At 25.6% G+C, this 57,671-nt stretch carries 54 protein-coding genes (1 of these 54 running past the window's edge); 48 read left to right on the forward strand and 6 right to left on the reverse strand.

The genetic code is table 11. The annotated features are described in order from the left end of the window. The first annotated feature begins 399 nt into the window (after window positions 1–399). Window positions 400–552: a hypothetical protein gene (locus DEFDS_RS13010; protein ID WP_153801538.1), complete on the forward strand. Its 153-nt coding sequence runs from the start codon at window positions 400–402 to the stop codon at window positions 550–552. Here the strand turns inward: DEFDS_RS13010 and tnpA (DEFDS_RS11055) are convergent. After that, window positions 549–974: an IS200/IS605 family transposase gene (gene tnpA, locus DEFDS_RS11055; protein ID WP_013008875.1), complete on the reverse strand. Its 426-nt coding sequence runs from the start codon at window positions 972–974 to the stop codon at window positions 549–551. The genes DEFDS_RS13010 and tnpA (DEFDS_RS11055) overlap by 4 nt on opposite strands. Window positions 975–996: 22 nt before the next feature. Between tnpA (DEFDS_RS11055) and DEFDS_RS11060 the strand changes: the two genes are divergently transcribed. The 22 genes from DEFDS_RS11060 to DEFDS_RS11165 all read left to right on the forward strand — a co-directional run bounded on the left by DEFDS_RS11060 (window position 997) and on the right by DEFDS_RS11165 (window position 25,378). Continuing rightward, entirely contained in the window at window positions 997–2,328 is a 1,332-nt protein-coding gene (locus DEFDS_RS11060; protein ID WP_013008876.1) for an RNA-guided endonuclease InsQ/TnpB family protein, read from the forward strand. Between the two features lie 124 nt (window positions 2,329–2,452). After that, window positions 2,453–2,806 carry a hypothetical protein gene (locus DEFDS_RS11065; protein ID WP_041224012.1) on the forward strand — a complete coding sequence of 118 codons (354 nt, stop codon included), beginning with the start codon at window positions 2,453–2,455 and terminating at the stop codon, window positions 2,804–2,806. 62 nt (window positions 2,807–2,868) lie between these two features. Continuing rightward, window positions 2,869–3,534 (forward strand): hypothetical protein, encoded by a 666-nt coding sequence (locus DEFDS_RS11070; RefSeq protein ID WP_013008877.1) that lies wholly within the window; start codon window positions 2,869–2,871, stop codon window positions 3,532–3,534. A gap of 112 nt (window positions 3,535–3,646) precedes the next feature. Continuing rightward, window positions 3,647–4,219, forward strand: a complete 573-nt coding sequence (locus DEFDS_RS11075) for a hypothetical protein (RefSeq protein ID WP_013008878.1) — start codon at window positions 3,647–3,649, stop codon at window positions 4,217–4,219. 23 nt (window positions 4,220–4,242) lie between these two features. Next, window positions 4,243–4,461 (forward strand): hypothetical protein, encoded by a 219-nt coding sequence (locus tag DEFDS_RS11080; RefSeq protein ID WP_013008879.1) that lies wholly within the window; start codon window positions 4,243–4,245, stop codon window positions 4,459–4,461. Window positions 4,462–4,520: 59 nt separating this feature from the next. Continuing rightward, window positions 4,521–4,808, forward strand: a complete 288-nt coding sequence (locus tag DEFDS_RS11085; protein WP_013008880.1) for a late competence development ComFB family protein — start codon at window positions 4,521–4,523, stop codon at window positions 4,806–4,808. A 53-nt stretch (window positions 4,809–4,861) separates the two neighbouring features. Then, window positions 4,862–6,979, forward strand: a complete 2,118-nt coding sequence (locus DEFDS_RS11090) for a type IA DNA topoisomerase (RefSeq protein WP_013008881.1) — start codon at window positions 4,862–4,864, stop codon at window positions 6,977–6,979. Between the two features lie 112 nt (window positions 6,980–7,091). Beyond that, complete coding sequence (locus DEFDS_RS11095; protein ID WP_013008882.1) at window positions 7,092–10,115, forward strand: hypothetical protein; 3,024 nt, start codon at window positions 7,092–7,094, stop codon at window positions 10,113–10,115. 26 nt (window positions 10,116–10,141) lie between these two features. Next, the gene (locus tag DEFDS_RS11100; protein ID WP_013008883.1) at window positions 10,142–11,395 is read left to right on the forward strand and encodes a hypothetical protein; all 1,254 of its coding nucleotides are present in this window, start codon (window positions 10,142–10,144) and stop codon (window positions 11,393–11,395) included. A gap of 114 nt (window positions 11,396–11,509) precedes the next feature. Then, the gene (locus tag DEFDS_RS11105; protein ID WP_013008884.1) at window positions 11,510–11,881 is read left to right on the forward strand and encodes a hypothetical protein; all 372 of its coding nucleotides are present in this window, start codon (window positions 11,510–11,512) and stop codon (window positions 11,879–11,881) included. A gap of 25 nt (window positions 11,882–11,906) precedes the next feature. Continuing rightward, the gene (locus tag DEFDS_RS11110; protein WP_013008885.1) at window positions 11,907–13,721 is read left to right on the forward strand and encodes a replication initiation protein; all 1,815 of its coding nucleotides are present in this window, start codon (window positions 11,907–11,909) and stop codon (window positions 13,719–13,721) included. After that, window positions 13,718–14,437 (forward strand): hypothetical protein, encoded by a 720-nt coding sequence (locus tag DEFDS_RS11115; RefSeq protein WP_013008886.1) that lies wholly within the window; start codon window positions 13,718–13,720, stop codon window positions 14,435–14,437. The genes DEFDS_RS11110 and DEFDS_RS11115 overlap by 4 nt, the downstream gene beginning before the upstream one ends. Before the next feature lie 23 nt (window positions 14,438–14,460). Next, window positions 14,461–16,104 (forward strand): toprim domain-containing protein, encoded by a 1,644-nt coding sequence (locus tag DEFDS_RS11120; protein WP_013008887.1) that lies wholly within the window; start codon window positions 14,461–14,463, stop codon window positions 16,102–16,104. Then, window positions 16,076–16,606 carry a TlpA family protein disulfide reductase gene (locus tag DEFDS_RS11125; RefSeq protein ID WP_013008888.1) on the forward strand — a complete coding sequence of 177 codons (531 nt, stop codon included), beginning with the start codon at window positions 16,076–16,078 and terminating at the stop codon, window positions 16,604–16,606. The genes DEFDS_RS11120 and DEFDS_RS11125 overlap by 29 nt, the downstream gene beginning before the upstream one ends. An 83-nt stretch (window positions 16,607–16,689) precedes the next feature. Then, a complete protein-coding gene (locus tag DEFDS_RS11130; RefSeq protein WP_013008889.1) occupies window positions 16,690–17,178 on the forward strand; it encodes a prepilin-type N-terminal cleavage/methylation domain-containing protein in 489 nt (162 codons plus the stop codon). A gap of 47 nt (window positions 17,179–17,225) precedes the next feature. Next, window positions 17,226–18,821: a type II secretion system protein GspD gene (locus tag DEFDS_RS11135; protein ID WP_013008890.1), complete on the forward strand. Its 1,596-nt coding sequence runs from the start codon at window positions 17,226–17,228 to the stop codon at window positions 18,819–18,821. A 59-nt stretch (window positions 18,822–18,880) separates the two neighbouring features. Next, window positions 18,881–20,134 carry a hypothetical protein gene (locus DEFDS_RS11140; protein WP_013008891.1) on the forward strand — a complete coding sequence of 418 codons (1,254 nt, stop codon included), beginning with the start codon at window positions 18,881–18,883 and terminating at the stop codon, window positions 20,132–20,134. A 23-nt stretch (window positions 20,135–20,157) separates the two neighbouring features. Beyond that, window positions 20,158–20,784: a hypothetical protein gene (locus tag DEFDS_RS11145; RefSeq protein ID WP_013008892.1), complete on the forward strand. Its 627-nt coding sequence runs from the start codon at window positions 20,158–20,160 to the stop codon at window positions 20,782–20,784. Between the two features lie 17 nt (window positions 20,785–20,801). After that, window positions 20,802–21,962, forward strand: coding sequence for a hypothetical protein (locus DEFDS_RS11150; RefSeq protein WP_013008893.1), 1,161 nt, complete (start codon window positions 20,802–20,804; stop codon window positions 21,960–21,962). 46 nt (window positions 21,963–22,008) lie between these two features. Next, the gene (locus DEFDS_RS11155) at window positions 22,009–23,793 is read left to right on the forward strand and encodes a GspE/PulE family protein (protein WP_013008894.1); all 1,785 of its coding nucleotides are present in this window, start codon (window positions 22,009–22,011) and stop codon (window positions 23,791–23,793) included. A gap of 23 nt (window positions 23,794–23,816) precedes the next feature. Beyond that, window positions 23,817–24,944 (forward strand): type II secretion system F family protein, encoded by a 1,128-nt coding sequence (locus tag DEFDS_RS11160; protein ID WP_013008895.1) that lies wholly within the window; start codon window positions 23,817–23,819, stop codon window positions 24,942–24,944. A 38-nt stretch (window positions 24,945–24,982) separates the two neighbouring features. Then, window positions 24,983–25,378 carry a hypothetical protein gene (locus tag DEFDS_RS11165; protein ID WP_013008896.1) on the forward strand — a complete coding sequence of 132 codons (396 nt, stop codon included), beginning with the start codon at window positions 24,983–24,985 and terminating at the stop codon, window positions 25,376–25,378. Between the two features lie 85 nt (window positions 25,379–25,463). Here DEFDS_RS11165 and DEFDS_RS11170 read toward each other — a convergent pair whose 3' ends face one another. Beyond that, window positions 25,464–26,315 carry a hypothetical protein gene (locus DEFDS_RS11170; protein ID WP_013008897.1) on the reverse strand — a complete coding sequence of 284 codons (852 nt, stop codon included), beginning with the start codon at window positions 26,313–26,315 and terminating at the stop codon, window positions 25,464–25,466. A gap of 199 nt (window positions 26,316–26,514) precedes the next feature. Between DEFDS_RS11170 and DEFDS_RS11175 the strand changes: the two genes are divergently transcribed. The 9 genes from DEFDS_RS11175 to DEFDS_RS11215 all read left to right on the forward strand — a co-directional run bounded on the left by DEFDS_RS11175 (window position 26,515) and on the right by DEFDS_RS11215 (window position 36,338). Then, window positions 26,515–27,015, forward strand: a complete 501-nt coding sequence (locus DEFDS_RS11175; RefSeq protein WP_013008898.1) for a hypothetical protein — start codon at window positions 26,515–26,517, stop codon at window positions 27,013–27,015. 29 nt (window positions 27,016–27,044) lie between these two features. Then, the gene (locus DEFDS_RS11180; protein WP_013008899.1) at window positions 27,045–27,758 is read left to right on the forward strand and encodes a hypothetical protein; all 714 of its coding nucleotides are present in this window, start codon (window positions 27,045–27,047) and stop codon (window positions 27,756–27,758) included. Window positions 27,759–27,763: 5 nt separating this feature from the next. Continuing rightward, complete coding sequence (locus DEFDS_RS11185; protein WP_013008900.1) at window positions 27,764–28,696, forward strand: hypothetical protein; 933 nt, start codon at window positions 27,764–27,766, stop codon at window positions 28,694–28,696. A gap of 108 nt (window positions 28,697–28,804) precedes the next feature. Beyond that, window positions 28,805–29,176, forward strand: a complete 372-nt coding sequence (locus DEFDS_RS11190; RefSeq protein WP_013008901.1) for a hypothetical protein — start codon at window positions 28,805–28,807, stop codon at window positions 29,174–29,176. Window positions 29,177–29,249: 73 nt separating this feature from the next. Beyond that, a complete protein-coding gene (locus tag DEFDS_RS11195; RefSeq protein ID WP_013008902.1) occupies window positions 29,250–31,229 on the forward strand; it encodes a type IV secretory system conjugative DNA transfer family protein in 1,980 nt (659 codons plus the stop codon). Beyond that, entirely contained in the window at window positions 31,219–31,809 is a 591-nt protein-coding gene (locus DEFDS_RS11200) for a competence type IV pilus major pilin ComGC (RefSeq protein WP_013008903.1), read from the forward strand. The genes DEFDS_RS11195 and DEFDS_RS11200 overlap by 11 nt, the downstream gene beginning before the upstream one ends. A gap of 99 nt (window positions 31,810–31,908) precedes the next feature. After that, complete coding sequence (locus tag DEFDS_RS11205) at window positions 31,909–32,316, forward strand: PilZ domain-containing protein (protein ID WP_013008904.1); 408 nt, start codon at window positions 31,909–31,911, stop codon at window positions 32,314–32,316. Between the two features lie 34 nt (window positions 32,317–32,350). After that, complete coding sequence (locus DEFDS_RS11210) at window positions 32,351–35,575, forward strand: hypothetical protein (RefSeq protein WP_013008905.1); 3,225 nt, start codon at window positions 32,351–32,353, stop codon at window positions 35,573–35,575. Window positions 35,576–35,690: 115 nt separating this feature from the next. Continuing rightward, window positions 35,691–36,338 carry an EcsC family protein gene (locus DEFDS_RS11215; protein WP_013008906.1) on the forward strand — a complete coding sequence of 216 codons (648 nt, stop codon included), beginning with the start codon at window positions 35,691–35,693 and terminating at the stop codon, window positions 36,336–36,338. 258 nt (window positions 36,339–36,596) lie between these two features. Here DEFDS_RS11215 and DEFDS_RS11220 read toward each other — a convergent pair whose 3' ends face one another. Then, the gene (locus tag DEFDS_RS11220; protein ID WP_231841050.1) at window positions 36,597–36,851 is read right to left on the reverse strand and encodes a transposase; all 255 of its coding nucleotides are present in this window, start codon (window positions 36,849–36,851) and stop codon (window positions 36,597–36,599) included. On the opposite strand from DEFDS_RS11220, the gene DEFDS_RS13070 reads away from it, so the two are divergent. The 3 genes from DEFDS_RS13070 to DEFDS_RS11230 all read left to right on the forward strand — a co-directional run bounded on the left by DEFDS_RS13070 (window position 36,839) and on the right by DEFDS_RS11230 (window position 39,609). Beyond that, window positions 36,839–37,138: a hypothetical protein gene (locus DEFDS_RS13070; RefSeq protein WP_162527618.1), complete on the forward strand. Its 300-nt coding sequence runs from the start codon at window positions 36,839–36,841 to the stop codon at window positions 37,136–37,138. The genes DEFDS_RS11220 and DEFDS_RS13070 overlap by 13 nt on opposite strands. A 71-nt stretch (window positions 37,139–37,209) precedes the next feature. After that, on the forward strand, window positions 37,210–39,102 hold the full coding sequence (locus DEFDS_RS11225; RefSeq protein WP_013008907.1) for a DEAD/DEAH box helicase: 1,893 nt from the start codon (window positions 37,210–37,212) through the stop codon (window positions 39,100–39,102). A 24-nt stretch (window positions 39,103–39,126) separates the two neighbouring features. Further along, a complete protein-coding gene (locus DEFDS_RS11230) occupies window positions 39,127–39,609 on the forward strand; it encodes a hypothetical protein (RefSeq protein ID WP_041224013.1) in 483 nt (160 codons plus the stop codon). Here the strand turns inward: DEFDS_RS11230 and tnpA (DEFDS_RS11235) are convergent. Beyond that, on the reverse strand, window positions 39,602–40,027 hold the full coding sequence (tnpA, locus tag DEFDS_RS11235) for an IS200/IS605 family transposase (protein WP_013008875.1): 426 nt from the start codon (window positions 40,025–40,027) through the stop codon (window positions 39,602–39,604). The genes DEFDS_RS11230 and tnpA (DEFDS_RS11235) overlap by 8 nt on opposite strands. 22 nt (window positions 40,028–40,049) lie before the next feature. Between tnpA (DEFDS_RS11235) and DEFDS_RS11240 the strand changes: the two genes are divergently transcribed. The 3 genes from DEFDS_RS11240 to DEFDS_RS11250 all read left to right on the forward strand — a co-directional run bounded on the left by DEFDS_RS11240 (window position 40,050) and on the right by DEFDS_RS11250 (window position 44,847). Continuing rightward, the gene (locus DEFDS_RS11240; protein WP_013008876.1) at window positions 40,050–41,381 is read left to right on the forward strand and encodes an RNA-guided endonuclease InsQ/TnpB family protein; all 1,332 of its coding nucleotides are present in this window, start codon (window positions 40,050–40,052) and stop codon (window positions 41,379–41,381) included. A 110-nt stretch (window positions 41,382–41,491) separates the two neighbouring features. Further along, window positions 41,492–42,643: a hypothetical protein gene (locus DEFDS_RS11245; RefSeq protein ID WP_041224014.1), complete on the forward strand. Its 1,152-nt coding sequence runs from the start codon at window positions 41,492–41,494 to the stop codon at window positions 42,641–42,643. 83 nt (window positions 42,644–42,726) lie between these two features. After that, on the forward strand, window positions 42,727–44,847 hold the full coding sequence (locus tag DEFDS_RS11250; protein ID WP_041224015.1) for a hypothetical protein: 2,121 nt from the start codon (window positions 42,727–42,729) through the stop codon (window positions 44,845–44,847). Here DEFDS_RS11250 and tnpA (DEFDS_RS11255) read toward each other — a convergent pair. Next, entirely contained in the window at window positions 44,844–45,269 is a 426-nt protein-coding gene (tnpA, locus tag DEFDS_RS11255; RefSeq protein WP_013008875.1) for an IS200/IS605 family transposase, read from the reverse strand. The genes DEFDS_RS11250 and tnpA (DEFDS_RS11255) overlap by 4 nt on opposite strands. Before the next feature lie 22 nt (window positions 45,270–45,291). Here tnpA (DEFDS_RS11255) and DEFDS_RS11260 point away from each other — a divergent pair, with 22 nt between their 5' ends. The 4 genes from DEFDS_RS11260 to DEFDS_RS11275 all read left to right on the forward strand — a co-directional run bounded on the left by DEFDS_RS11260 (window position 45,292) and on the right by DEFDS_RS11275 (window position 51,018). Beyond that, window positions 45,292–46,623: an RNA-guided endonuclease InsQ/TnpB family protein gene (locus DEFDS_RS11260; RefSeq protein WP_013008876.1), complete on the forward strand. Its 1,332-nt coding sequence runs from the start codon at window positions 45,292–45,294 to the stop codon at window positions 46,621–46,623. A gap of 184 nt (window positions 46,624–46,807) precedes the next feature. Next, entirely contained in the window at window positions 46,808–47,035 is a 228-nt protein-coding gene (locus DEFDS_RS11265; RefSeq protein ID WP_041224016.1) for a hypothetical protein, read from the forward strand. Window positions 47,036–47,121: 86 nt separating this feature from the next. Beyond that, complete coding sequence (locus DEFDS_RS11270) at window positions 47,122–50,715, forward strand: metallophosphoesterase (RefSeq protein ID WP_013008908.1); 3,594 nt, start codon at window positions 47,122–47,124, stop codon at window positions 50,713–50,715. A gap of 108 nt (window positions 50,716–50,823) precedes the next feature. Further along, window positions 50,824–51,018, forward strand: coding sequence for a hypothetical protein (locus DEFDS_RS11275; protein WP_041224017.1), 195 nt, complete (start codon window positions 50,824–50,826; stop codon window positions 51,016–51,018). On the opposite strand, the gene tnpA (DEFDS_RS11280) is transcribed toward DEFDS_RS11275, so the two are convergent. Continuing rightward, entirely contained in the window at window positions 51,015–51,440 is a 426-nt protein-coding gene (gene tnpA / locus DEFDS_RS11280) for an IS200/IS605 family transposase (protein ID WP_013008875.1), read from the reverse strand. The genes DEFDS_RS11275 and tnpA (DEFDS_RS11280) overlap by 4 nt on opposite strands. Window positions 51,441–51,462: 22 nt before the next feature. On the opposite strand from tnpA (DEFDS_RS11280), the gene DEFDS_RS11285 reads away from it, so the two are divergent. From DEFDS_RS11285 to DEFDS_RS11310, 6 genes are all read left to right on the forward strand, one after another. Then, window positions 51,463–52,794 carry an RNA-guided endonuclease InsQ/TnpB family protein gene (locus DEFDS_RS11285; RefSeq protein ID WP_013008876.1) on the forward strand — a complete coding sequence of 444 codons (1,332 nt, stop codon included), beginning with the start codon at window positions 51,463–51,465 and terminating at the stop codon, window positions 52,792–52,794. Between the two features lie 230 nt (window positions 52,795–53,024). Next, window positions 53,025–53,786 (forward strand): hypothetical protein, encoded by a 762-nt coding sequence (locus DEFDS_RS11290; RefSeq protein ID WP_041224018.1) that lies wholly within the window; start codon window positions 53,025–53,027, stop codon window positions 53,784–53,786. A 79-nt stretch (window positions 53,787–53,865) separates the two neighbouring features. Next, window positions 53,866–54,570 carry a hypothetical protein gene (locus DEFDS_RS11295; RefSeq protein WP_013008909.1) on the forward strand — a complete coding sequence of 235 codons (705 nt, stop codon included), beginning with the start codon at window positions 53,866–53,868 and terminating at the stop codon, window positions 54,568–54,570. 29 nt (window positions 54,571–54,599) lie between these two features. Continuing rightward, window positions 54,600–54,812 carry a hypothetical protein gene (locus tag DEFDS_RS11300; RefSeq protein ID WP_013008910.1) on the forward strand — a complete coding sequence of 71 codons (213 nt, stop codon included), beginning with the start codon at window positions 54,600–54,602 and terminating at the stop codon, window positions 54,810–54,812. 26 nt (window positions 54,813–54,838) lie between these two features. Beyond that, a complete protein-coding gene (locus tag DEFDS_RS11305; protein WP_013008911.1) occupies window positions 54,839–56,026 on the forward strand; it encodes a hypothetical protein in 1,188 nt (395 codons plus the stop codon). A 71-nt stretch (window positions 56,027–56,097) separates the two neighbouring features. Next, window positions 56,098–57,671, forward strand: partial view of a hypothetical protein gene (locus DEFDS_RS11310; RefSeq protein WP_013008912.1) — the 5' portion only. The gene runs 784 nt beyond the window's last position; the window shows 1,574 of its 2,358 coding nt (coding positions 1–1,574); its start codon is at window positions 56,098–56,100; its stop codon lies off the right edge, out of view.

Raw genomic sequence — 57,671 nt, forward strand, 5'->3', positions numbered from 1 at the left:
TATAGTAATAGTCGTAATTGTATACAATAGAAAAGATGTATCTTTTTAGTTTTATAAGTCTTTAATTTTAAAAGAGTTTTATGCCGCACACCGGCTTTTTTGAAAAGAATATTTTATAACTTTCAAAAAACTGTTTAATTTATTATCAAGAATACTAAAATTTTAAACATAGACAATAACAGGAATATCTTATAATTTAAAAAGAATTCTTTACATTATAATTTTAGATAATTTAGTGGAATATTTTATAAGTTACAAGTATTACATTATGTATTAGATAGAATATTTTAAATAGTTAAATGAAACTAACGAAATATTCAATAATACCATAAAGTAATTAAAAAAATATTTGACATTTTATATAATTAATTATATAATATAAAATAAAAGGAGATTTTTATGATAGATAACTTAAATGGAATAATATGTTATTATATGTTTCAGACTTTTATGACTGAAAGGGCTTTTTTTGTTAAAACAAACGATATTAATGAAATTGTTTTGTTAAAAGAGTTTTTATCCCTCCACCACCCACAAGACACATTCTTTTAGGTAGGTGATGTAGTGGGTGTCTTCTGGGTTTCAATATATTGTTTGATAACCTCAAGCGGAGCTCCACCACAGGAACCTGCAAAATAGCTTGGAGACCATAAAGCGTTTTTCCAGTAATACTGCCTTAATTCAGGATGGATTTGTTTTAGCTTTCTGGAAGAAACACCTTTTAGCGAATTTACCAGTTTTGAGACTGCCACCTTTGGCGGATAGTTTACAAGCAAATGGACATGGTCGCTTTCTCCATTTAATTCTATCAGTTCTGCCTCAAAATCTTGACAGACTTTGGCGAAGATTTCCTTTAAGGTTTCTAAGTGTTTCTTTTGAAATACGCTCTTTCTGTATTTAGTTACAAAGACCAAATGCACATGCAGAAGAAAAACACAATGCCTACCAGTTCTAATTTTACTTGACTTTTCCATAGACCAATACTATAATATAACAATGATTACATGTCAAGCCTTTAAATTTAAACTCAAGACCAATGAAGAGTTAGAAAACAAGTTCGCCCAATTTGCCGGCTCTTGTAGGTTTGTATGGAATAAAGCTATTGCTTTAATAAAACAAAAGCTTGATATAAAAAAGGTAGATAAAATCATCAATATCCACTTGCCACAATATTACAAAAATACTGCTACTATACCTACCTATAACGAAATGGCGGGAATGCTTAAATTATGGAAACAATCCGAAGAATACGCTTTCTTAAAAGAAGCACATTCTCAAATTCTACAACAAACCTTAAAGGATTTATACAAAGCCATAGACAGTGCTTTTACCAAAGGCAATGGTATATCTTTTCCAGACTTCAGGAAGAAAGGTAAATCGCCAGACAGCTTTAGATATCCTCAAGGCTTTAAGATAAATAACAATAGAATATTTTTACCTAAAATAGGATGGGTTAGGTTTTATAAATCAAGAAACATAGTTGGCAAACCAAAGAATGTAACAGTTAAAAGATACGCCGATGGCTGGTATATAAGCGTAGTTACCGAAAAAGACACATCAATTAAAGAAAATCTATCCAACCCCGTGGGTATAGATGTAGGTGTAAAAAAGATAATCACACTATCCAACGGTTGTTACTTCGAGCCTCTTGATTTAAGTAAATATGAGAAAAAACTAATCAAACTCCAAAGGCAACTCTCGAGAAAACAACACCCTACCAAAAAAGGAGATAAGACACCGTTTTCTAATAATTACAAAAAACACCAAAGAAAAATAGCAAAGATGTGGCTTAAGATAGCAAATGTGAGAAACGATTACCTACATAAAATAACAACAGCCATAGCCAAAAAACACGGCTTTGTGGCTGTAGAGAATTTAAAGGTTAAGAACCTAACCAAATCTGCAAAAGGCACAAAAGACAGCCCCGGACGTAATGTAAAAGCTAAATCAGGCTTAAACAGAAGCATTCTTTCTCGAGCGTGGGGTAGGTTCTTTGAACTGCTTGAGTATAAACTCCAGAGAAATGGGGGGAAACTGGTTAGAGTTGACGCTAAAAACACCTCTATAACCTGTCCTCTATGTGATTACACTAATAAGGAAAACCGCAAAAACCAAGCGGTATTTGTATGCAAAAAGTGTGGTTTTACGTCTAATGCTGATTTGGTAGGTGCGATAAATGTTTTAATGAGAGCGATGAGGAAGGAAAACCTTATAACCCTACCGCAGGGCTTGCGGGAAGTCACGCCTGTGGAGTATGCCAGAGAGTATACGCTGAAGCAGGAACCAGCGGGAAACCGTGAGGGATTACCGCTTCCATCGATAGCGTAGATGGGAATCCTCTTCCTTTAGGGAGAGGAGGAAGTCAATATCTAAAGGATATCCTTACTATACTTATATTTACAGTATATTTTATTATAGTTTTAAAAACTTATATTATGTTAGAAATAATAATATGCTTTTACCTTATGAACTAAAAACAGAAAAAGCTGTTTCTATTTATAGTAAATATGTTGAAGATTATAAAGTTAAATACAAAGATATATACAAAAAAATAATTACAGAACAAGAAAATTACTATGATTTTTTACATAAATTAATACCTAAGTATCATAGTTATATTATGTCAAAATACCATCTTGATTTAAATACATATAATACTAAAGCTAGTGAAATTCGAAAATTCATAAATCAATATAAAACTGATAATAAATTTAATCAGAAAGATTTTATCTTGATAAGTCAATATTTGTATTATACATATTACGATAAATTAATAAGAAATAAATTGAAAAAATTAGAAAACTAAAAATAATAATATAGCGATTAAATGAAGTTATTAAAATAGTTTAAAAGAGAAGGAGATTGAGTATGAGTAAAAACTCAGCTGATATAAACAAAAACGAATTAAATTCAATGCTATCTACTATAAAAGAATTATTACATAGTTTAGATAGAGAATTGGATAAATACGATTCGTATGAAAAGTTTTTTAATAAGGATTTATATATGATATTATCAGCATCAGTTAATGTTGCACAAGAATTAAATGTTAGTCCTAATTTTATAAAAAAAGATTATTTCCAAAATATTTTTAAAAAGTATCAAAAAATTTGTTATAATTTAAAGGAAATGTTACCTCATATTAATAATATTATTGAGGAGATAGAAATTGAAGCTAAGCAAGATGTAATGCAGAGTTTATATAATTTATATCTTAGTATAGGAAAATTAATTTATGTAATGAATCTTATCAACGTTGAAATAATAAATCATATAAATAATTTTACATTTTATAAAAAATATATTTATAATATGCTTTATAATCGTATGAAAGTATTAAAAACCGATACAGTAACAAAAGAAGGATTATCTTTACATACGGATATTTTTAGATTGGATATGTGTATTCATAATTTTGAATTTTTACAAAAACTAATTGATTCATTAAAATCTTCACTTGAAACTTATTATTATTCTATGAAAGATATATTACAATTAAAAGGAATTGAATTAAAAGTAATACCTTATACATAAGAGTAGAAGTAATGGTTAAGAAAATAAAGTAATAAAAAGTTATAAAATAGTTTTAAGAAAAAAGTTTTAAAAAAAAAGTTGTAAAAAAAGTTGTAAGGAAGGAGTTAATAAAATGAAGAAAAGTTTAAAAATAAGTAATAAAAACCTTTCTGTTTTGTTATTTTTAATGTTATTTTTAATATTTGGATGTGCATCTAAATCTAAAGTAAATCTACAGGAACAAAATTCTAATTTAATCAAAACAACATCTAAACAAGATAAAATTGATTCAGCACTGCAAAAAGAATCCTCTGATTTAATAACCTCATTAAAATCACTAACGATAAAATACCCTCCAGAATTACTCTATACAGTAGTAATAAAATATAATGGATATGATTATCATTTTAATATAAAAAAGAACAAGTTATATAAGTTACAATTTTTAGATAGCGGAGAATTTGTATTTAAAATGAGTAATGATATAGAGTTTCAAAAAGCTTCTAATAAATATGTATTTTTTAAATTATCGAATGATGGTACCAGTTTAAATGTATATACTGGAGGAAATCGTTATTATATTATGGTTGGAGATGCTTATAATTTAAAAGTGTTATTATCAGAGGTAGAAACTGTAATATTCGAAATTGCATATAACGGTTTAACAAATAACTTATATTATCAAAAATCTATTTTAAATAATTAAATTTATATTATGAGAGGTGGATCATGGTAGAAGATAAAAATAAAAAAGATGTAGTAAATAATGATGAGGAAACCGTACTGAAAGTATCTATGTTAGACTATTTTTTATCTAAAAGAATAAAAGATATGGACGAATATGTTACGTTATTTAATAAGCAATTAAAAGAGGTTATGGATAAGCAGAAAGATCAAGAAAAAGTTGCAAGATACAAGAAAAATAAGAAATTTAAGAAAAATAGTTAATTAAAATTTGTTATATAAATTTTAGTAACTAATATTATTCACTTTTAAGAGGTGAGTATATGCTAAACACTAATATATCTCATAATTATTTTGTAAATTTAAATGAGCAACGAGTTGTAGCTTTAGTAAAAAGATATTTATCAGCAAATCCTCAATATTGTTCCTGTGCTGGATGTGTTACAGACGTAATTGTTATGACATTAAACCAAATTCCACCTCACTATATTGTAAAAGACAGTGCTGCTGAATATGCTTATCAAAAAATAAGCGATTCAGAAATTATAAGACATATAGTCAATAATATAGAAATTGTAAAAAAAGAACCTAAGAACTGTCTTAGGAAATAAATTAAATATATACATAGAATTAAAAACTAATATTTATTTAAGAAAGGGATTATATGTCATATTATTTGGTAATTATAGAGTCACCTAATAAAAAACAAGCTGTAACAAAATATTTAAAAAAAAGTTTTCCTGATAAGAATTTTATAGTTGAATCTACTATAGGACATTTTCGAGATTTACCAAAGAAAGAGTTAGGTGTTGATTTAAAAACATTTATTCCTAAATATGAACTGGATAAGTCAAAAAAACCAATAATAAATAAAATAATAGAAAAAGCTAAATCAGCTACTGAAATATATATAGCAACTGACCCGGATAGAGAAGGGGAAGCAATAGGATGGCATATTGATACTGTATTAAAGCAGAATAAAATTGATTCATCTAAAATTTATCGTATTAGATATAATGAAATTACACCAAAAGCTTTAAGTGATGCTATTAAAAACAAAACTTCTTTAGATTTAAATCTTATCAAAGCTCAAGAAACAAGACGTATTCTTGATCGGCTTGTTGGATGGTATCTATCTGCACTATTAATGCAAGAATTTGGTAAAGATTTAGGTTTAAATTTATCAGCTGGAAGGGTACAAACACCAGCTGTTTATTTGGTATATGAGCGTGATAAAAAGATAGAAAACTTTAAACCTGAACCTTATTTTAAGACTACATTAAATTTAATAAAAGATAATATAGAATTTAAAGCTACAAAAAAATACAAAATAAATGATTTTGATACGCCTGAAAAAGACTACCAAAAATATAATAAATTAAAAAAGATAAAGGTTATAGATGTAAAAAAGAAAAATAAAAAAGAACCAGCACCTTTGCCTTATATTACAAGAACTGTGCTATCAGATATAACGAAAAATTATAAAATTAACAGTAAAGTTGCTATGAATATCCTTCAAAAACTCTTTGAAAAAGGTTTAATTACATACCATAGGACAGACTCTGCACGTGTTAGTGACGATGGTATTAAATTAGCAAAATCTATTTGTAATAAACTAAATATCACACATCTATTTCAAGGAAATCCTGGGAAAAAAGGGGACCAAGATGGGCATGAATGTATTAGGCCAACAAAGATTTTGTTACCTAATGATTTAGAAAAAAATTCAGATTTAACAGATTTAGATAAAAAAGTTTATAAATTAATTTTTAATCGCTTTATTGAAAGTCAATTGATACCAGCTGAAGTTTTTGTAACTACTATTGTATTTGAAGATGATTTTAAAACTTCTGGAAAAGTTATAATTAAAGAGGGTTATTTAGAATTTAGAAAGAGATTTGCAGCAGCAAACACAAGTAATAATGTTAATAAAAGTAATAATAAAGATGAAAATAAAGATGATACAGAACAAGAAAATTTACCTGATATAAAAAAAGGAGATATTATTGATATAACAAAAATCAACAAAGAAAAATTAATGACTAAACCTCCTGCTCATTATACACAACCAACTTTATTAAAAAAGTTAGAACAAGAGAAAATAGGACGTCCATCTACTTATGCTTCTATTTTAAATAAAATTATAGATATTAGAAAATATATTATAGAAAAAAAGGAAAAGAATTCAGATTATCTGTTTATTACAGACAAAGGGATTAAAATGGTAGAATTTTTTATGACTAAAAAAGACTATAATTGGATTATAAATGTTAACTTTACTAAAGAAATGGAAGGTTTTTTAGATAAGATAGCTAAAGGAAATGTTAACGAATCAGAAAGAAAAAACTATTTAAGAAAATTTTTGGATATTCTAAAAAATATTAATTTAAATTTTCGAGAAGATGTAGAATCAACAAATAAAATGTTGAATCTTGCAAAAGATATAAGTCAAACATTAAATATAAACTTACCTGATAATATTAATAAATTTAATGTTTGTAATAACTTTATAAAGAAACATTATGATGAATATATCAAAGCAAAAAAACCAACAACTAAAATGATAGAAGTTGCTCAAAAATTTTTTGAAAAAGATACAGAAATCAGTGAAGAAGAGAAAGAAAAAATATTAAATAGTTATGTTTTATGTTCTAAATATATTGATAATAAAATAAAAGCTATTAATTCTAAAAACAAATCTAAAAATAAATATAATAAAAAATCTAAGAAGAATATGGCACATCTATCTAAAAAACAATCTAAAAAATATAACTATAAATAAAAAATTATTTTAAAAATAATTTTATAACGATTTAATAAATTTTTAAAACTTAATATTTTTTTGTTATATTAGAATTGATTATTAATAAAATCAACTAAGGAGTAATATAAGTATGAATATTATATTAAAAAGATTAGAAAAATTTATTAAACAGATAGGTATTGCTAAATTAATATTCATATTTGTAGCAACAATAGTTTCTATAAGTTTAATTATTGCTATAGTTACTTCTGAACAGAATAAATCAACTATAAAAGATAATGGAAGGTTAATTTTACAAGAGAAAGAAGACAGTGTATTAAAAGGTATTTTATTAGAAATACAAAAATTAAAAAAAGAAAATCAAGAACTCAGAAATCAAATACAAATGGGTTATACTACTAAAGAAGGGCAAAAATCACCATATAAAGTTTACATGTACAAAGACAAAAATATTTTAGCTAAAATAATTTCTGAAGGGGATGGTTTTGTTATTTTAGTAGATAAAAATAATAATTATTATATATCAGTTAATGGTAAATTATATTTAATGCCTAGAAGATTATATATTAAAAAAGTTATTTTAAAAACAGATAATTATTATGCCATTGATGATTTAGGTGTATATTATTTATTAGATACTACTGATTATAAAGTAAAATATGTAAGTGTTATTATAGATCCAAAAACCGGTAATTTAATAGTTTTAACTCAAGATACTAAAAATAATCCTGTTGCAGCAAAGATTGACAATGTTGTTTTTGAAGATGGAACTAGTTATAAAATAAAAGACGGTAAGATAATAAAAGTTAATCCAGATGGTACTGAAGAAGTAATAGGGGAAGGGTATATACAGGAACTACCTGATGGAACTATTAAGATTGTAGATAGTAATGGTAATACTGTCTTAGAAAAGAAAGGACATGTGGTTGCAAAAACTTATTCAGGAGATACTTTTACAAGCACAACCGATAATCCAGTTGGACAAATTACTGTTGATGGTAAAAAATACGACATTCTTAAAGATGATAAAGGTTATTATTATGTTGATGAAAATGGAAATAAACATTATGTAAAAGACAAACAATTATTAAATAATTTTCCAATTAATACACATGCAAAAGTAGCTTCAGCATTAATAGAGGGTAAAAAAAGAGATATCTATAAAGATGAAAATGGTTATTACTACTTAGATGAAAATGGAAATAAGAAATATATATCAGAAGAAGATCTGGTAAACAATCTAATACCAGAAAATAATAAAAAACCTGTTTTTACAGTTACTACTTCTGATGGAAAACAACATAAAATATATAAAGACGCTAATGGTTATTATTATATTGATGAGAATGGAAATAAAGTTCGTTTAAGTAACGATGATGTAAAAAATATTTTAAAGAAGGCTAACAACCCTAATTCTGGTGTTAAGGTAAAAGTAATAAAAGATGTAATAGATAAAAATTCTTATTTATTAGGTTTAATAAATGGTAAAGTAGTTAGAATATACAAAGATAATAAGGGATTTTATTATTTAGATGGTAATAGAAAAATAAGATTAACTTATAGCGAGGTTCAAAAAGCTATAAATGATTATTTAAAATATATGCAAAAAGCAAAAATAATGATTAAATTGATTGATGGTATGGTATATATAGATAAAAATCATAACAAATATTTTGTTAATAATAAAAACTATGTAATTAAAACTAACAAATTAGGTGATATTAAAAATCTAGGTAAAGGTGATTTATTTGTGATTAATAAAGCTTTATATATGAAAGAGTATAAAACTGGTAAATTCAAAAAATTAGCAGATGAAGGGCGAGTGGAGCTGCAAAAAACTAAAGTATATCAAACAGCAGATGGTAAATTAATATATAAAGACAAAGATGGTAATTTAATAGTTTATAATCCTAAAACAGGTAAAGCTAAAGTTTATGGTAAAAATGCAGAACTAGTAACGGATAATAAAGGAAATGCTTACATTAAAAAAGGTAATAAAGTAATTGAGTTAGGAAGAGTGAAATTTGTTTTTAATAAAGATAAATCATTAGATAATCTAGGTACTAACAAACCTAAAGTGGTTTTTGAAACGGAACAAGAAGAAACCAAAAATAATAAAGTAGTACAATCATTTCTAAATACTAATAATGCTAACAACAAGGCTAATAAGAAGAAAACATCTGATAGTTCAAACTTATTAACTAAACTTAAAAAACCAAAATCAAATAACAGTTCTAATGAAACTTTAGCTCCTAATAATTTATTAGCAAAATTAAAGAAACCTAGTTCAAACAAGAAAAACAGAAGTTGGAATATGTTAAATAATTTAGAATCAGGAGAAGTTAGTAATACAGCAACTGCTCCTGTTAGTATAAAAGCTACATTAGAAGTAACGAAAATATTAGGTGATGAACAGGTTGCTGAAATACAACAGGCAAGAGAACAGGAGAATATTTATCAATTAACTAAATATAGCTCAATAACATTTCCACCAGGTACTACATTTGAAGGGTATTTAATGAATGGAGTAATAGCTCCTACAGCACCTGGCAAATATTCTTACGTATTTATTAAAATAAGCAAAGATACATTTTTACAGAAAAATATACATATAGGTACTTATAATGGATATATTATTGCAAAAGCTACTGGTGATTTAACATCAGAAAGAGTTATGCTCCAACCTGAGAGAATAGTATTTTATGATCCGAAGAAACGTTTTGATGCTTATTATGAAGGAGACATAAAAATAGATTCTGCAGGTACTGTTGTTTCTATGTTTGATGGGTTACCAGGGTTGCAAGGTATTTCAATCACAAATTTTGATGAATTAACAAAATGGGCAATGGAATCTCAAATATTGAAAAATATAGGTGAATTTTTGAAAAACATGTCAAACCCAATGGGTGCTATTATGACAACAAGTTCAACTGGAGAAACTCAACAGTTAGGTACATTATCAGATGCAACAAAGCAGGGGGCAATTTCTGGTTTTGCTGATACTGTAGATATGATTGCTCAATTTAAGTTGGACCTTATGAAAAATCAGATGCCTGTTGTTGTAGCTAAAGGGGGTACTAATGATATTACGTCGAAAGTTGTAATTAGAATACCTGAATCAGTAACTGTACAACGTATGAATATTTTAGAATAATAAATTAATATTTATAAGAGGTTAAAATGTCCGATAGACATTACGATGCTAGACAAGCTTTAATAAAAACCAATTTATATTTTAAAGTATTTGGTTTATTTTTTGTATTTACACTTTTATATTTCGCATTGTTTTTTGTCTATCCTGGTTATTTTTATGATTTTATAGTTAATCCTCTATTGTCTATATATTTTAAAGAGATTAAATTATTATATAGTGTATTAAGTGATTTTGTTTATAAAATACCTTTTATTAATAAGTTTATTTATTATTATACTGAAAAACAATATCCTTTGTATGTTAATGAATATAATGAATTAGTAAAAGGAACATTTGCTAATTTAATCGATTTTATAAATAAGTATGGTAAATATCCTCCGAAATTTACTGAGTTTGATTTTTTAACTGTTTTCTTTGCTATGAATTTTTACATGAATTTAGGTAATACTTTATTATTTTCTCCTTTATTAGTTTTTATTGGTTTTAAAATAATAAAAAATAAACAAATTAAAGATGATGTTTATGAGAAATCGTATAAAGAAGAATTAAAAAAATTAAAAAAGTATAAAAAGGAAAGATTAAATTTAAAACTAGATGATATTAGTGAATATGAAATAGGTTTGATTAAAGGTACAAAAGAGGTTCCAGGAATACATAACTTAAGAGAATTAGATTTTTATCTAAAGACAATATATTTAGAGAATTATAATGTACAAGATTTAAAACTTTTACTTAATAAATTTAAAATTAATATTTCTAAAACATTAAAAGAATTTCAAATATTTGGTTCCTTTATAGAAGATGTACTCAACCAAAATAAAGATTTATGGACTAAAGTTGCTAATAAAGATGCTGATTTGTTGAAAAAAAACTTTTTAGCAAGAAAATTTTATCCTTATATATTATTAGACACTAAGCAATTTGTTACAAAATATAAAGATTCAACAGGCAAAACCTGTAAAGTGGAATATACAGAACATGAATTAAGTTTGTTTAAATTTATTCCTTATTGGATGCTTTTATTTAAATTAGCTAAACTTTCAAGAAACTTTCCTCAAGCGTTATTATCCGAAATACTATATAAAAATACTGGACATGATGGGTTATCAAAAGTTGTCAAATGGATGGAAAGTAATAATATTCCTATGGATTTAGGTATTTATTATTATTATTATGATTTAATATTTAATTTTAAGATATATGATTTATTAAAAGATATTTTAGGTGAAGATGTTTTTGATGAATATATAAAATATAAAAAAAAGTATAATAATTTTTGAAAATTATTATTTTTTATGTTATAATAATATTGGAATGAGTTATTATTAAAGTTTTTAAACTTATTAAATATAAAAAAATTTATATAATAATATAATAAAAACATGGGGTTTAATATGTTTAATAAAAAGATATTTAATAAAATTTTAAAACTTATATTAATAACTATATTAATTGTATCTATATTTGGATGTGCATCTAAAAAACAAGATATATTAAAACAGGTATCAACTCCTTATAAAGAAACAAAATTTACATTAAATCCAGATGATAGGTATAAAATATTAATTAATAAAGATATTAATGCTATTATTGCTTTAAAGGATAGTGATGGGTTGGTTTATAAGGATATTACATATTTTGATGTTTATACCAGACCTATGAGAATTAATTATGATGATGGTTATTTTATAGTAATTCCTGAAGGGTGGCAAAAGCTTTATGTTGATACCACAGGTATTTATTTAAATTATATACCAATAAAATAATAAAAATAATTAAAGAGGTTGTAATATGAATACTTATATTGAGTTATTACATGATGTACATTTTAAAAATGGTATTTATATATTACAAAATATTAATTTTATAAAATTTCCTTTATGGTTTCCTACAAGAAAAAAAAGTGATTTGAAGGAATATGTAAATAAATTTACGAAAGATATATATTATAGAGTTTATTGTGAGAAAGGGTTACCTAGACAAAAGGATTTTGAAATTTTAAATACTTTATTATGGTTCTATTTAAAATCTTTAAATGAAATTTATTATTCTACTGTTACTAATTTTCCAGGGGATAAATTTTCTGAAAATGAAGTTTTTGAATATAAGACAAAAGGGCAGCATAACAAATATGTAGAGAAAAAATTAAGATTTGATAGGTTTAAATTACTAAAAAATGGATTGGGTATAACATGTAATTTAATAGATTTATCAAATAATATAGGTTATAATAATGCAATATATAAACAGATAATAGAAGAATCTCTAGATAAATGGGCAAATATTGAAATTGAATATAGTAATTGTTATTACATAGATAAAGGAAAAGTAACATCTAAAACATTTAAAAACATAATTCAAAAATATGTAGTTAATAAGAATAAGGTTGTTATTATATTTAACCAAGATTTTATTAAAGAATTTTTACAGGATAAATCTTGGTGTGTTATTGATTATTCTGAATATATTAAGTTAAGTAATACATCAAGAAGATTATACGAATATTTAATATTAGCCAATAATGTAATATCCATGAATATAAAACTATTTTATCGTCAATTAGGTTTAACAGGAGATTATAGTATTTCAAAAATGGTTAGAATTCTTAATAAAGCTATCGAAGAGATTAATAATCATACTAAATTAAAAGTTATTAAAACTAATTTAAATGAGTTAAAAGGGAAAAATAATAAACTTTATATAAAAACAGAAAAAACTCATGTATTGTATGATAAAATTATAGATTATTATGATCAGATCATAGAAGAAATATTAAAATTTTATGGTATTTATTTTGATGACATCAAAGGTTTTGATAAGATCACTAAAGATAAAAAAGATGTAAGAAAGAACTTTATAGAAGATATTGAATTCAAGAGTTATTATGAAACTAAAATACAAGAATTTAAACAATTGAGTAAAGTTAAACCTACAAAAGAACATACAAATGAAAAACTTAAAAAGAAAAAGATTAAAGCAATAAATAAACTTCAAAAGTTTAGTCGTTCGCTTTTATATGTATTAAATAATCAAGATAAAATAAAAAATAAAACTTCCTATTTAAACGCTTGTTTAAGAGAAAAATCATTCGATAAAATGTTATCTAATTCTGGTTTTTCAGGTGTAATAATGAAGAGATTTTATACTGAATTATTACAAGATTTTATTTCTAATTCAGTATTAGAAAAATTTGGTGAAGTGAATTTTGCTGAGAGAATAGTATTGGATGTGTTGAATAAGTATGAAGATTATTACAAAGAGGATTATAACAAATATTTAGCTGAATTTTTAATGGTAGGAGATAATTTTTCAGCACCATTAGTAAAATTATTATGTACGATTAAATATTTGATTACTGAAGTTACGTCGATTAAAAATAATTTAGTTTCATTCTATTATTTTGAAAAATTAGTAGATTTATTATTACTTTTAAAATTTATTAATTCGACTAAACAAAAAAGTCTTTTTATATGTTTATTAAATGATTCTGTATGTAGAACTTTAAACTATGAAAGCTTTGTGTATCTTTATGATTTATTTGAGCAGGATGATGATGTTTATGAATTTTTAGAAAATAATACTATTAATACAGGAGAAGTAGCATGAATCAGGTAAGTAAATTAATTATTATAATTGCAGTTATGTTTGTTATAACAAGTAAATTAGGCATAACAGCTTCTATTAATAGTAATTCTCTTCCTATTGATATTATCACTGTAGACTCTTACGACGACGCTGAGTATATGAAAAAGGAAAAAGAAAAGCAAGTTATACCTAAGAATCAAGAAGTAGTTACACCAGCAGCAACCGCACATGAACGTGTAAAAGAATTTACAAAACAATATACTGGTGATGAGTTAGAAGAACAGAAACATATGGAAGAACAGTTTGAAAAATATGTAAGAGAAAAAAAGAAATCATCTATGTTTATTATGTTAGGTATAAATGAATTTATTAGTGGAGATTCTATAGATGATGCTTTTGCTTTAGGTGCTCGATTTGAACACAGAAATGATACTTTCTTAATAGCTTTACCTCATATTTATCCTCAAGCAATTATAGGTTCGAAAGGTATGACTATGAACTTATTTAGTTATGCTTTTATGGATACAGAATTTTTAAAACTTTATTTAGATCCAATAGTTCCTTTTATCCAGTGGGATGGAAGTATTAGTTTAGCTTCCGGTGGTAGTGTAGGTATTTATGGTAAAAGATTTGGTATAGAGTTTAATTACAAACATTTATGGACAAATCCATATAAAGACGATGATGATAAGGAATATAGTGATTTCTGGGGGTTATTCTTTGTTTATAGATATTAAAAATAAAAATAAAGGTAAATACAATGGGTAAAAATACTTTAATTATAGTAGAATCATCACCTAAAATAGATGCAATAGAAAAAATTTTAAGTGATTCTGAATTAGATAAAAGTTTACCTAATAGAGATTATATTGCTACTAATGGTCACTTATTTGACTTAACAAATGCTGATATAGGGGTATCTTTTTCAAATTCAGGGAACATTATTTTAGAAAATGTATTTATTAATGGTAAATACAAATTATTAGAAGGTTTAAAAAATAAAGCTGCTCAAGCAGGAGATATCTATATTTTTACTGATGCAGATATTGAAGGTGAACGTATCGCTTATGATGTGGTTAATTATTTAATAAAAACATGTAATGTTGAAAAGAATCAAATTCATAGAGTAGTTTCTAGTTCTATTACGAAAAAGGCTGTAATTAATGCTTTTTTAAATTGCGAGAAAATAGATAACACACATAAAAATAAATATGTAAGAGCACAAAGTATAAGAAGAGCTTTTGATAAATTAGTTGGCCATGTATTAAGTAGTTTATTATTAAGCCAAGGATATGATAAGGGACTGGGACGAAGTCAGTTAGCTATATTGTTTTCAGTTAATAATATAGAGTTAATATCTTATTATGATAGAAAAAAAGAAATAAATATTCCTTTAACTATAAAAGGATATTCTACAGATACAGGAATTACTGTACGTACAAATACGAATTATTCATTACCTACGATGTATAATATAGTATCATCAGCATCAGGGAATTTATTTACTACATACCAGATATTACAAGCATTATATAATAAAGGATGTATTACTTATTTAAGAACAAAAAATATTTTAATGAGCGAAGATTATTCTGATTATTTAAAAGCATATAATATTAAGGTACCTAAAAGTTTTATAATGCCTACTGACGAAGCTATCACAGCTCATGAAGGGTTGAGATTTACACTAGAATTTATCGAATTATTCAGAGAATATTACGAATCAGGTAAATTAATAGATTTTTTTGAAGATTATGATATTGTTATTAAAAATAAGACTTCATTATATGAATTAATACATATTATTTCTTTATATTCTTATTTAAATAAATTTAAGAATTTACCTTATATAGAAGTGTATAATAATTTATCTGATATTATAGAACATTTAACTATTTATTATTCGTTTGATGATTTTGATATAGATAATAATTTAAAATCAAATAAAGTAACAAGTTTAAGAGATTTATTTTTTGTTAGTGACTTTTTTAGTATATGTACTCCATCATCTTTTTTTAGTATAGTTGAAAAAACTATTTCAAAATATTTTAAAATAGATTTCTCAAGTAATGGATTAATATTGAATAATGAAGGAGAGGAGTTAGTAGAGTTAATAAAGAACAAAGTTGATATTTCTAGCTTTTATTTTCCTTACTTTAAATATGTGTTATATGAGAAAATATTAAATAAAGAAGAATCAGAAATTGAAGATACTGATTTGGATATTTTACAGGAAATTTTAAATTTTTATAATATTACTCTACAATTAGATTCTAATAAACATAAAATAAATAATATAAGTATTAAACAATCTACTTCTCATGAAATAGATTCTAAAATTAATAATATGTTATTAGAACATGGGGATATTATAGATGATACTATTTACAAAGCTGAAATTTAATAAATTTTTAATAATATTATCACTTATAATATTTATTGTAAGTATTAATATAAGAACAGGTTTTAGTAATAATGATGCTTCTATTTTTGGCATAGGGGATAATTTTTATGATGAAATTAATTTACAAGTGGGTTTAAGAGGTATTAAAATACCTGATATAACTCAAGAATTACGTGGTAAACCTACAGTTGCTGTAGGTGTAACCACAACATGTCCTTTTTGTAGAGAATATGTTAAAACATTGAGTCAATTATATCCTAATTATAAAGGTTTAATAAATGTTATGTTATGTGTAGTAGATTTTAGAAATGCTAAGAAATATATAGATCAATATCCGGAATTTGTGATATTTCCTGCGTCTTTAACAGGTTTTACAAGACTTACAAGTGTACCTTATACTGTAATACTAGATAGAGAAGGTAACGTACTGGCTCAATATAAAGGGGGACTTTCAGGAGCCTACTTAAAACAGATATTAGATTATTTAGTAAAAAATTATTAATTTTTTTAAACAATTTTTAAAATTTTTTGGTGTGTTTGTTATATTAATTATACAAGATAATAATATTTAGGGAGGTATACAATATGTGGTTTAGAAAAAAATATGGAAAACAACAAAAAAAGAAAAAATTTTTTAATAACAAAGGATTTACATTAATGGAATTAATTATAGTATTAGGTATATTATTAATTTTATATGCTGCATTTAAACCTAACAAGCAAGCTAAAGATAGTGCTATTGCTCAATCTATCGTTCAACAGATTGAAGCTTTAAATAGTGCGTTTGAAATTTGCGTACAGGCTCAAGGTTCCATGGATTATTCTGCATGTACTGATTCAGTACTACAAAATTATGTACCTAATAATGACTTAAACGCACTTAAAAATACTCAAATCAAAACAACTATTACTTATTCTTTTTCTTCAGATGGTACTTCTATAACATATACAATACCATTAAATACATTATCAGGAAATAGATTCACTAGTATGCAAACTATGATCGCTAATATGTTAAAAAACAAAGCTCGTAGTGTAACAACAACAAGTTCAGGTGTTCAAGCTACATTTTAATATAATAAATATAATAATTATTATTGGTATTAAAAAAGAGGTGTTAAATGAAAATAAGATTTTATAAATTTAGTTTAGGTATTTTAATAATATCATTATTATTTATGGGCGGATGTGCTAGAAAGAAAACATATATACCAAAAGATATTACAAAAAAATCTACGAAACCTATTGTAAAAAAAGAAAGAACCGTAGATGAAGAAATGAAAACTGCTCATAAGTTAATAAATAATTATTATGTATTAAATATTAATAAAAATAAAAAATCAAAAACTGTAGATAATTCAGTAGATAGAAAATTTGTAGAGTTAAAAAATAAAGATTCACGTTTTGCAATGCTTGTAACAGTTGTTCCATCTAATAAAACACCTATAGAAACATTAAGTAATTTATTATCGAATATAGGTTTGTTATTAGAAGTTAAAAATAGTGTTCAATTAGTTCATAATATACCATACACTTTCAAAGGCAGTTTATATGATTATTTAGTTACACTTTGTAATTTAAATGGTATTGGTTTTGATTATAAAACTCCTGGTAAAGTAGTTTTAAAAGCATTTGAAACTAAAACATATGATGTTAGTTATATCAATGTAATTCAAAAATATAATATTACTATGTCTTCAAGTACTTCTGGTGATAGTAGTACACAAGCTACAACAAGTCAAAATCTTGAATTAAAAACAGAAATGAAAGATTCTGACCTATGGCAGCAGATACAAAACGATTTAAGTGTTATAGCTAGTAATAAAGGGTATTTTACAATAAACAAGGCTTTAGGTACAGTAACTATTACTGATAGAATTCCATTTTTCGAAAAGTATGATAATTATTTTAAAAAATTAAAAGAAAGATTATCAAAAGAAGTATTTCTTGATGTTAAAGTATTAGAAGTGACATATGACAGTAATAAAGAACAAGGTATAGATTGGAATGCTTTAGCTTTAGGAAAATATAATGGTAACAAATTAGGTATTAGGACAAATTTTGTTTCTGGTTCACCAGATGTTTTTGATACACAACCACCTGGATTTAGTAGTTTATCATTACCTGTTTTAACAGTTTCTGATGCAGATGATGTAATTAAATTTATAGCTGGTTTTGTTAAAGGAAAAGGAAAATTGACAGTTAAATCACAACCACGTCAATTAGTACTCAATGGACAACCTGCAGTTATTCCAGTGGGACAGATTATTAAATATATTTCTAATATTTCATCAGATTCAGGTAGTGATTCTTCTTTAACTGGTGGGGATTTATCTTATTCTGTAGAAACTGGTACTTTACAAACAGGTGTAGTTTTACAATTTTTACCAAAAGTAACTGATGACAATAATATTGTGTTAAATTTAGGTGTAACAATTAACAGATTGGACAAAATGGATGAAAAAAGTTTGAATGGTATAATTTTGCAATTACCTCAAACATCTGTTAGAGCTGTAAGTTCTACAGTAAAGATGAAATCTGGGCAAACAATTGTTATTGGTGGTATCCTTTCGGATAATACTAATGAAATTGAAAATAAAGTACCTTTAGTTGGAGATATTCCTATTTTAGGGAATTTGTTTAAATATAAAAAGAAAGAAAAAACTAAGACAGAAATGATAGTTATTATTACAGCACATGTAGTAGAATTAACTTAATGTAGTAAAAAAATATGAAAAATAAAAATGTTTAAAAAAATATTTAAAGGTAGAGCTATATGAACGTTTACTTGGAAATACAAGGTAATTTTTATAGATTAATGGGTAATGTTATAGATTTGGTAGATCCAAATATAATTAATGAAAATGATTATGTTATATTTACCGGTAACTCTAATAAAATAGAAAATATTAATTTTAAAAATTATGATGATGTAAAACAGTTACAAGAATTAGGTAGTTTACCTGCATTGTTTGTACCTGATGTTATATCAACAAAAGAATTAGGTACTATTACCAGTTTAACATCTATAGAGCAAGATGATTTTGAATTGGTGAATAAATACCAGTTCAAAAATATTTATTCTTATGAATCTATTGTATGGAATTATTTTTATAATAATACAACATATAAAAGTAGTCAGGAAACAGTAATTTTTTTAGATTATATTAACAATTATTTATGTTTTACTTTATTAGATACGAATAATTTATTTAAGTTTAATGCTATACCTGTTACTAAAGAGGAATTAAGCAGTTCTATAAAAGAATTATTTGAGACTTTTATAGCAAGTACAATAGGAATTACTTTACTAAAAAATAATAATATAAAAGTGTATATAAATACATATTATTCAAATTCAGACTTAGTCTATCAAATTAAAAGTGAATTAAATTCTATTATTAATGAATCAAATGTTAAATTAATAAATTTTGATTTAGTACAAGTAATAAAAACAGATATTAATATAGGTAAATTTTATACATATGTTGAATATAATAAATTACTTACTAATTTAACATCAAAAAAATATAAAAAATATTTATTTGGAGCAATATTATTACTTATTATGAGTGTAATTTTAAATTTTTATATTAAAACATATAATAAAAATATAAATGATCAAGTTATTTACTATCAAAATCAAATAAATAATTATAATAATAAATTAAACACTTTAATTGCTACTAATAGTCATTATATTTTATTAAATGAATTGAAATCTCAAAATAATAAAATTTTTAAATTAATTGAAAGTATGTTAATTTTTAATATAAAGAATTATAAATTACATTCTTTCAAATATGATAGAAAAACGAATTTGCTGCATTTATATTATACTCAAATACAAGATATAATAAATCCTTTATTAATGGAAGATTTTGGAAAAATTATACAAAAATATTTAAAAAGTATTTTTAAACAACCTATAACCTTACGTATAAATACAGTTTTTGCTGATAAAAACAAACAATTAATTGAAGTAACAATTCCAGTATCAATGTTATTAATAGATAGCGAAAAAAGTTGACTAATAAAAGAGGGTTATGAAACATGCAAGGACAAATAAACAGAATAAAAATGGTAGTATTAATATTAATACTTGTTTCTATCTATTTTTTAAAAACAGCAAAGGAAACTTATGATTCTATTAATGTATCTATGTTACAACAGCTTGAACAACAATACACTCAATTAGTTAATATATATAATGAGCAATATAAAAAAATAGAATCCTGGAAGAAAAAATATAATAATAATAATAATATAATTTTTAAGAATATAATTTTATTAAACAATATATTTGATATTGATATGTTAAGGTTAACATTATTATCTCCTGTAAAAATTTTAAAAAAATATAATAAAGAAGATAAAAAACTTATTTCTCCTCAAACCAAAAAATCTCAAGTAATAGACAATTATATTGATTTCTACAAAATAAATAATAAACCTACTAATGTGAGAATACTATCTGAGTCATTTATGTTAAAAATAAAAAAAGAAGATAGTTCTATTTCTCAAGTAGAAACTCCAGAATCTAAGTTAACTGAAAATGGTATAATTATAATGGAATATTTAAAATCTCTTTTAAATAAGTATTTATTAACATATGATATTATAAAATATAACAGTTTAGATAATACATTTACTATTTCACTTACATTATATGGAAAATAATTATAGGGGGTTAATATATGCCTAAGTTTAATTTTAAATTACCAAAATTTAAAATTCCAAAACTTGCTTTTAAAGTTCCAAAGTTTAGTTTTAAAATTCCAAAAATGAATATAAAAGCACCTAAGATGAAAGTTTCTTCTTCTAAAGGTTTAGGAAATAAACGTGTATTTATTTTATTAGGTGTTTTTGTTATAGTTCTTGTTGGGGTAAAATTATATAAGAATAACCCTAATATGATAAATAATATTTCAAATTTTACTAATAATTATACAGCACCATCACAGGTTAAACCAACTCAAAAACCACAATTAGTAGTACAACAAAAAAAATTGGCACAGGATACAAAACAAAACTTACTAAACACTTCTTTAATTAAGAAAAAACAAACAAAATTACCTTTTACCAGAACTAATACAACTAATGAAAAATATGATTACTCTATAAGAAATAAATCAAATGATGAAATAGATGAAATTGTACGAAATATTTTATATGCTAAACAAAAAGAATTAAATACCAAAAAAGATTTAATTGAGCTAACTTCAACAAAATATCAAATTTTAAAAGCTATATTGAATGCTACACCTAAATATATAAAGCAGGATAAAACATTACAAAAAAGTTTAGTTTTAGCAATTATTGAAAAAGAATTAGGTTTAGAAGTTGATAAAGAGTTACTAAAGAGCGAATATTCAAATCAATCCAACAATACCACCTCTCAGTCTACTACTGTTGTTTCTGAGCCAGCACCTTCATTGCCAGAAGGTATGCAAAATACAACAACCCTAGCTACAACTTCTTCACCTATTGAAACAGTAAATAACGACAAGTTACTACATTCTAATAATTCTGATTCTGTAATAATTGACCCTGAAAAACAACCATCTATAGATGACATACCTTATATTGTTAGGGTTAAAAATGACCTTACAATAAATGATATTTATGCTATAGGTTCTACTTGGTATACAGAATTATCTTATAGAAATATACCTTTAAAAGCTACTGTAGGTACCTATATTGACCCGTCTAAGAGAATTTATATTAGTAAAATTACTAGCCGTGGAATAATATTAAAAGATAAAAAACATAAAAATAGACAATTATTTATTAGTTATAATACAGGTACAGAATCTGTTGGATTACAAACTGTAGATTTATACACTAAAGCAAAGTAATAAAGGTAAGAATGTTTTATAATATAGTTTAAGGAGTAGTTATAATATGATTGCTCAAGGAAGTGAGAAAACAAAAATAGATTTATTTTTAGAAAACCTGATTAATTTTGGTCAAGGTGAGGTTAGTGAAAACTTAATAGTTCAGAACAGACTAAATGAAAAATCATTTACTAATATTATTTCTATATTATTAGAATATAAAGTACCAAAATTTTTAATTAATAAAACTTTAGCTTATACTTATAATACTTTATATATTAATGATTCTTTATTAAGTACAGATTTAATAGATGTTGATTTGTTTAACAATGAAGATTTAAATAAACAATTAAACGCATTAAATGTGTTGCCTATAAATAAAGAAAAATTAAAACAATTGTTAGATTTTGGGAAAATTGATACTAATATAAGTAAAGATTTTTTACATGATAAAATTAATACAAGTAAATATATTATAGCAGTAAGTTATAATGTTTTATATAATTTACATATTTTAGGTAAAATAAAAACAATTTTAAAGAGTAATGATATATTTTTTGTTTTGGTTAATGGGGATTTAATTCCTCGTTTTTACACGGAACAGTCAGACTCAAATAAATTGGTTGATAACTTTTTAAATATTAGAGATATATTAAATAAACTATTAAATGCTGCTATTTATGAATATAATGCTTCTGATATACATTTTGAACCTAGCAAAGACAGAGTTAGTATAAGGTTTAGGGTTGATGGTTCTTTAGTCAAATATACAGAATGGACTATTTCTACTTATTCTCAAATTGCCAGAATCCTATTTTTAGAAGCTCAATTATCATATGATAAAGATACTGAAATACAAGATGCAAAAATTATGTATACAGAAGATACCACTGGAAAAACTCATGATATTCGTTTTTCATCAGTGCCAACACCTTATGGTCCTACAATTGTTTTAAGGTTATATTCGTCAAATGGTACAGATGTACTTAATTTAAAAGATTTAGGTTTTTTACAATATGAATTGGATAAAATAGTTAAATTGATTAACAACCCATATGGAATTATTTTTGTTACTGGTGCTACAGGTTCTGGTAAATCAACAACTCTTTATTCTATTTTAACTGATTTAGGTAGGGATATTTCAAAGAAAATTTTGAGTATAGAAGATCCTATAGAAGTAGATATTCCGACAATACAACAAGTCGAATATGATCCACATTTTAAAGTTACATTTGCAACAGCTATAAAAGCTTTTCTTCGTCAGGACCCTGACATTATAATGGTTGGTGAAATTAGGGATTTAGATACAGCAAAAGAAGCAGTTACAGCTGCAATTACAGGACACTTAGTATTTTCAACGTTACATACTAACACTGCTATAGATGCTATAATGAGGTTAAGGTCCCTAGGTTTAGAAAACTGGCAAATATCTTCTTCTTTATTAGGTGTAATTGGACAAAGATTGGTTAAAAAATTATGTCCTAACTGCAAATTAAGAGTTTCGAAAGAGGAATATATAAGAAATTTTAATACTAAACATATTAATATAAAACAAATAGAACTATTAAGAGATATAGATTATGTATTTACACATTCTTTAGAGGGGTGTTCATATTGTAGAAATACTGGTTATGTAAGCAGAACAGTAGTAGCTGAAGTATTAGATGTAGATGATTTTATAAAAGAGTTAATTGATAATAATGCTTCTATATTAGACATAAGAAACAGAGCTATTCAAAATGGTTTTAGAAGTATGGTTAAATCAGGAATAGAGTTAATGACAAAAGGTGTAACATCAATTGATGAATTATTTAAAGTGTTTGGTTCCCAGATGTATACTATTAATTATTAAAAATATAGTAAGAGGTAATTAAAGTGATAGAAAATTTGCTAAAAGATTTAGGAATAGCAAATGTTAAAAGGAAATTGAAATTAGAAGAATTATATGAATTTTTTAATTTTTTAAATAGTTTAATGGCTTTAGGTTATGGTATGGAAACATCTATAAATTTTATATTAAGTAGTTTAGACAAAAAACAAGCTTATTTGAAACAGGTATTTACTGAATTAAAGTTATATTTGAGTCGAGGTCAAGCTTTAAGTGATTTTATAGATAAAACTAATTATATAGATAAATCTTATTTACCTTTGATACTTACTGGAGAAAAAACAGGTACATTAGCTTTACCTAAAAATAACAGAGAACCAGGGCAACAATCTATTTTTGAAATTATAATTAATGATTTAAAAGAAAAAATTGAATTATATAAAAAAGTAAAATCTGCTATGACTTATCCAATAATTATTATTACAGTTTTATTTTTATTGATTATAGCTTTAACTTATAAAATTTTACCTCAAATTATGAAAACATTAATGGATATGGCTGGTGGAGATGTTTCTAAGTTTCCGCCTCAGACTTATTATATGTATAAATACCTTGAATTTATGAAGGCACATGGTACTGAAGTTTGGATTGGCTTTGCTGGTGTTATTGGTAGTATAGTTTATTTATTCAAATCAGGTAAAATATTTGAATACCTACAGGATAATTTTTTTAAAATACCAATAATAGGAAATATATATAAATTAAAATTTTATATGTCATTTTTTGATAATTTAAATACATTTTATTCTGTTGGTTATGATACTGTTACTGCGTTGAAATTTCTGAAACAAAATGAAAAAAATGTATTTTTAAGAAAATATTATACTGATGCAGTTTTTAAACTAGAGCAAGGTTTACCTTTACATAAAATATTAGACCCAAGATTATTTGAACATATAGCAATAACATTAGTAAAACAAGGTGAAAAAGGTAATTTAGGAGAACAATTCAAATATTTAATTGAACATTATAAAGATAAATTATTAAAAACTTTTGAACAGGTTCAGAGTCTTATTCAGCCTATATTATTGTTAGTAGTTGGTACTTTAATGGGTAGTATTATGGTAAGTTTAGTAAAAGGTATTTATGGATTTATGGCTTTACTTGGGCAATAAATAAATGAAATAAAATAAATAGTATTTGAGGGATAACTATGGTAAGTGGTTTCAATAATAGAGATTATGCTTTATTTCAAGAAAAAGATCTTGATAATATTATTGATTTATTTGATTGGTTTAGACCAGAAGATGTAATATTTCTTTATGTTTACTATAGTGGTATAGTAGGGTTATCAATAGGTGTTTATGTTACATTTAAGTTTGATCCATTCTTTTTATTCGGGAAAAACGGAATTATAGGTGAAATTCCAGGTGGATGGTATGCATTATTTTTATTATTAGGAATTCCATTTTTATATTTTAATATTATTACTCGAATTAGAAAAAAATATACAAAAGGGTATTTAGGTAGAAAACTATTCAGGCTAACTAAATCTAAAATAGGTAAAATTTATTCTCCTTTTGAAAAGTATCGTTTTGATGACTTATAAGATTAAAATATAATAATATTATTATAATGAGTTAAAGCAAGCTGTGCATTTTTTACACAGCTTGCTTTTTATTTTTTTAAAATTTTTAAAATTCTGGTTCAGGATCAAATTCACTATTATCAAATTGAAGATTAGTGTTTATAAGTTCTGGTTCTGCTGAAGTGGCAGATGAAGTAGTATCTGTATTGAAATCAAATTCTGATTCATCAATAGCATTAATTTCTGAAACTTCTTCATTAAAATCTAATTTTTCATCATCTATTACGCTATTAGAATGTTCTGTTGTAGAATTATTATTAAATTCTGTTTGTTGGTTTTGATATTGGTTAGCTTGAAGTTTTCTTTCAAGCATTTGCTGATATTGTGGTGTTGCTAATATTTGTGTTTTGATTAATGGTATATTATCATATGTACTTTGAATTGTGTCAATTATACACTTTAATTCATTCATATTGAGAGAAATTCCTGCAAACTGAGGTTTATCACCGTTTTCGCTAGCTACAGAATACCTGATAGATACGTTTTTTACAGGTGTATTAGTTCTATTATCTACGTAAATATTAGGATAAATACTTAATCTTTTTTTCTTCGCTGGGTTATTATATTCTACAATAGGTTTAACATCTTTAGGTGTTGGTTGATTAGCAGCTTCAATTTGCTTATAAGCTTTTTTCAATCCATTAAGAATATCATAGATTTCTTTTCTATCTCTAAAAAAGTAAGCAGAATCAATCCATTTATATCTTCTTTCGTTATTATTAGTTTCCATCCTGTGTCCCAAAGCAAATACAACTTGTAATTCAGGAGCATTAGTTAAACTTTTACCAATAGCAAATTTAGTTAATACAGACATAATAGCGTTGGTTTTAGCTATCTTAACTTCTTCAATTACGTTAAAGCTATTAATATACTTTTTAGTTTTGCCATTTCCAACCATTTCGGAATACCTCCATAAAATTATTATATTATATAACTTAGATTAATTACCTATTATATAATATAACAAAAAAGTATAAAACAAATTGTAAAAAAAAATACTAGAATTTTATAATAAATTTTAAAATTTTTAAAATAATTTGTTATATATCAATTTGAATTAAGATATTAATTTTATAATTATGAAAGGAGTTTAGTTAATGAAAAAATATTTAATATTATTTTTTGTATTATTATTAAATTTTAATATATTTGCTAGTGATGATTCTTATTTATATAAAAAAGAAGATTTACCTGGAACTAATATGACTTTATGGGAACAGCAAACTAAAATTAATAGAGCAATAAGATATTTACAATTAGCTAGTGTATTATTAAAAGACAAACCAGAAATTTATAAAGAAGTGAATAATATAATTAAATATTTATCTTATACTAACTTAAATGGAGATACTTTTAGTCAATATGCAAGAGAATCTACTAATCAATTTATTAAACAGGTAAAAAAAGAATATTTTACAGTTAATACTCGTAAATATAATAATCATGTAATTTTTGATAGTAGTATTAGAAAAAATATAAAATCTACAGTCAATAATAAAACTCGGGAGCCTGTAAATAAACCGTCTCCTCAAAATAATTCTAATAATAATGCAGATTTAAATCAGATGTTATTTAATTTATTAAATAAACAACAATAAATTTATAATAATAACATCAGGAGAGTGTAATGGAAGAATCTATTAAAAATGATAATATTAAAAATAGTAAAGAAAATAAACTAAAAGAAGCTTTTAAAGAGCTTAATCAATTAGATGAAATATTTACTAATCAATTATTAAGGTATAAGTTTAGTTTTAAAATTTTATTAGTTACTTTTATATTAAGTATATTAATTTCTTTTTTAGCATCTATTTATATGTTTTCTATTTTAAAGACAGCTATTAATCAAGTAAATCACCGCCCATATTTAGTATTAAGTGATACAGTATATATGGGAGCTAAAGCAAATGCTAATCTTGAAAAGTATATACAATCGTCTGTGCAAAATATCGTATCAAATTTGTTAACTATAGTACCTAAAAATAGTTATTACAATTTAAAATATATTACTTCATTTACCAATTCATCTCAAATAGTAACTACATATAAAAAATGGTTAGAAAATAAATTATATTATTTAAATACAATTAATGGGGTAATGTTATTTGTTCCGGATCCTAACTCATTTAATTACAAAATTACGAATAATTCTTTAAGCAAAGGTGGAGATTTATCATTTCTAACTCAAATTGAAGGAGATGCTTATATTTTAAGTAATGAAAAACATCAAAAAGCTCGTTATGTTATTAAAATGGCTGTAGTTGTAGGTGATGTACATAAAGGAGAAAATCAAATAGGTTATAATATAAATGATATTATTATAGAGGAAATAGGGGGTTAATATATATGAAAAGAAATAGAGTATTAAAAAATAAATTATTTTTTATTTTATTATTAATTTTATTAAATTTTAATATATTATATGCCCAACAATTGGTTTTACCGGATCCTATTCCAATACAAAATAATAAATCACAATCATTTTCAGATTTACCTTTAAAATATCCTTATTTAGTTGAATATTATGGTCAGGTTATTCCTATAGTAGTACCTTTTTCTATTCCTATTATAATTGAGTTACCTGATATCGTAGCTGAAAAAACTGTAGAAAGTTCGTTATCAGGTTTAGAAGTTTACCCTAAAAGCCGAGAAGAAACTAAAATTATTAAATTAATGGCCACAACAAATGTTAATAGAGAAACGGTATTACATGTAAAATTAGTATCTGGAATGGTTTTAACTTTTGCTGTTAAGATTGTTAAAATTAATAAAAATACTGATGTTTTTCAGTTTAATACAAGATATAAAGTAATTGATAAGATACACACTAAACAAAACCAACCTATGGGTTATATAAAACAAATAAGAGTAGATTCACCAGATGTTGTAAATTATGCTGTAGACAGATTAGCATATCAGCAATTATTAGCATTAGCCGGTTTAAATGAAGATATACCAGTTAAAGATACTGATTATACTGTATCTGAAGATAAAAATAGGGTAATTAAGATAAAAAAATATACTGTTGCTTCTACTATAATAACTATTAAAAGTGCACTTAAAGGAAATGATAAAAGAGTACCTGTTATGTTATTTGGTTTAAAAACATATTTTTGTAACAAAAAAACAACTCCTTATTGGGTATTAAATGTAGATTATATTAAAAATATATTTCCTGAATATTATAAAATTTCTTACAATAAAGAAGTTGATAGTATTATAGAACCTAACAAGTGTGTTCCTGTGTATGTTATTATATGGGAAAATATTAAAAATTAAAATTATTACTTAAGATTTAAAAAATTAAACATTATTTGTTATATATATAATAAATAAACTATTAAATGTAATAATAATTTTAATAATAATTAAAGGAGGTAAAACAATATGAAAAAATTTTGTTCAAAACTTAATTATTTAATATTAACTGGAGTAAACTATTTTCTTATTGGTTTAACAATGGCATATGCAGAAGAACCTGATTATTCTGGATTAGTAAGTGGTACTGATAAGAATGTTTCACCAGTTAAAAAATTTTTTGGAGCTTTATTAAATGAAGGTGTAACTGGTACTGCTGTAACTATTCTTTGTTGGTTAGCCATTATGTATGGATCATTCAAAGCAATTGGAGAATTCTTTTTTGCAAACGATGACGATGCTAGAAGAGAATCAGCTTTTAAAAGGCTTTTAAAAGCTTCATCACCAGCAATAGGTGGAGCTGTTATTCTTCTTTTAAGAACACAATTTACGGTAAAATAATAAATATTAATATAAAAAAAGGGGGTATTCCCCTTTTTTATTTATATAATTAAAACAGCTTAGGGGAAATATCTTGGCTAAAAAAAATCGTAACTTTGATCCAGAAGAACGTGTAAAACAAACTTACGAAAGAGAAGTTAAGAAGTTACGTTATAAACTTAAAGGTCAGGAGAAAAGGCTTTATTTCTTTTTATTATATGTTGTTTTATTATCTTCATTAGCATCATTTTTATTTTTTACTGTATTATTAAGTTTTGTATTTGTTGCACTTATACCTTTTATTGTTAAAAAAATTGCACAAATTGATTATAGTCCGGTAGAATTATTAGGTGTTCCTGATATGCCTTGGTATTTAAGAATAGGAGAGGATGAATTTGAATTACCTGTAGCATTTCCTGATAATGAGATTAAGAGACACATGTTATGTCCTGGTACAACTGGTTCCGGTAAAACATCAAGTATTATGTATTTATGTAAAAATCAGATAGAGCGTGGTGGTGGGGTTTTAATGGTTGATGGTAAATCTGAAAACCCTACATGGATGGATTTTTATAGTTTAGCTAAAATATATAATAGAGATGATGAAATCTTTTTGTTATCATTTAAATCTGGTGCTTTTGCATCTTCATCTACCTGGAATTTTCTAATGGAAGGTAGCTCACCTGAAATTGCTGATATGATTATAAACCTTGCTATTGGTGATACGTCGAGTGCAGGTGATAACAAAGTATTTATGATGAGAGCTATGAACTTAATTAAGGTTGCTTTATCGGCCTTAACCTATTTAAGAGATGTGAAAGGTGAAGTTATTACTTTGGATGATTTAATAGAAATTATACACTTAGAAGCTTTAATAGCTGTAGCTTCTCCTTCTATAGAACAGATACCTGAATCAAGTAAACAATATGCAAAATATTGGATACCTAATGATTACATAGAGAAAGGTTTAACTGTTCCAGCTAAAATACCTGTTATTACATATTTAAAGTCTATTGGGGGTGATTTAGATATTAATCGTCCACTTGAATTAGATAAAATGGATAGGCAATTAGTTGAAAGTATGAAAAGACAGCATTCTTATGCTGAAATGCAGTTTACAGAAGCACTTAACGATTTTTCTAACATTTATGGTAAAGTGTTTAAAGCTAAATATTCAGATGTATTTTTAAGTGATATTATTAAAAATAATAATTTATTATATGTATTAGTTCCATCTCTTGAAAAAGGTGAAGAAACAAAACGTTCAATAGGTATGATGGTTGTAACTGCGATAAGAATTGCATGTGCTAAGATGCTTGGGGATTCACCAGAAGGTTTAAGAGAACAATTAAAAAAAGAGGAATTAAGAAAAAGAGCAAGACCTGCATTTCTTGTTATATTAGATGAGTATGGTAGTTATAAGACACCTGGTTTAAATGATATTGCAGCTCAAGCAAGGTCTTTAGGAATTTCGCTTTTAATTGCTGTTCAGGAGTTTGCATCACTTGAAGTAAAAGGTGATGCTGAACAAAAGAACAGAATATTAGGTAACACAGTTATTAAGTTAGTGCTTAGATTAGAAGATAGTAAAACTATAAAAGAAATTATAGAAGCTGCTGGTAAAGAAGTAATGATGGTAGAACAGAGTAAACAAGAATCCAATATTAGAATATTAGATAATGTAGCAACAAAATATCGTGAATATAGTTTAAGGGAAGTTGATAAATTAAAAGTAGAAGATTTAAGACAATTGCATGATGGTTATGGTTATATCATGTATAATGAAAAGATTCGAAAAATAAGAACAGGTTATGTAAAACCTAAACATCCTGCTACATTTAGATTACCTAAAATGACACCTAAGATTTTATTAAAAAATGTAATTTATAATGAATTTCATATTAATAATTATAAAGATGTGGATTTATTATCTATTGAAAATTTATCATTACAAAATTTGAAAGAATCTAATGATATAAATACTATAAAAGATGAAGATCCTAAAAATACTCCTTTTAGTCGTATACGTAATATAAAAAACAGAAACCGTGGTCGTAGAACTAATGTTATATAAGAAAAACAATAATAGATTTATTAGAAATAATATATGTATAAATAAGAATATTAATAATAAAATTAGCAATAACAGAGGCTATACATTTATTGAATTAATTATAGTTTTAACAATTTTAGCTATTTTAATTGGTACGATAATGGGTTCGTATCATGAAAGAAAAATGATAGCAATATGCAATGCAGTAACAAAAGAATTAGAAAATTTTGCTGAAGCATCATTAATGTTTTATTCTCAAAAGGGTAGGGGTCCAAATAATGCTTCTGAATTATATGGCACTTATTTAAAAAAAGTAGGTAATACAAATGTAAGTGGTAAAAGTTATATAGTATCTTCATCTGGTGATGTAATTACTATAACAACTGATGTCCCATCTGGAGTTGGTACATGTGTACAAAATAATACAAGATTAAGTACTCAAGTAACTGCTTTAAGTGGTGTAGATAGGATTACGTTAACAATTAATGGTGTTTTGGGAAAGTATTACTTTGATAATAACGCTGATTGGAGTAATTACGAAAAAACTATTATATATAGAGAGATATATAATTTTACAACTGATACAAATACAAATTATTAATTTTTATTATTTTTTAAAAATTAGATTTTTTTTGTTATAATAATACATATAAACGATAAAAATATATGTTAATTAAAATATTTTTGTTAAGGGGTATGTATGATTGGATTTTTAAAAAGTATTTTTAATAATCAAAAAGATAAAGAAAAAATAAAATATCAAATTAAGAATGATAATTTAATAAAAAAAGTTATTAAAGAAAGAAGAAGAGAACCAAGAATTAAGTACAAAGATGATGTAATAATTAAAGTTTATGATAATGTTATTCATTGTAATAGTTTTGATATTAGTTATCACGGAATGGGTATAACATTAGATTCAGAATTAAATGCAGCCTTTTTTCATGTTAATCAAATGGTTATGATTAAATTAGATTCTTATAAAGAATATATGCATGGAGAAATTAAGTATATTATTAGTAATGATGAATCATTATGTATAGGAGTTCATTTATTAAATCCTACAAGCGAGCATATAGGTTTTGTAAAAAAACTAGAAAATAAATAATAATAAAATAAATAATAATTGAGGGATAAATAATATGTTAGACTTATTTAATATAGCAGACATAAAAGATTTTAAATTAGATAGATTTGTAGGGTTAGATCATAGAGATGCACATTCTACTTTAGGGTTATTTTTCTTTACGGATGGTAGTATAGGTTTTGCTTTAAAAGTAAAAGGTGCTTATCAAGTTATACATAATTTAGATCAATTAGAAAGTAATTACCAGAAAATTGTATCTTTTTATGATAAATTAGTATTTCCTTTTTCAAAGAATACAGGAGCAACTTATCAGTATATTTATACTCCTGATTTTGATTACAGTGATTTAGAGCGTAAATTATTAAATAGTAACTTTTTTAAGACAGACAAGGAAGCTTATGAAAGTTATGCTAAAAATTATGGAGATAAAATAGACGAAATTAAACGTGCTTTAGATGAATTAAATATTAATATTAATTATGGTGATTTTGATGAGCAAGAAAAAGCTCAAATGAAAAAAGAAATTGCTCAGTTAAGATATGAGTATGATACACTTTTAAAAAACTTTATTAGTTCAACTGGATTTGTAAATTATTTAGAAAAGTTTTATAATGCTCTTAATTTAAGAACCGTAGAGTTATTAAGAGATAAAATAATAGGAAAAGCTAGAAGACACAGATATTATTTATTTGTAAGATATTATCCTAATTATAAGGAATTTAATTTTTCTCAAAATGATTTAATAGAAGACATAAATTTAAATTATTTTGATGAAGATAAATTATTAAACCAAACTACATATCAGATATTAAAAAATGTAATAACTCATGCGATAGCTGCAAAAAGTAGTTTACCTTTTGGTGGTGAGTTGTTAGATGCAAATCAAACTATAAGTGTTTTGTACAGGTTTTTAGGATTACCTGCAATGGAATATAATTCACTTACACCAACTACAAGGTTGTTTCCTTATAAAATGGAATTATTACCTGACAAATTAATTGTTTATGATGTACCTTCACCTAATATGCCTGTTTTTGATAATAATGGTCATATGATAAATCATAAATTGAAAGACAAAACTTGCGATATATTATTAAAGCTCTATTCTTTAACATCTTTACCTGATCCTGGACAAGCAAATTATATGTTACCAACAGATTTTCTAGCAAGGTTAAAAGGGGATTACTCTGTAACGTGGAGTATTTTTAGAGAAGATAGAAAAGAAACAAGAAAACGTATAAACATGAATAGAAGAACATTTGAATTTTTAGTTGATATTCCATTTCTAGGTAAAAGGTTATTTTCAGAAGAAGCTGTTGAAATAAAGAGAAAAATGTTTAAATTTGCTGAATTAAATACACAACTTGGAAGTTTTGGTGATTTATTTAGAGTTGCGACTCATGTGACATTACGTAAAGCCATTCCTCACGAACATATAACTGAAACATATATTTCTTTAAAAAAAGATAACAGTATTACAATTAATACTAAAGCTGAAGATGTAAAATTAAATAAAGAGTATGTTAAAATAGCTAGAGAAGATAAAGATATTAGAAATATTGTTTATAAAGATGAGAGAGTTTTCACAATACAAACTGATTATTTTAGAAAAATTGGTGGTGGTGTTAGTGCATTAGAAGAAACTGATTCTATGCCTGAAATTTTCTTTAATAGTGCTTATCCTTTTACATTTAGAGCGTGGGATTTATTAGAAAGATATCAACCTATGTATTCAGCATCTATAGGTGCATTTTTACCTATGTACGAGGAACCAGAAGGCATGACTGAACCAGGTTTAATAGTAGAAACTTATTCAGGTATATATAATTTAAATCATTTTGCATTACCAGGTGCTAAAAACTATGCTGTAATTGGTGCTACGGGTTCTGGTAAGACATTTTTCCAAGTAAACAGGAATATAGTAGGATATGGTAAAGGTGTAAGAATTATTTTCGTAGATAGAGGTGGAGCTCTTTTTAGAGCTGTTAAATTCTTAAATGGACAGAATATAAAATTACGTACATCTTACAATTATGAAGCTATTAAGGACAAACTAAATCCATTTGTTTTAGCTGCACCTGATGTTTTTGAAAGAACAGATGATTATGATGAATATAAACAGTCTATTAGAGAGTTTATGGTAACATTGCTTTGTTCGATATGTCAGATGGAAAATGAAAATATAGCTATTAGATATTTTACTGAATTATTGGATGACTTATTATTTATAGATTTTAACAAAAATAAGGTAATTAGTGAAACTACAGGTGAAGCTTCTGCTCAAGTAACATTTAGTGATATATATAATTATTTACTGAATAAAAGAAATGAACCAGGGTGGAGTGAGTTTTTAAGTAATGATAAAGTATTATCCTCTATTAAGTTATTTACTAAAGGACAATTATATGGTTCATTATTTGATGGTATAGTAAGGAAACCATTAATTACTTCACCTGCTGTGGCAATAGATTTTGAAGGTTTAGAATCTGAATTAGTTTCACAAATTTCATTGGCAATTATTAATAGTTATATATGGAATGTTGTGCTGGGGACAGGTGGATTCATTCCAGCCCTCAGCAAGAAATTTCGCTTTACTGACATAGCTTTAGATGAAGTCTGGTCAACGCTAAAGTCATTATTGGGACAGCGTGTAATTGAGACTGGTATGAGGACTTTGAGGAAGCATGGAGCAGGCATGGGTTTACTGACACAAACGGCAGCAGATATAGGTAATTCACCTATTAGAGATGCTGTTGTAAACAATATTCAGAACTTATATGTGTTAGCATCAAACGAAGCTGACGTAATAAACTACAAAGAAGTTTTTGGTTTTAATGATGTAGAACTTGAACATATTAAACATTTGAAGAGTGAATTTGGTTATTACAATGATATTTATTATAAATATTTAGGAAATGCGTATAGACATTTATCAAGTTTTGTTAAATTACGTCCTCTGCCATTAACATATGCAATTGTAACATCAGATGCAGATGATAAGACTGTTATTAACATATTACAACAGGAATTTGCTGAAAGATGTGGTGATTCTGAAAATATTAGTTATATGAAAGCAGTATTATTATTTAGTAAATTATTTCCAAATAGTGTTAGAAGATATCCGAGATATGCTGAAATAATGGAGAAAGTAGGTAATAATTTAAATAATTTTGTAAAACATGTATTAAACGAAATAAATTTTAGATTCGAAGAATTCAATTTAGAGAAGGAATTATTGGATATTAATTTAGATGTAGAAGCTTTACTGGATAATAGTTAATTACTAATAAATTTAATTATATGTTGTAGTTGAAAAAACAGAAAAATAATTATAATATAATTATTAAATAATTAGTAAGCTAAGTTATTAAAAAAATTAAAAAAGAGGATTAGATATGAGTGAAAAAGAAAGTGTTCTTACCACAAGTATTATAATGGATGCACTAGAATGGGCATATGAAAAATCTTTAAATCCTGGAATTGCAGGTTTGGATTCTGCTTATGAGTTAGCAGAAAGCTATTTAAAAGAAAAGGGAACTTTAGAAGAGAAAGTTGATTCTTTAATTCGTTGGCAAATTGCAAAAGCAGGTACAGCCGGTTTTATTACAGGATTGGGTGGGGTTCTTACATTACCTGCAACAATTCCTGCTAACCTAGCATCTGTTTATTTTATTCATATTAGAATGGTAGCAGCTATTGCAATTATGGGTGGATATGACCTTAAAGATGATAAAGTACAGAGTTTGGTTTTTGCTTGTTTGTGTGGAAATGCTTTTTTAGAAGTTTTAAGACAAGCTGGAATTAGAATTGGAAATAAAATAGCTGAGAAAGTAGTAATAAAAATTTCAGGTGATGTAATAAAAGATATAAATAAAAAAGTAGGTTTCCGTTTACTTACAAAATTTGGTGAGAAAGGATTTATTAATTTAGGTAAAGCAATCCCAATCGTAGGAGGAATTGTTGGTGGTTGTGTTGATGCTATTTCAACAAATGCAATAGGAGAAGCAGCCAAAAAAGTATTTATAACTGGTAAAATAGAATAATATATTATTAGAAAGTTAATATAATAAAAATATTATAATTATTCCAGTATATTTAAAATACTAAATAAGAAATATAATAATAACAATATTAATAAAGGTTATTGCATAATTTCTATATTTTTCAATTTTCACCATTTTTCTTAAATTTTGCTCAATTTTTTACTCAGTTTTTATTACTTTTTAGCTTTTTATCCCTTGTTCACCTCCTCAAATAACTCAAAATCATCTAAAATCCTTAATTTTGGGCGCAATACACCCTTAAAAACATAATCTAATTGCTTTTGTTACGTTGAAACATATCGATTTCATCAGAAATTCATATAACACCTTACGCAGACCCATATATCTCGATCTATTTAGGCCATACTGACTCTTCAATGTACCAAAACTACGCTCAATTTTATATCTTACCTGTTTACACAAATTATTTAGCTCTTTCTGTAACTCATTTAATTTCCCGCCCTTTGCCTTTTTATGCATAATAAAATCTTCTATATCTTTTGACTTCAACATATCTCGATTCTTCTTGCTACTATATCCCTTATCTGCAAATAACATTGGAACAAGGTAAATTATCAAATAAACAATTAGCATTGTTTGCTGCCGGTGGTATATTAACTCAAATGACAGTTAATACATTTTTACTAACTGTACTACCTGATTCTAGTTATAATAATACATTTGTACGTAGTTATATGTTATATAATTGTTTACATCCTATTGCTTATGCTACAGTGAATTTATTAAATTTTAAATACATTTTAAAAAACAAAAGGTTGAATAGAAACCAGCTTTTTTAAATGAAACTTTTATTTATTTTTGTTATATTATAATTAGGTTTTTATAGTTATTAATATTGGAGTAGAACTGAATGAAAATAGTAGTGTATGAAAATAGATTTTTTGTTTATGTATATGATAATCACATATTTAATAAATTAATGCGTGAGTTTTTTGAACAATATTGTATCTATGAGAACCCAAATTTTAAATACATGAACAGTAATTTAGATTTTGTAACTAATAATAATAAAATATATGACGGTATTAATAGATATTATTCTTTTATTAAAAATAAAGAAAACAAATATATAGGATTTACAGCCGGAATTGGCTTTTATAAGATTTTTATAAAATATTTAGAAAGTAATAATATTTCATATGAACTAATAGATAAAAGAAGCGAAGAATATTTAAACTTTTACATTGATGAGAATACTGAATATAAATTTCCTTTAAAAACGGAATTAACTTTTAGAGATTCTGTAAAAGAGCATTTAAAATTAATATATAGAAATAGAAGAGGATTAGTAGCAGCTGCAGTTAATTATGGTAAGAGTTATGTAGCTTTAGATTTATTAGGTAAAGCCGGTGAGGGTACTTATATAGTAGCTCAAAAAGGTTTATTGAAGCAATTTCGTGATTTAGTGTTGAATGTATTTGAATTAAAACCAAGAAAAGACATTTGTTACATGTTTAATTCTTTTAAAATTAATTGGAATGCAAAGATATATTTAATTAGTTCAGATATGTTTTATAATAATTATAAAAGAGCATTACAAACAATTAAAAACAAAGATAAAGTAAGTAAAGAAGAATATGAGAAAGCAAAAGAAGTCATAAATTACATTCATCATGTTTTATCAAGAAAAGTTGTTTATTTTGATGAGATTCATGATATCTCCAGGCAGTCCATGTTTGAATTAGCTAAGCTTTGTAAAGCTCCTTATATGTTGGGTGTATCTGGTACCCTTGAAAAAAGGGGTAAGGAAACTGTAACACGAATGTATTGTTGTTTTGGATATAAAAATGTACTTTATCGAGTAAAAACATCTGATCTAGTAAAAGAAGGGGTATCTGCAGATACAACTATAAATGTAATTTATTTTAATAACACATCATTTACTAATACATTATATAAGAAAAACCCATCTATATTAAACAATAAGGAAAAGCTTCTTACAGCTTATAGAATTAATAGAAATTTTGCACCTGAAAGAATGTACTTAAGAGCGTATTTAAAAGTATACGATGATTACGTGATTTTTAATAAAGATTTGAATATAATAGCCTTAAATGTAGCTTTAAACAAAGCATTAAAAGAAGATAAAACTACAATTCTATACTCTAATAACATAGATCACTTATTATTACTTTATTTGTTATTAGATAGATTAAATACTATTAAATTGTTAAATATTATGGATAAAGTAACTGTTATCCATGGGAAAATATCACCTGTTAGACGTAATAGTTTAATTGAAGGTTTAAAAAACGATAAATATAAAATTGCATTAGTATCAGATGTTGCGACAACTGGATATAATATTCCTAATATACGTTGTATGTTATACCTGGCTAACAAGGGTTCAGATTCACTAGTTACACCGTTACAATTTTTAGGTAGAGGACATAGGATTACTGAAACGAAGAAGTATTTTGAATATTATGACTTAACGGCAAAATTAGCATATATCAACAATGCTACTAGAAACAGAATTAAAGAGTATAAAAAAGAGGGGTATAAAATAAAAGAAACGTTTGTAAATGTAACTGAGAATGTAAGAATTATGTTTGATGATTTATTTAAATATATAAAAGACAATGCTAATGATTATATTAATAATCCAGAATTAAACAATGTATTTGGAACACATATGCAGGAATGTTTTTTACACAAATTTATAAAAAAACCTTCACCAGGTACAAAAACAAAAGAAAATATAGTGAGACAGAATAATAATATTCAATTTGAGTTATTATAAATACATTAGAGAGGTGTATAATATATGATTGGTTTTTTATCTTTTGAAACTACAAATGTATTAGATACATCATCAATAGTTGCTTTATCAGTAATAGATGAAAATGGAAAGGTTGTAGAATACCGTATTTTTAGCCTTGAAGATGAAAATGAATTTACGATTAAAGCAAAAAAGGTGAATAAATTACAGGTATCGTCTTCTGATAGGTATAGTTACGAATCTTTTGTTAATTACATTTTAAAAAATAAAAAGAATATTTTTAATAGTAATGATTTTTCTCAGTTTTATTTATTTTTATACGATTTGTTTAATAATATTATGCGAAATTGCATTTTTGATAAAAACATATTTGATAAAATAAATCAGAAATTAATAAACTTACAGGAGCTTGCTTATAAAAATTATATTGCAAAAGATGAGCAACTAGACTCAACAAGATATTTTGCTTTAAGAGATTCTTATCCATTTTATCCCTCCACCACCCACAAGACACATTCTTTTAGGTAGGTGATGTAGTGGGTGTCTTCTGGGTTTCAATATATTGTTTGATAACCTCAAGCGGAGCTCCACCACAGGAACCTGCAAAATAGCTTGGAGACCATAAAGCGTTTTTCCAGTAATACTGCCTTAATTCAGGATGGATTTGTTTTAGCTTTCTGGAAGAAACACCTTTTAGCGAATTTACCAGTTTTGAGACTGCCACCTTTGGCGGATAGTTTACAAGCAAATGGACATGGTCGCTTTCTCCATTTAATTCTATCAGTTCTGCCTCAAAATCTTGACAGACTTTGGCGAAGATTTCCTTTAAGGTTTCTAAGTGTTTCTTTTGAAATACGCTCTTTCTGTATTTAGTTACAAAGACCAAATGCACATGCAGAAGAAAAACACAATGCCTACCAGTTCTAATTTTACTTGACTTTTCCATAGACCAATACTATAATATAACAATGATTACATGTCAAGCCTTTAAATTTAAACTCAAGACCAATGAAGAGTTAGAAAACAAGTTCGCCCAATTTGCCGGCTCTTGTAGGTTTGTATGGAATAAAGCTATTGCTTTAATAAAACAAAAGCTTGATATAAAAAAGGTAGATAAAATCATCAATATCCACTTGCCACAATATTACAAAAATACTGCTACTATACCTACCTATAACGAAATGGCGGGAATGCTTAAATTATGGAAACAATCCGAAGAATACGCTTTCTTAAAAGAAGCACATTCTCAAATTCTACAACAAACCTTAAAGGATTTATACAAAGCCATAGACAGTGCTTTTACCAAAGGCAATGGTATATCTTTTCCAGACTTCAGGAAGAAAGGTAAATCGCCAGACAGCTTTAGATATCCTCAAGGCTTTAAGATAAATAACAATAGAATATTTTTACCTAAAATAGGATGGGTTAGGTTTTATAAATCAAGAAACATAGTTGGCAAACCAAAGAATGTAACAGTTAAAAGATACGCCGATGGCTGGTATATAAGCGTAGTTACCGAAAAAGACACATCAATTAAAGAAAATCTATCCAACCCCGTGGGTATAGATGTAGGTGTAAAAAAGATAATCACACTATCCAACGGTTGTTACTTCGAGCCTCTTGATTTAAGTAAATATGAGAAAAAACTAATCAAACTCCAAAGGCAACTCTCGAGAAAACAACACCCTACCAAAAAAGGAGATAAGACACCGTTTTCTAATAATTACAAAAAACACCAAAGAAAAATAGCAAAGATGTGGCTTAAGATAGCAAATGTGAGAAACGATTACCTACATAAAATAACAACAGCCATAGCCAAAAAACACGGCTTTGTGGCTGTAGAGAATTTAAAGGTTAAGAACCTAACCAAATCTGCAAAAGGCACAAAAGACAGCCCCGGACGTAATGTAAAAGCTAAATCAGGCTTAAACAGAAGCATTCTTTCTCGAGCGTGGGGTAGGTTCTTTGAACTGCTTGAGTATAAACTCCAGAGAAATGGGGGGAAACTGGTTAGAGTTGACGCTAAAAACACCTCTATAACCTGTCCTCTATGTGATTACACTAATAAGGAAAACCGCAAAAACCAAGCGGTATTTGTATGCAAAAAGTGTGGTTTTACGTCTAATGCTGATTTGGTAGGTGCGATAAATGTTTTAATGAGAGCGATGAGGAAGGAAAACCTTATAACCCTACCGCAGGGCTTGCGGGAAGTCACGCCTGTGGAGTATGCCAGAGAGTATACGCTGAAGCAGGAACCAGCGGGAAACCGTGAGGGATTACCGCTTCCATCGATAGCGTAGATGGGAATCCTCTTCCTTTAGGGAGAGGAGGAAGTCAATATGATATAAATTCGATATTAGAAAACTATACTAATATACCTATTTTATTAAAAAATTATCATTATTTGTTTTTGTATAAATACTTACAGGGAGATTTAGATAGGATTTCGAATTATAAAGATTTAAAAAAATATGTAGAAAGTAAAATAGATAAAGAGTCTTTAAAGAAAGCGAATAATCATTTTAAAGCTCATGCAAAAATATGGAATGGTAAGTTTGTAGTTAATAGTTTTCAATCTGAGAATAGTGATGATTTTTCATGCCATTTAGAGAGTACATTTCCTGTAAATTTTTCGGAGAAAAAAGAATACTCACTGTTATCGTTTGTAAATATAGATAAAATAAAAAAGGACTCTGAAAAATATGAAGAGTTCAGCACATTCATTAATTGTTTGATTATAGATCCTAATATTGTAAATCTTGTTAATGTTAATAATATAAGTCATGTTTTGTATTTTACGGATGTTAAGAGAATCAAAAGTAAATTAGCTGGGTTTGCATTTATAGATGAAGATTTAAAGTACAATATATTTTTAATAGATGATTGGTATAATTCTAAACATAGGCAATTAGAATATTTCAGTAATATTAAATATTATGTAATGGATATTAAGCAAAACAGCATATCAAATGATGCATTTAAAGCTCAAGAAAATAAATATATTTTTAAAGACAATAAACGTACTTATTTTATATTATATGAAACACCTTATTTACAGAAAAAATTTAAAGGTAAAGTTATTGAACAACACGATAATCAACATAAGATGGTAGATGTAAAATGTGTTAAATCTACGGATCCATTAAAATTTAATGAATATTATATCGTTGAGGACAATCCTTCAAATGGTAAAGAACATCAAAAAGTATATGGTGTTTTATGGATAAATTATAATGCCCATGGTAATTGGACCTTAAGTGTTAAGTTTAAAGCTGATAATCAGGAAAAATTTTTAGTAATACCTTATAAGCCACTGCAACTAAATGCTATTATATCACATATCCATACATTTCACTTTAATCCTTTTGAAATTCAAAATATATGGAGCAATGTGTCTAATTTAGAATCTATTAATCCTTATTTTGATAATGCAATTGATTTAACTGAACCAGTCTTAATAGATTTAGATTTTACTATTGAAGAATCATCTGTAGATACTAAACAACAATCAAATAAAGATTTAGATAAAAAAATGTTAGATACTGGTATAGAACCAACTTAGGCAATAAAATAAACTTGACAATCACAATAAATAACTGTATAATAATTTAAAATAGATAAAAATAAGGTTTATAAGGTTTTTGTATGTTATTAGAAGAAAGAACATTAGATGAAATAATTCCTTTAGGAACACCATTTCAGATATATGTTCCGTTGTATTATAATAAATATTTTTTAAAAGTAGATTTCAAAGAAAGAATCCAGAATATAAAACAAAATGTAAAATTAGATAGATTATTACTTAATGGTTTAATAAAACATGAAAATTTAAATGATATTCTTTATAATGTATTAATGGATTATGTTACAAATTCTGAGAAAAAGGATATTCTTGATCCTGAATCGGTTTTAAAATTGTCCTCTGCATCTGGTTATATCTCTAATATTTCTGACATAAATGTATATTTATATATTTTACAGTTACAACCTGTTTTTATTAAAAATGATAATAGTTATGAGATTGGGTTTGCAGTTTATAGCAATGAAAGCAAAAATAGTTGTTATTTTTTATTAGTAAATAGATTGGTTCCTGAAAATAACAAAGAAGTAGTAATTGCTCCTACAAAGAATAAATATATAATAACTAATAATGACCCTATTAATTTCAATAAAAACGTTAATTCTTTTACTAATTTAGGTTTATTTTATACAGTAGATGATGGTAATTCCACATATTTATTGTTAAATGGAACTCTTATAGGTGAATTCCCTGGTAATACTCATATTAGTATTGATGCTATAAATAGTTTAGATGAAAAGGGTAGTTATGTTCCTGTAATTATTATACATGATAAAAAAGAAAATAAATTACAATTTAATTTATTATATTATAGCAGTTTAGGTACTGAAGACCCTGTGATTCAAAGTGAATATGCTACTTATAGTTTAGTAGATACTAATGTAGATTTTAATAAAGTTTTAATCACCAAATTAGATCCTGTTATGCAGTTAAAATTAGGGCAAGAGTTTGAAAATCAACAAATAAATAAAATAAAAATATTTAATTATTTCAGTTTAAAAAATGTAATTGATTTTATAAGTAGAAATAAAAATATAATACATCAAAAGAGCAATTCTCAGCTTTTAGATGAATTAAAAAATGTAATTAATCATTGTTTAGATTTAAAATATGGAAATAAAAATATTTATAAAAAAATTGAATCTGATATTTTTGTTCTGAAGGATATTGAAGATTTTACAGGTTATTATAAAAATGAAATTTATTTTAATGACTATGAATATTTTAATGCTTTCAATTCAATAAGATCATTAACTGAAAATAAATATTTTACGTTTAGTGATATAGCTGTTGTTACAGATAAAAACAGTTATATTTATAGTCTTTATGGTGATAATATTATAAATACTAAAAAAATTTATGGAGAAGTATTACATTTTGATAATCATTTTGTTTTAGCTAGGACTAATTCATATTTTAACATATATAAATGGGATAATTTAAAATTAGAACGTTTAGATAAATTAAATATTTACGATAGTATTGTATCTAGCAGTTTAAAAAATAAATTTTTGAATATGTCTAATAATAGTTTTCAAGTATTAAATAATAATTCTGTAATTACTTTTAATAGTGTTTATGATCTATATAGTAAATCTTATGTATTTAAATTAGGTGTTAGCACACAAAATGCTTATATTTTTGATATGTTATTACCTTATGATGCTTATACATTACTTAATTACAATAAATATTATTTTAATTCTGTTTTACAGCGTAATTATGTTGAATATATAAATGCTATTTATGACACATCTAGTTATACATTAAAACGGATTATAAATTTTAATAATTTATTATATACTTTAGATATTGAGAATTTATTTGAAGATTATGAATTACTTGAAAGTCTTCCATTAAAAAATTATTTAGATAGTTTAGCTAATGAAGAAAAGGAAAAATTTATATTAAAATTAAGATTATTAGTTGTATATATTTTGAATTATTATTATAGAGTATTTTTTAATACTAAAACTGATGAAGTATTACTTTTTGCTAATTATGACTTAATTAAAAAAGTCAATAAATTACCTATTGATATGTTTACAGTAAGTCAGTTATTAAATATTGATGATGTTAACATATTAAAGCACATAACCAATGCATTTCAGATGTTGAGTTTATATATATTAGGTGTAACTGATGATAATTTATCCCTCCACCACCCACAAGACACATTCTTTTAGGTAGGTGATGTAGTGGGTGTCTTCTGGGTTTCAATATATTGTTTGATAACCTCAAGCGGAGCTCCACCACAGGAACCTGCAAAATAGCTTGGAGACCATAAAGCGTTTTTCCAGTAATACTGCCTTAATTCAGGATGGATTTGTTTTAGCTTTCTGGAAGAAACACCTTTTAGCGAATTTACCAGTTTTGAGACTGCCACCTTTGGCGGATAGTTTACAAGCAAATGGACATGGTCGCTTTCTCCATTTAATTCTATCAGTTCTGCCTCAAAATCTTGACAGACTTTGGCGAAGATTTCCTTTAAGGTTTCTAAGTGTTTCTTTTGAAATACGCTCTTTCTGTATTTAGTTACAAAGACCAAATGCACATGCAGAAGAAAAACACAATGCCTACCAGTTCTAATTTTACTTGACTTTTCCATAGACCAATACTATAATATAACAATGATTACATGTCAAGCCTTTAAATTTAAACTCAAGACCAATGAAGAGTTAGAAAACAAGTTCGCCCAATTTGCCGGCTCTTGTAGGTTTGTATGGAATAAAGCTATTGCTTTAATAAAACAAAAGCTTGATATAAAAAAGGTAGATAAAATCATCAATATCCACTTGCCACAATATTACAAAAATACTGCTACTATACCTACCTATAACGAAATGGCGGGAATGCTTAAATTATGGAAACAATCCGAAGAATACGCTTTCTTAAAAGAAGCACATTCTCAAATTCTACAACAAACCTTAAAGGATTTATACAAAGCCATAGACAGTGCTTTTACCAAAGGCAATGGTATATCTTTTCCAGACTTCAGGAAGAAAGGTAAATCGCCAGACAGCTTTAGATATCCTCAAGGCTTTAAGATAAATAACAATAGAATATTTTTACCTAAAATAGGATGGGTTAGGTTTTATAAATCAAGAAACATAGTTGGCAAACCAAAGAATGTAACAGTTAAAAGATACGCCGATGGCTGGTATATAAGCGTAGTTACCGAAAAAGACACATCAATTAAAGAAAATCTATCCAACCCCGTGGGTATAGATGTAGGTGTAAAAAAGATAATCACACTATCCAACGGTTGTTACTTCGAGCCTCTTGATTTAAGTAAATATGAGAAAAAACTAATCAAACTCCAAAGGCAACTCTCGAGAAAACAACACCCTACCAAAAAAGGAGATAAGACACCGTTTTCTAATAATTACAAAAAACACCAAAGAAAAATAGCAAAGATGTGGCTTAAGATAGCAAATGTGAGAAACGATTACCTACATAAAATAACAACAGCCATAGCCAAAAAACACGGCTTTGTGGCTGTAGAGAATTTAAAGGTTAAGAACCTAACCAAATCTGCAAAAGGCACAAAAGACAGCCCCGGACGTAATGTAAAAGCTAAATCAGGCTTAAACAGAAGCATTCTTTCTCGAGCGTGGGGTAGGTTCTTTGAACTGCTTGAGTATAAACTCCAGAGAAATGGGGGGAAACTGGTTAGAGTTGACGCTAAAAACACCTCTATAACCTGTCCTCTATGTGATTACACTAATAAGGAAAACCGCAAAAACCAAGCGGTATTTGTATGCAAAAAGTGTGGTTTTACGTCTAATGCTGATTTGGTAGGTGCGATAAATGTTTTAATGAGAGCGATGAGGAAGGAAAACCTTATAACCCTACCGCAGGGCTTGCGGGAAGTCACGCCTGTGGAGTATGCCAGAGAGTATACGCTGAAGCAGGAACCAGCGGGAAACCGTGAGGGATTACCGCTTCCATCGATAGCGTAGATGGGAATCCTCTTCCTTTAGGGAGAGGAGGAAGTCAATAACGAAAAAAGCTTATTATTTAGATTTTTTTAAAACATTATCTATAACTGATATTATAAAAACTAAAGGTCCAGCTAAAGCATTAGAAAATATATATGTTTGTGACATATCATCAAATCAAAAAGTAAATTTAAATCAAAATTATATGTTACTTAAAGTTTTGCAAAATCCTGAAGATTTTAAAACTCCTGAAGCAATGTTATATGAGATTAATCCATTATTATTTAGGTATCGTGGGTATAAATTACCTGAAGAAAAATATGATTTTGTTAAGATCAATAGTAATATAATTACACAAGTTTTTGAATTATTAAATGGGGAAAATAGTTTAGATTTTATCCCTGATAATATAAATGGCAACAACAATACTTAATTAGTATATTTAGCATATTAGTTTTAAATATTTTGTTATAATAACATTGAATAATAATATAATAAACAGTTTTTAGGAGTATTAATATGAAATGTTTAATAATAGGCGATAGACATGTTTATATTGATACATATGATATTTATTTGGAACAGAGATCAGCTTTATTATCATGGTTACGAGAAAATACTGATATTGATTTTATTGTTGAAACAGGTGATTTTTTCCATTTAAGAAAAACAGTTTCTAAAAAATTCATAAGTGATGTATTACAAAAAGAATTTGAATTTTTTACTGAACTAAAGAATATAAATCCTGAATTAATATATTATAAAATACTAGGTAACCATGATATATTATCAGAAAATATGGATTCATTATTAAAAGTATTTAATTATTTAGATAATGTAGAGATAATAGACCATACGAAAGAAGTGGATTTTAGTTATAAACATAAAGGAGTTTTTGTACCTTATTTAAATTCATTAGATTCTATAGATTATAAGGAATTAGAAAACATAACAAGTAATTTAGATACCAAAAATATAAATATTTTATTTAGCCACAATTTTCCTTATTTCATAGGTGGAAATGATATAGTTTTACCTAAAAAAGTATTAAATAAATATCAAAGAGTATTTTTAGGACATTATCATAATTATATACAAAAGGATAATGTAGTTATAGTTGGTTCAACACATCAAGTAAGAATAGATGAATATAATGTAAACAAGTATGTTTTTGTTTATGATTTGGACACTAATCAGTTTACTAAATTTGAATTACCTTATACAAAGTATAAAGAAATTATTATTCAGAATGAACATGATCTTCAGGCTATATTAAGTGATCCAACAAAACGTGAACAGTTTGAAAAAGATGTAAGGGATAATTATGTAATATTAAAAGTGTCTGATTTAAATTTATATAATCAAATAGAATCATCATTTAATGTAGTAAATGCTCATTTGAAGTTGGACCAGAATATTATAGATAATACTTTGGATAATTTAGAAGATGGGGAATCAGATGAAAGATTATTAAATATAGAAGAAGTAGTAACTCAAGAGGTTGAAAATAAGATACCTTTATATTTTAGTGATTTAACAGAACAAGACAAAGAAGAGTTAAAGAATGAGATATTACAGATAATTTATCAAAACTTACAAATTCCTCATAAATCTATTATGGATAAACAATTAGTTTTTGATAAATTGGAATTAAAAAATTTTATTATTGCTGATGATATTACAATTGATTTTAATGAATTAAAAAATGACTTATATTTTGTTAAAGGATTAAAATTAGATGATGTAAAAAGTGATTCTAATGGAGCTGGTAAGAGCTTATTATTTGTTAAGAGCATTCTTTACTGTTTATATGGTAAAAGTAGGTTAGTTTCAGACAAGCAATTATTTAATGAAAGATCAGGTTATGTAAAACTTACTATTAGAAATAATTATACAGGGGATGTTTATGAGATTGAAAGGGGTATAAAAAAAGAAAAAGGAAGAAACAAAGATAAATTAGTTTATTATGTTCAGATTTTTAAGAATGGAGTTAATATATCTCATAAAGAAAAACAAGCGACTCAAAAAATTATAGAAGATGAAATTTTAAATAAGCGTCTTTTAACTAATCTTTATATTTTGGATGGTAGTAGTTTTACTGAAAACTTTTTTAATTTGGAACCATCTAAACAGATTGAATTTTTATCAGAGCTGACGTTATTAGACTTTATAGATACGGTTAATGAAACACTTACTGAAATTCTTAAAGGTTCTAACAAGAAATCAAGTGATAACTCTTTAGGTATATTAGGTAAGAAAGAACAATTACAATCTCAATTACAATTGTTGAGAACACAGTTAGAAGAAGAAAATGAAGAAACAATACAGAAGCAGATGACTGAAATAAATAAGCAAATTGAGATTTATCATAAAGAAAAGCAAAAACAACTTGAAGAATTAAGTAAGGAAGCAGAGAGTTATAAAAAAACTGGACTTCAGAAGAAACAAGAGCTTCAGATAATACAACAGAATCTTTCAAAACTTGATCATAATTTAAAAGAATTTTTACAACAAGCTAAAATATCCATATTAAGTCATATAGAAAAAAATGTAGACAGTATAGAAAACATTCAGAATAAATATAAAAATTTACAAGATGATTATAATAAGCAATTAAAAGAAGCAGATACAAAATGGACAGCTTATTATAATAATACAAATAGTAAAATTCAGAAGTTTAAAAAAGAATTAAATGAAAAAATAGCTTTAATATCTAAGAATAAAGCTACAATTCAAAGTAATAATAAATTAATCCAGCAATATTTAAATAAAATAAAAGAATTTGAACAGAAAAAGTTTAAAGAAGGAGATTTATGTAATACATGTAAAACGGAATTAAAAGGTAATGCTTTAAAAAATGCTAATAGTTATTTAGAACAGGAAATAGTAAATTATACTAAGGAAGTAAATACATTACAGGAGCAAAATGTTGCATTAGAAAATCAAATTCCTGTTTTAGAAGCGGATATTAGAAAACTTGAATCATTGATTAAAGAAGGTGAAGATCGTATAAATACAGCCAAAGAGAGATACATCTTAAAGAAAGAATCTTTAAAAAATGAGTTTAATGAGAAAGGTAAGTTTTATAAATTAATTTTTAATTATATAGATAAAGTGAACAATATTTTTTATAATTTTAGTGGTATCTTACAATATCCTCAAGATATAGTAGGATTAGATACTGTAATATCGGATTTAAATAATCAATATAATAAATTACAACAGGACATATTGAAAGGAAAAGAACTTTATACTAATAAGAAATCTGAGTTGGATATTATTCATAATAAATATGCAGCTATAATCAATCAAATAAATATTGTTAAAAACCAGGAAAACCCTCATGACAGAAGTTTAAAATTATTAAAGCGAAGTTTAGATGTTGTTAAACAGAAAAGAGAGCAAGTGAAAAAGCTTGAAAAGGAATTAACAAAAATTATAAGAGAAGAAACTAAGATAAGGCTTTTACTGGATATTTTCAGTAAAAAAGGTCTAAAACAGAAGTTATTAAGGAGATATTTGAATGCCTTAAGTAATATTTTTAAACAACAGATATTGTCTTATGGTAGTGGTAGCATAGAATTTACCGAAAGAAATGGAAAATTAAATGTTTTATTATACCACAGAGGTAAATTAAAGAATTTTAATGATTTGTCTAGTGGTGAAAAAGTCAGATATATAATGGCTTTTCATGAGTCAATAGCAATACTATTTCAAAAGATATATAATTTATCATGTAATATACGTACTTATGATGAAATTTTAGCCAATTTAGATACTATAGGTACTAGTGAGATATTAAAATCTATTAGAAAGGCTATAAAAAATGAAAATATTAAAGTATTTTTAATAGATCATACAGGCTTAAAAGACATATTTAATGAAAATATTATATATGTTTGTAATTATAATAATAAAGTACATTATATTAATAATAAAGAAAACTTTATTGCTTGGGTATATCCTTATTATAGAGACAATAAAATATTAAATAATGAAGTAAAATTTTATATTAATAATTTACTACAAAATATTGATAATTTAGATGAATATGTTAAGAATAACAAAAATAATACTTTGGAAGCTGGACCAGATTTAATGCAAATTTTTTAAAAAAAATGTATTAATATTTTTGAAAAATTATGTTATAATGGTTATATTAATAAAAATGGTATATTTTATAAATTAAATAATAAAATATTACATTCTGGAGGTATGTTTATGTGGACAGATGTATTTCCTATGGCTAAAAGTATTTCTGCCGCTGAACAGGAAAATTTAGAGGATTATGTAGTTAGAAAAAATGCCCAGGAACTACTTCAAAAATTATTTGATTACTTAGATGAAGAGGAAAAATTTATTATTGGCCATAGGTATGGTTTATCCCTCCACCACCCACAAGACACATTCTTTTAGGTAGGTGATGTAGTGGGTGTCTTCTGGGTTTCAATATATTGTTTGATAACCTCAAGCGGAGCTCCACCACAGGAACCTGCAAAATAGCTTGGAGACCATAAAGCGTTTTTCCAGTAATACTGCCTTAATTCAGGATGGATTTGTTTTAGCTTTCTGGAAGAAACACCTTTTAGCGAATTTACCAGTTTTGAGACTGCCACCTTTGGCGGATAGTTTACAAGCAAATGGACATGGTCGCTTTCTCCATTTAATTCTATCAGTTCTGCCTCAAAATCTTGACAGACTTTGGCGAAGATTTCCTTTAAGGTTTCTAAGTGTTTCTTTTGAAATACGCTCTTTCTGTATTTAGTTACAAAGACCAAATGCACATGCAGAAGAAAAACACAATGCCTACCAGTTCTAATTTTACTTGACTTTTCCATAGACCAATACTATAATATAACAATGATTACATGTCAAGCCTTTAAATTTAAACTCAAGACCAATGAAGAGTTAGAAAACAAGTTCGCCCAATTTGCCGGCTCTTGTAGGTTTGTATGGAATAAAGCTATTGCTTTAATAAAACAAAAGCTTGATATAAAAAAGGTAGATAAAATCATCAATATCCACTTGCCACAATATTACAAAAATACTGCTACTATACCTACCTATAACGAAATGGCGGGAATGCTTAAATTATGGAAACAATCCGAAGAATACGCTTTCTTAAAAGAAGCACATTCTCAAATTCTACAACAAACCTTAAAGGATTTATACAAAGCCATAGACAGTGCTTTTACCAAAGGCAATGGTATATCTTTTCCAGACTTCAGGAAGAAAGGTAAATCGCCAGACAGCTTTAGATATCCTCAAGGCTTTAAGATAAATAACAATAGAATATTTTTACCTAAAATAGGATGGGTTAGGTTTTATAAATCAAGAAACATAGTTGGCAAACCAAAGAATGTAACAGTTAAAAGATACGCCGATGGCTGGTATATAAGCGTAGTTACCGAAAAAGACACATCAATTAAAGAAAATCTATCCAACCCCGTGGGTATAGATGTAGGTGTAAAAAAGATAATCACACTATCCAACGGTTGTTACTTCGAGCCTCTTGATTTAAGTAAATATGAGAAAAAACTAATCAAACTCCAAAGGCAACTCTCGAGAAAACAACACCCTACCAAAAAAGGAGATAAGACACCGTTTTCTAATAATTACAAAAAACACCAAAGAAAAATAGCAAAGATGTGGCTTAAGATAGCAAATGTGAGAAACGATTACCTACATAAAATAACAACAGCCATAGCCAAAAAACACGGCTTTGTGGCTGTAGAGAATTTAAAGGTTAAGAACCTAACCAAATCTGCAAAAGGCACAAAAGACAGCCCCGGACGTAATGTAAAAGCTAAATCAGGCTTAAACAGAAGCATTCTTTCTCGAGCGTGGGGTAGGTTCTTTGAACTGCTTGAGTATAAACTCCAGAGAAATGGGGGGAAACTGGTTAGAGTTGACGCTAAAAACACCTCTATAACCTGTCCTCTATGTGATTACACTAATAAGGAAAACCGCAAAAACCAAGCGGTATTTGTATGCAAAAAGTGTGGTTTTACGTCTAATGCTGATTTGGTAGGTGCGATAAATGTTTTAATGAGAGCGATGAGGAAGGAAAACCTTATAACCCTACCGCAGGGCTTGCGGGAAGTCACGCCTGTGGAGTATGCCAGAGAGTATACGCTGAAGCAGGAACCAGCGGGAAACCGTGAGGGATTACCGCTTCCATCGATAGCGTAGATGGGAATCCTCTTCCTTTAGGGAGAGGAGGAAGTCAATTGGTTATGAACAATTATCTCTAGATGTAATGATAAATAAATTAAATGAAAAATTTAATAAAAATTATAATTCATTAGCAATTTTACATTATTTAGAAAAAAATATATTTAAAAAAATAAGACGTATATTAAAATGTAAATATTCAATTAAAGAATTAAGTGATTGCATTTAATTTGTAATATATAAATATTATGTTAGATTATAGTTTTATATGTGATAAATTATATAAATTTAAAACTGATTTATCTAAAGTATTAAATATATATAGTGATATTAAAGAGCTTTTACTTAATTATAAAGAATTATATAATTTTAACGTTAAAACCAGTTATTCTTTAGACGCTTTAATGAATCTTTATTGTTTAGATGCTATTAATGTAAAAAAATCTAAAATCTATTTAAAGGATATTAAAGGGGTATGTTCTGATAAAGTAAGTTATTTAGATATAAGTGGTTTATTTCTTTATATAAATGACAATAGAGATTTAATTAATTATTTTGATTATATATGTCAAAATAAAGAATTTAATATTTTTAAAGATAAAGAATTGTATCTTTATAAAATCCAAGGTGGTAAAAATTATTATATTGTTAATGTTGATCATAGTATATTAAATAAATTTCTTTTTTTGAAAATAATAAGTATATTTTTTGATGTACTTAATTATTTAAGTATAAATTCTGTAATATATGAAATTAATTTTAATCAAGAATTAACAAGGGGTTATTATTTAATATTAGATACTTTAATGAAACTGAAATTAAAAAATAGAATTAATAATTTTAAATGTTATATAAATAACAATACTCTTATGATGAAAAATAATAATATTAATAGTTCAACTAAATTTTCACCTTCTATTATATTAACTATTAATAATAAAAATTATGAATTTACTGAATTAAATAAAATAATATTATTAAATAAGTATTTTTTATCTGAAAAATATTAAAAAATTTGTTATATTAATATTAAAGCTATAATTTAGTAACAAAAATATATTAAATAAATAAAATAAAAAGGGTATTAATGTGTTATTAAAAGGTAATTTAGTTAATTTTTACAAAAAACTTCCTGAAAATGGTATATTTTGTATGTTAACACCAAAATATTATGAACCTAAAAATTTTGGTTACAATTATGAACACCCTGTTTTAATTGATCGACATTATGTTTCATTGGTTGAATATGTTCAATTATTAAATCCTGATATTAAAATGAAAGATTTTATTTGCAATTCTTTAAAAAATAATAGTAGTAAAGTTACTTATGTAATTGATAAATTAGTTTTATTTCCTAACCGCCCAGCTGTTTGCGATAAGAGTAGTTTACTAAAAAAATATAAAAAAAATAATAGATATAAAGAAAGATTATTATTCCCTGGTTATAAAAGTAAAGCAAATATGGATATTATTATAGATTCTTTTGGTCAATTATTTAATTTTTGTAGAAATAATAAAATAGAACATGTATGTTTACCAATTCCAGCATTATATTCATTATATGAATTAGGTTTTAATGAATTAAAAGATTTCTTTATAGATGCTAATTTAATATTTTTAGAAAACAATATAAAATTATATTATATATTTGATCCTGAAATTATGAAATGTACTAAAATAGAATCTAAAGCATTTAATGAATATGCTGAAGTTATGAATACTCAAATAAATAAATTTGTTATCAAAAACAAATCTGTACAAATTAATGATTATAATTTGCAACTTGCTATTTAAAAAAATACAATAAAAAGGAGTATGTAATTATGAGTTGGGCTGAATCTATTAAAATTAGAAAAAATGTCAGAAAAAATGTAAATATGTGTAGTAATAAGAAGAAAGCAAAACGTAAATATTTAAAAACTGCACGTGATTTTGATAAAAGATATCAACAAAAGTATAAGAATAAAGTATTAGAGTTGTTTGACCTTAATTATGAAACAAATTTTGATACTTATGAAATGGATTTTAATAGATAATTATATTTAATTATATATGAAGAATTATGTTAACGGTAATTGATAAAAAAATAACTTCTGATAATTTAATAATAGCTGATAAAATATGTACTTATATTGATGCGTCTACACATGTAGTTAGATTATATAACTCTTACAGTATTGAATTTTTAGAAGATGACAAAGTTTATAGGGACACATGTTTTATTATATCAGGTTTAGGTTCTCAGATTGCTTGCTATTCAGATAGAGAGCTTGTTGGTTCGTTTTATAAAATAAATTCTTTTATCCATTTAGGACTGGAAATATTAGGTCTTTATGGTTACGATAAAAAAGAATATGATAAAATTTATACTTATTACAAAACATGGAGAAAATTAAAACAAAATACTAATCCGCTTAATTTAGGTGAATTGCTTTATGAGTATTATAATAATAAATATGAATTAGAATCATTATCATGGGGTATATCATCGCTTAAACGTTTAATTGAACAAGATGTTTTTAGAGTAAATCCTAATTTTAAATGTGTTGAATTTTATTCAGATAATTTATTAAATATTAAAGTATTGAAGTACTATAGTGATATTATAAGAAGTGTAGTAAATGTTAAAAAAAATAATAATAATCAAATAAAAACTGCAACTTCTGTTTATAAAAGTCATTATTATTATTTTAAAGACCACTTTGAAACAATAATGAATAAATTACAGATGGGTTTTTTCTTTAAAGATAATGTCTTAGAGCGTCCTCGTAAAGTTAATTATTTAATAGACTACATTGCAAGAGATTTTAATAATAGATCTGATAGTTTAGCTAAATTTAGTAATATTATAGGATTATATGCTATTAATAATTATATTTTTAATAATCTTGGACTTTTAGGAAAGTATATTTTACAATATATAAATGATGTAAAATGGGATAAAACTATTCTTGATATAATGAAAGATTGTAGAATGAGAAATGAAAGTATTTTTGACAATGATAAATGGTATGACATTTATAAACGTAAATATAGTGTTTATACTAAATTAAATAAAGCTATTAGAAATTTTATATATGATAACGAGAATAATATAAGATTAGTAGTTATAAAAACTTTAAACAGATTAAATCAACAGAATTTACTAAATATTTTAAACATAGCAACTCATACAAATTGTTGTTTTGATGATATAGATTATTTATTAATTAGTGATAACAATTATAACAATGATTTAGATCTAAGATAAATTTTAATAATTTAATTATTTTTGTTATATTATTTTATAGATTATAAATATAATTGAGGGGATTATTTATTATGAATATTTATATTTATGATTCTTGGTTTAGTTTTGTATATGAAATAGCTCTATATATATCTGATAGTATTTATTCATTTTTTGGCTCTGATTTTCTTTTTATTGCATCGATGTTTCTTATGTTTGTAATGCTTAATGTTGCAGTCAGATATGTTACGTTAACTGCATCTACAAATGGTCCTGGATTGAGGGAATTTTTTGATAACTTAATGAAAAAAGATTTAATATATAAGTTAATATTAGGTGGTGTTTTATTTGCTATTACTTTATTACCGGTAAAAGTAAATGTTATATATTCGGGAAACAAGTTAATTCCAGCAGATGTTATTAATCTTGCTATGAAAGATTTATTTACTTCTTTAACTAGTAGTTCTGATTCGACTGGTACATCAACTTCAAGTAAAACTACTTTTGCTGATGCTTCCTTTACTAGCACACACAAGTTACCATGGGTAATAGCAATATCAGCTTATACTATAGATGAATTTTTATTTGGTAAATATGGTATTTTACAAAATACAATGAAACCTTTTTATGAAAAATATAAAAATGATACATCTGCAATTATTAATTCATACATAGATTTTAAAAAAGAATCAGATACAGTAATTCAATTAACTGATGGAATTTTTAATAAAGAAGTAGATGTCTTTAAAAAGATACCTACATATTATGTGGAAACATTTAATGTATTTAATAATATAAAACTAAAAAATAGTAGTAGTAAGATACAAAAAGACATAGAAAAACTTATAATAATACTATCAGGTTTACAGGCGGGTTATACTAAAGAAACTATGGCTATTATAGATAAATTAATTAATACAGATGATATATCTAGTGTTTTAAATGATCCTGACGTAATTAAATTTTATAATACTATGATTAAAACATTTAATATTGAATTAGAAACAGAAGGTGATGTTACAACTATTATACGTAAAAAATCTACCCCTTATACAGCTAATTCTTCAGATGCTGCTGGATTAACTATAGATAGGCAACTATTTTTAAGTTTTTTATATAATAGTCTTAATCAAAAAAATACTGGTCCGGATGATATATTTTTTAATACATTTTACAAGTCGTTAGCACTAATATATTTAACAGGTTTAAACAATACAACCGACAATGTATTACAAACATTAAAAGATAAATATGAAACAGTAATAGCTTGTGTAGAAAAGAAAGAAACAAACTGTGATGCTGTAACACTAGATATGAACAGTTTTTTAAAAGATATAGCTACTACTCGTTATTCAAATTCTTCGGATGATATTGTTTTAAAAAATATAACTGATGAATATGAATATTTATTATTAATAATAAATAATAATGAATTATTAAATATACCTTTTGTCAGTAAACTTGCTGCTAAGTTATATACTTCATTAGAAAAAGATATATCAAATTTTAATGATAATTATATAGTTAAGTTAAGTCAATTAAGAAGCAAAATAGCAAATATGGATGGGGCATATAATTTATCAGCAGTTGTGACTTATATTGACAGTTTATTACAATTTTTTAATAAATCTTATTCTGTTTATAATGATGTCTTAAATAATTATAA

The sequence above is a fragment of the Deferribacter desulfuricans SSM1 genome (assembly GCF_000010985.1).
In the GTDB taxonomy this organism is placed as follows: domain Bacteria; phylum Chrysiogenota; class Deferribacteres; order Deferribacterales; family Deferribacteraceae; genus Deferribacter; species Deferribacter desulfuricans.

Excerpts from the sequence above, each read along its gene's own strand:
- DEFDS_RS13010 (WP_153801538.1), top strand. The coding sequence starts at position 400 with ATGATAGATAACTTAAATGGAATAATATGTTATTATATGTTTCAGACT.
- tnpA (WP_013008875.1), bottom strand. The coding sequence starts at position 974 with ATGGAAAAGTCAAGTAAAATTAGAACTGGTAGGCATTGTGTTTTTCTT.
- DEFDS_RS11060 (WP_013008876.1), top strand. The coding sequence starts at position 997 with ATGATTACATGTCAAGCCTTTAAATTTAAACTCAAGACCAATGAAGAG.
- DEFDS_RS11065 (WP_041224012.1), top strand. The coding sequence starts at position 2,453 with ATGCTTTTACCTTATGAACTAAAAACAGAAAAAGCTGTTTCTATTTAT.
- DEFDS_RS11070 (WP_013008877.1), top strand. The coding sequence starts at position 2,869 with ATGAGTAAAAACTCAGCTGATATAAACAAAAACGAATTAAATTCAATG.
- DEFDS_RS11075 (WP_013008878.1), top strand. The coding sequence starts at position 3,647 with ATGAAGAAAAGTTTAAAAATAAGTAATAAAAACCTTTCTGTTTTGTTA.
- DEFDS_RS11080 (WP_013008879.1), top strand. The coding sequence starts at position 4,243 with ATGGTAGAAGATAAAAATAAAAAAGATGTAGTAAATAATGATGAGGAA.
- DEFDS_RS11085 (WP_013008880.1), top strand. The coding sequence starts at position 4,521 with ATGCTAAACACTAATATATCTCATAATTATTTTGTAAATTTAAATGAG.
- DEFDS_RS11090 (WP_013008881.1), top strand. The coding sequence starts at position 4,862 with ATGTCATATTATTTGGTAATTATAGAGTCACCTAATAAAAAACAAGCT.
- DEFDS_RS11095 (WP_013008882.1), top strand. The coding sequence starts at position 7,092 with ATGAATATTATATTAAAAAGATTAGAAAAATTTATTAAACAGATAGGT.
- DEFDS_RS11100 (WP_013008883.1), top strand. The coding sequence starts at position 10,142 with ATGTCCGATAGACATTACGATGCTAGACAAGCTTTAATAAAAACCAAT.
- DEFDS_RS11105 (WP_013008884.1), top strand. The coding sequence starts at position 11,510 with ATGTTTAATAAAAAGATATTTAATAAAATTTTAAAACTTATATTAATA.
- DEFDS_RS11110 (WP_013008885.1), top strand. The coding sequence starts at position 11,907 with ATGAATACTTATATTGAGTTATTACATGATGTACATTTTAAAAATGGT.
- DEFDS_RS11115 (WP_013008886.1), top strand. The coding sequence starts at position 13,718 with ATGAATCAGGTAAGTAAATTAATTATTATAATTGCAGTTATGTTTGTT.
- DEFDS_RS11120 (WP_013008887.1), top strand. The coding sequence starts at position 14,461 with ATGGGTAAAAATACTTTAATTATAGTAGAATCATCACCTAAAATAGAT.
- DEFDS_RS11125 (WP_013008888.1), top strand. The coding sequence starts at position 16,076 with ATGATACTATTTACAAAGCTGAAATTTAATAAATTTTTAATAATATTA.
- DEFDS_RS11130 (WP_013008889.1), top strand. The coding sequence starts at position 16,690 with ATGTGGTTTAGAAAAAAATATGGAAAACAACAAAAAAAGAAAAAATTT.
- DEFDS_RS11135 (WP_013008890.1), top strand. The coding sequence starts at position 17,226 with ATGAAAATAAGATTTTATAAATTTAGTTTAGGTATTTTAATAATATCA.
- DEFDS_RS11140 (WP_013008891.1), top strand. The coding sequence starts at position 18,881 with ATGAACGTTTACTTGGAAATACAAGGTAATTTTTATAGATTAATGGGT.
- DEFDS_RS11145 (WP_013008892.1), top strand. The coding sequence starts at position 20,158 with ATGCAAGGACAAATAAACAGAATAAAAATGGTAGTATTAATATTAATA.
- DEFDS_RS11150 (WP_013008893.1), top strand. The coding sequence starts at position 20,802 with ATGCCTAAGTTTAATTTTAAATTACCAAAATTTAAAATTCCAAAACTT.
- DEFDS_RS11155 (WP_013008894.1), top strand. The coding sequence starts at position 22,009 with ATGATTGCTCAAGGAAGTGAGAAAACAAAAATAGATTTATTTTTAGAA.
- DEFDS_RS11165 (WP_013008896.1), top strand. The coding sequence starts at position 24,983 with ATGGTAAGTGGTTTCAATAATAGAGATTATGCTTTATTTCAAGAAAAA.
- DEFDS_RS11170 (WP_013008897.1), bottom strand. The coding sequence starts at position 26,315 with ATGGTTGGAAATGGCAAAACTAAAAAGTATATTAATAGCTTTAACGTA.
- DEFDS_RS11175 (WP_013008898.1), top strand. The coding sequence starts at position 26,515 with ATGAAAAAATATTTAATATTATTTTTTGTATTATTATTAAATTTTAAT.
- DEFDS_RS11180 (WP_013008899.1), top strand. The coding sequence starts at position 27,045 with ATGGAAGAATCTATTAAAAATGATAATATTAAAAATAGTAAAGAAAAT.
- DEFDS_RS11185 (WP_013008900.1), top strand. The coding sequence starts at position 27,764 with ATGAAAAGAAATAGAGTATTAAAAAATAAATTATTTTTTATTTTATTA.
- DEFDS_RS11190 (WP_013008901.1), top strand. The coding sequence starts at position 28,805 with ATGAAAAAATTTTGTTCAAAACTTAATTATTTAATATTAACTGGAGTA.
- DEFDS_RS11200 (WP_013008903.1), top strand. The coding sequence starts at position 31,219 with ATGTTATATAAGAAAAACAATAATAGATTTATTAGAAATAATATATGT.
- DEFDS_RS11205 (WP_013008904.1), top strand. The coding sequence starts at position 31,909 with ATGATTGGATTTTTAAAAAGTATTTTTAATAATCAAAAAGATAAAGAA.
- DEFDS_RS11210 (WP_013008905.1), top strand. The coding sequence starts at position 32,351 with ATGTTAGACTTATTTAATATAGCAGACATAAAAGATTTTAAATTAGAT.
- DEFDS_RS11215 (WP_013008906.1), top strand. The coding sequence starts at position 35,691 with ATGAGTGAAAAAGAAAGTGTTCTTACCACAAGTATTATAATGGATGCA.
- DEFDS_RS11220 (WP_231841050.1), bottom strand. The coding sequence starts at position 36,851 with ATGTTGAAGTCAAAAGATATAGAAGATTTTATTATGCATAAAAAGGCA.
- DEFDS_RS11225 (WP_013008907.1), top strand. The coding sequence starts at position 37,210 with ATGAAAATAGTAGTGTATGAAAATAGATTTTTTGTTTATGTATATGAT.
- DEFDS_RS11230 (WP_041224013.1), top strand. The coding sequence starts at position 39,127 with ATGATTGGTTTTTTATCTTTTGAAACTACAAATGTATTAGATACATCA.
- tnpA (WP_013008875.1), bottom strand. The coding sequence starts at position 40,027 with ATGGAAAAGTCAAGTAAAATTAGAACTGGTAGGCATTGTGTTTTTCTT.
- DEFDS_RS11240 (WP_013008876.1), top strand. The coding sequence starts at position 40,050 with ATGATTACATGTCAAGCCTTTAAATTTAAACTCAAGACCAATGAAGAG.
- DEFDS_RS11250 (WP_041224015.1), top strand. The coding sequence starts at position 42,727 with ATGTTATTAGAAGAAAGAACATTAGATGAAATAATTCCTTTAGGAACA.
- tnpA (WP_013008875.1), bottom strand. The coding sequence starts at position 45,269 with ATGGAAAAGTCAAGTAAAATTAGAACTGGTAGGCATTGTGTTTTTCTT.
- DEFDS_RS11260 (WP_013008876.1), top strand. The coding sequence starts at position 45,292 with ATGATTACATGTCAAGCCTTTAAATTTAAACTCAAGACCAATGAAGAG.
- DEFDS_RS11265 (WP_041224016.1), top strand. The coding sequence starts at position 46,808 with ATGTTACTTAAAGTTTTGCAAAATCCTGAAGATTTTAAAACTCCTGAA.
- DEFDS_RS11270 (WP_013008908.1), top strand. The coding sequence starts at position 47,122 with ATGAAATGTTTAATAATAGGCGATAGACATGTTTATATTGATACATAT.
- DEFDS_RS11275 (WP_041224017.1), top strand. The coding sequence starts at position 50,824 with ATGTGGACAGATGTATTTCCTATGGCTAAAAGTATTTCTGCCGCTGAA.
- tnpA (WP_013008875.1), bottom strand. The coding sequence starts at position 51,440 with ATGGAAAAGTCAAGTAAAATTAGAACTGGTAGGCATTGTGTTTTTCTT.
- DEFDS_RS11285 (WP_013008876.1), top strand. The coding sequence starts at position 51,463 with ATGATTACATGTCAAGCCTTTAAATTTAAACTCAAGACCAATGAAGAG.
- DEFDS_RS11290 (WP_041224018.1), top strand. The coding sequence starts at position 53,025 with ATGTTAGATTATAGTTTTATATGTGATAAATTATATAAATTTAAAACT.
- DEFDS_RS11300 (WP_013008910.1), top strand. The coding sequence starts at position 54,600 with ATGAGTTGGGCTGAATCTATTAAAATTAGAAAAAATGTCAGAAAAAAT.
- DEFDS_RS11305 (WP_013008911.1), top strand. The coding sequence starts at position 54,839 with ATGTTAACGGTAATTGATAAAAAAATAACTTCTGATAATTTAATAATA.